This window comes from Flavobacterium sp. LS1P28 (assembly GCF_003970335.1).
Classification (GTDB): Bacteria; Bacteroidota; Bacteroidia; order Flavobacteriales; family Flavobacteriaceae; genus Flavobacterium.
The window spans coordinates 1-57,671 of the sequence record NZ_RYDI01000003.1; the positions used below are offsets into that span (position 1 = coordinate 1).

Here is a 57,671-nt window from a genome sequence, read left to right on the forward strand (position 1 = left end):
GTATACGAGACCCGTACGTACGGTGGTGTGAGAGGCGCACTCCGTCAGTTTCTGGCGGAGCCGTCTACTCGATTATGCAACGTTTATTTTTGAAATTTAGATATTATGATTTTAATATCACTTCGTAAAATTTCTAATATTGTCTGTTTGTCCACCAAAACTTTCTCGGTTTGAGGCTTTTCTGTAAATTGATACCAATAAGGGTCTTCCTTTAAAATGAAGAAATTGTTTGGTAAATCTTTAATTTTAATGAATTGAGAATCACCATTTAATTGAACAACTTTTTCAGCATAATCGTTTCCAGTACTTTCTTTATACATACTTTTCAAACTTTTACGTTTAATGTCCGGCATTCCATGACTTCCTTCATATAAAAAACCAACTTTTGATTTTTCAGAAAAACAAATTGCAGTAACATATTCTCCATCATTAATCTTTATCAATCTAAATGTAGAAACCCATTCAAAACCCGCATTCTTCATTTCCTCTTCTAAAATTTGAGCAACCTCATATTTATTAACCCAAGCAGTAGTGAGTTTATTTCCAGGAATAAACTTCACAAAATGGTCATAATAATTTTCAGATGTGATTTTTTGCGATTGTGACTGTAGACTAACCAAAACCAATAATAGTAAAAGTATTTTTTTCATTTGTTGTTTTTTAGATAAACGTTCTTATAAATGTTGCATAACTTGTATACACTCGCTATAAAATAGCGTCCATACACCCAAAATCAGGTAGATTGTCGCTATTGCTTGTCTTTTTTTATATTCTTTCAAATATATTAAAATTTTCTTACAGTTTTTATACAAAAAAACAAACGTTATAGTTAGTGCGGTTTGCGTGAGGGAGGGAAGCGGCATCCTTTATTTTCTTTCTTTAAGAAAATAAAGATACAGCGTACCGCCCGACCCAAAGTGGCGAGGAGGAACGACAAAGCTGCTGCAGGGTCACGCCCAAAGGAACAACTACACTCTTAACCACTCACCACTCACTTTTCACGATTCACTTTGTTGTCACTTTCTCCGTCCTTTTTATGAAATTTCCAAAAAAAGTATATCTTTAGCCAATTAAAAACCCAAAACCCAAAACCCAAAAAAACATGGAAGACCATAAACCAGACGATTTTAAAAGAGAATTAGGATTACTCGACGGAACCATGCTTGTGGTGGGTTCTATGATAGGTTCCGGGATATTTATTGTGAGCTCGGATATGGTGCGACAGCTGGGTTCTGCGGGTTGGTTGATTGCCATGTGGGTGCTTACAGGAACGATTACCGTGATTGCTGCCGTGAGTTATGGTGAGTTGAGCGCGATGTTTCCTAAAGCGGGCGGGCAATATGTGTACATCAAGGAAGCGTATGGGAAACTCGTGGGTTTTTTGTACGGTTGGAGTTTCTTTGCGGTGATACAAACCGGTACCATTGCTGCCGTGGGTGTGGCTTTTGCCAAATTTGCCGCCTATTTATACGCGCCTTTAAGTGATAAGAATATTTTATATGAGATAGGGGATTTTAAACTCAATGCCGCCCAGATTGTGTCTATTTTCACGATAATTTTGTTGAGTTACATCAACAGCCGTGGGGTAAAAAACTCTAAGATTTTACAGACGGTTCTGACGGTTATCAAAATTCTGTCGTTGGCAGGTTTGATTATTTTTGGTTTTATGGCTGCCAAAGCAGAAGTTTGGGACGCGAACTGGAACAATGTCTGGACGTCACAAGCCCTGAATGTGGAAACGGGTTCGTGGTTGCCTATTAGCGGAACGGCGTTGATATCAGGAATTTCGGCAGCACTAGTAGGTTCAATGTTCTCTAGTGTGGCTTGGGAAGGAGTAACTTTTATAGCTGGAGAAATAAAAAATCCAAAACGCAACGTGGGATTGAGTTTGTTTTTAGGAACCTTAATCGTGAGTGTGATTTATATTTTGGCTAACTTGATGTACTTGGCTGTTGTGCCTTTGTATGAAATTGCTACGGCCGAATCAGATCGTGTGGCTGTTGTGGCTTCGCAACGTATTTTTGGTTCGGTGGGAACATTAATAATCGCGGTGATGATTATGATTTCGACTTTTGCCTGTAACAACGGATTGATTATGGCGGGTGCCAGAGTGTATTATACGATGGCGCAAGATGGTGTTTTCTTCAAGAAAGCTGCTGAATTGAATCATGCCAGCGTTCCGGCTTGGTCTATCTGGGCGCAGTGTATCTGGGCTTCGGCGTTGTGTTTGACAGGAAAATATGGGGATTTATTGGATTTTGTGGTTATCATCGTTTTGATATTTTATATTCTGACTATTCTCGGAATATTTATTCTGCGCAAGAAAATGCCAGATGCCGAAAGACCGTATAAAGCTTTTGGATATCCATTTTTACCGGCACTGTATCTAATTATCGCGACAGCAATTTGTATAGCCTTGTTGTATACCAAAACCAGTACAAGCGGTTGGGGTGTTTTGATTATGCTGATTGGTATTCCGGTGTATTATTTGACAAAAGCGAAGGAGTAGTATCTTTTTAGTGAAAAGCGAAAAGTGAATAGTAAGTGGTTTTTAGTGCCTGGTAGGAGGAATGATATATTGATTTTAAGTTTGACTATTTTAAAATCAGTGAAAATCTGCTTAATCCGCGTGATCTGCGTGCTAATTCTTACTTAACAATAATCCTACGTCATCTGCGTTTCAATTCGGGACAATAAAAAAAAACTTAAATAAAAAAATCCGTCTCGTTTTTCCTAACGGGACGGATTTTCTATTGAATTCAGGCTGGGTTGCGGTTGTTCCAAATTTAAAACTAAGGGGACTAAAACTAAGGGGACTAAAACTAAAACTAAAAAAAAATTACAATCGCAAATCCACAACCTGTAAACGGCAGGCTAGTAATACGTAAAACGCCTTACTTTGGCAATGTATTTAGCCAATCTAATAACTTGATGGCTGTAGCCGTATTCGTTGTCGTACCAAATGTACAACACAATATTTTTTCCGTCTTTTGAAACAATGGTGGCGTTGCTGTCATAAATGGCAGGCTGCGATGTGCCGACGATATCCGATGAAACCAATTCGTTATTCATCGAATATTTGATTTGCTCGACTAATTCGCCTTCCAATGCATATTTTTTCATGATAGCATTGATTTCTAACAGCGATGTTTCTCTGGATACTTCCAGATTCAAGACGACCAAAGAGCCATTAGGAACCGGTACCCGAATGGCATTCGACGTTAATTTTCCCTCTAATGAAGGCAATGCTTTTGCAACAGCACTTCCGGCACCCGTTTCGGTAATCACCATATTCAAAGCGGCGGCTCTTCCACGACGGTATTTTTTGTGCATGTTGTCCACAAGATTCTGGTCGTTTGTGTACGCATGGATGGTCTCCAGATGTCCTTTGACAACGCCCAAAGTATCCTCAACAGCTTTCAAGATTGGCGTGATAGCGTTCGTAGTGCACGATGCCGCCGAAAAGATATTGATTTCATCCGGGTTGTATTCGTTGTGGTTTACGCCATGAACAATATTAGGAACTCCTTTTCCTGGAGCGGTAAGTAATACTTTTTCCACACCTTTGGAAACCAAATGGCGGCTTAGTGCTTCGTGCGTGGTAAAAGCACCCGTGTTGTCAATAACCAATGCATTATCGATTCCAAAAAGCGTATAATCAATTTCTTCAGGTCCGTTTGCCGTAATAATGTGTACAGTGGTTCCGTTGATAATCAAAGCATTATTTTCAGGATCAGCCGTTACGGAGCCTTGAAAATCACCATGAATCGAATCGTAACGCAATAAAGAAGCTCTTTTTTCAAGAGAATTAGCATCATTTTTATCGCGTGTTACGATGGCACGCAATCGCAATTGACTTCCTTTTCCGGTTTTCGACATTAATTCTCTGGCTAATAAACGACCAATGCGACCAAAACCATACAGCACCACATCTTTTGGTTGAATCTCCTCTGAGTTTTTGGCATTTTTTAATTTGTCAATGACAAAATACTTGGCGTCAGGATATGTATCTTCTTCTAAACCATATTCGTACGTCAGTTTTCCAATGTCTAATTTTGCAGGCGGTAAATTCAATTCTAAAATCGCTTTTGCAATTTTAACCGAATCAAATACTGAAATGGGTTTGCCTACAAATTCAGCCGCATATTCATGCAGGTTGATAATATCACTAACATTCCTGTCGATTAGCGGGTTTCTAAATAAAACCATCTCAATGGATTTATCATACCATAAATCGCTGATAATTTTAATCAGTTTTACTCCTGCACGTCGCCTGTCGGCTTGAAAAGAAACTTCCTTTTCGTATAAAGTTGTAGTTGCCATGTTGAAAATTTAATGAAAATAAAGGATTGTATTTTTTAAAATTTGGCGCAAAAATACCCATTTCAATCGATTTCGTAAGCTATTTTTGGATTTATTTTAAAAATAAAAAAGCCACCCTGAAATATCAAGATGGCTTTGGTTTTTTTAAAACAGGAATGCGCTAGAGAATTACACGCATGACTTCTCCGTTTTTAGTAATCATTTCGATGCGTATGGTTTGGTTTTCCTCTTTTTTACTTAAAAGTTGGGATACCGTTGCAACATCCGTAGCTTTGACATTGTCAATACTCAAGATAATATTTCCCACCAGCTCGTCTTCGTATTGCTTCAGATTTTGGCTGCTTATGGATTTGATTCGCACGCCATAATCGATTTTGAATTTCTGCTTGTCAGCAGCCTCAATATTTTCTAATTCGATGCCTTTAAACTCCGCGCTGAAAAATTCATTTTTGCTAAGCACTACAGGAGCTACTCTTGTTTTTCCATCTCTGATATAGGTAACCTGTATTTTGTCATTGGGTCTTTTCGTATTGATGTATCCGGAAAGATCCGCAAAAGTAGCCACATTTAATTCGTCTAATTTGATGATGACATCTCCTTTTTCAAGTCCTGATTTTTCAGCTCCTGAATTTTTGGTGACTTTATTAATGTAAAAGCCTTGTGTTTGATTGATTCCCAGTTCTTTAGAAGTCATGCTATTTAGTTCGCCTCCTTCAACCCCAAGAATTCCGCGTTGTACATTCCCGTATTCCATGAGATCCTCAATGATTTTTCGGGCAATATTGGAAGGAACCGCAAACGAATAGCCTACATAAGAACCGGTCATGGAGGAAATCATCGTGTTGATTCCGATCAGTTCACCACGCGTGTTCACTAAGGCACCACCACTGTTTCCGGGGTTTACCGCAGCATCTGTTTGTATGAAAGACTGAATTCCGCTGGTGCCTAAATCTCTGGCTTTCGCCGAAACAATTCCGGCTGTTACCGTAGAGGTTAAATTATACGGATTTCCAACTGCCAAAACCCATTCACCCACTTTCACCGAATCAGAATTGGCAAAAACAGTATACGGTAATTTTTCATTCGCATCAATTTTCAACAAGGCAATATCCATTTTAGAGTCGGTTCCAATAAGTTTTGCCATGTATGATTTTTTGTTGTTTAAGGTAATTTCAATTTCTGATGCGCCTTTGATGACGTGATTATTGGTCACTATATAACCGTCCTCAGAAATGATTACTCCGGAACCCGTTCCTACTTGTTCCTGGGATTGTCCGCCTTTATACCCATAAAAATATTCTAAAATGGGATTGGTAATCGTTCTGCGGGAGACGTTTTTTACGTGTACCACCGTATGAATTGTTTTTTCTGCAGCCTCGGTAAAATCAAGAATCTCGGGAGACAGTCCTACTTTCGTTTCATACGAATCAGATGCAGCTGTTACCAAGGCATTTTTTTCACTGGAAAAATACCCATTGGTGTCAAATAATAATTTGTAAGCGCCAAGTGTGACTCCCCCACTCAACAACGAAACCAAAAAAAGAGTTGAAATTTTTTTCATATGTAGATAATATTTGTTTTTTATAGGAATATGGTATCGCCAGATCTTCATTGGTGTTTGCGACAGCTTCTGTCATGGCGATTTCATAATTAAATTCGTTTATTAAGATATTTACTTGTAAAATTAAAAATAAAATAGCTTCCTAAAATACAGTTTAACGCTCTTTAACAATGATTAACATTTCATTAATAGTTCGTACTTTTGTAGCACACAATAGAAATTAAAATGCAACTACAATTTTATAAATACCAAGGAACAGGAAATGATTTTGTCCTGATTGATAATCGTTCGAATTTTTTCCCAAAAGAGAATACACAACACATTGCGCACTTGTGCGACAGACGTTTTGGAATAGGTGGTGATGGTCTTATTTTATTGGAAAACGACCCTGTAACCGATTTCAAAATGGTTTATTACAATTCCGATGGAAACCAAAGTTCCATGTGTGGCAATGGTGGACGCTGTTTAGTGGCTTTCGCCAAAAAGCTGCAGGTAATTGAGAATAAAGCTACTTTCATAGCCACAGATGGTTTGCATCACGCCACAATTGACGATGACGGATTGGTATCATTACAAATGATTGATGTTGATGCCGTAAAAGTCAGTACAGATCATGTGTTTCTAGATACGGGATCGCCGCATCATGTACAACTGGTAGACGATCTGGAAAATTACAATATCAAGGAAAACGGAGCTGCTATTCGATACGGAGATTTGTACGAGAAAGCAGGAAGTAACATCAATTTTGTCAAACAAATTGACGATGCCACTTTCTCTATGCGAACGTATGAAAGAGGCGTAGAGGATGAAACACTTTCTTGCGGAACAGGCGCAACAGCAGTAGCAATTGCAATGAACGTTATTGGAAAAACGAATGCTACTTCGATCGATTTAAATGTAGAAGGTGGAAAATTAGTCGTTTCTTTTGATAAAGGAGAAGGAAAATTCACTAATGTTTTTCTGAAGGGGCCAGCTGAATTTGTATTTAAAGGAACAATTATTATTTAATTAGGAAGCTAAAGGATTTAATTTTTATTCAGTTAAAAAATAATTTTCACGAACAAAGTAGAAAATATGGTTAAAGCAATTATGATTCCGGATGATATTATCAGCAGTAAAATTTATTTGATAAGAGATCAAAAAGTTATGTTAGATAAAGATTTGTCGGAACTTTATGCGGTAGAAAACAAACAACTCAAGCGGCAGGTTCGTAGGAACATAGAACGCTTTCCAGAAGATTTTATGTTTGAACTTAATCAGTTAGAATTCGATAATTTGAGGAGCCAAATTGGCACCTCAAGTTGGGGAGGAACAAGGTATATGCCTATGGCATTCACAGAACAAGGTGTCGCAATGTTGTCAAGTGTACTTAACAGCACTACTGCTATAAAAGTAAATATTCAAATTATACGTGTTTTCACAAAAATAAGAGCGATGCTTACCGATACTATGAGTATGAAATTAGAAATTGAAGAAATTAAAAAGAAACTCTCCAATCACACTAAAAATATAGAACTTGTGTTTAATTATCTTGATGAACTAATTGACAAAAAAGATAATACCGAACCTAGAAAAAAAATAGGGTATAAAAATAATTAAGTAAAATCTTAATTTTAAAATGAAAACATTAAAAGGAGACAATATCTACATTCGGGCATTAGAACCCAATGATCTGGAATTTGTATATGCCATAGAAAACGACCAGAGCATTTGGGAAGTCAGCAATACGCATACGCCATTCAGCCGGTTTTTGGTCAAGCAATATTTAGAAAATGCCCATCAGGATATTTATGAAGCCAAGCAATTGCGATTGGCTATTTGTCAGGATCAGGATTTCCCGGCCCTAGGTTTGATCGATTTATTTGATTTTGATCCAAAGAATAACAGGGCTGGAGTAGGTATTGTCATTCAGAAAAGCAAAAATCGAAAACAGAATATTGGTTCCGAAGCTTTGGAATTATTAATTGAATATGCTTTTTATAATCTAAATTTACACCAGTTATATGCAAATATTGGAACCGAAAATGAAGCTAGTAAAGCACTTTTTACTAAATTTGGATTCAAAATGACAGGCGTCAAAAAGGAGTGGACTTTTGTGAATGGTATTTATAAAGACGAAGCTGTTTTTCAATTGATCAATACTAAATTTTAAAAAATGTAGTTTTAATTCATCATAATTTCAAACTAAAGTTAAAAATACTACTTTTCCAATAAAAATACCATATATGAATTTAAAGAAAATTATTACCATTACCGCTGTTGTTTTAATAGGAATACTGATGCTATACGGATTGGTTATTTTGCGCCAAATTTTTTCTTCTAACACCAAATTCTCAGAGAACGAAGTGTACGTATACGTGCCAACGGATTCCAATTACGAAGAGGTCAAAAAAATAATTGCTCCGTATGTCGAAAACTTGGATCGTTTTGAGATGGTGGCCAATAAACGAGGCTATTCTGATAATGTAATTCCGGGACGTTTTTTATTCAAAAAGGGAATGAACAGTTATGAACTGGTAAAAACATTGCGTCTTAATTCAGCAGTAAAGTTGGCTTTTAATAATCAGGAACGTATTGAGAATTTAGCCGGGCGTGTAGGTTCACAAATTGAAGCGGATAGCTTGTCATTACTGACTTCCTTCAAAGATTCTATTTTCTTGAAAGAAAACGGGTTCAATGAAGAGACTGTTTTGGTACTGTTTATTCCAAATACATACGAGATTTATTGGAACACTACCGCTGAAAAGTTCCGTGATAAAATGATTAAGGAATACCGTAATTTTTGGAACAAGGAAAGAGTTGCCAAAGCGCAAAAACAGGGACTCACTCCCATCGAAGCGACTATTCTGGCTTCAATTGTTCACAAAGAATCCGTAAAAAAAGACGAGAGACCAAGAATAGCCGGCGTGTATCTCAATCGGTTGCGAACGGGAATGCCATTGCAGGCAGATCCAACGGTAATATTTGCGATAAAGAAGAAAGCAAACGATTTTGATCAGGTTATCAAAAGGGTTTTCTACAAAGATTTGACAATGGCACATCCGTATAATACCTATATGAACGTAGGACTGCCTCCTGGACCTATCGCTATGCCTGATATTACAGCCATGGAAGCGGTTTTGGATCCTGAGAAAAACAAGTTTATTTATTTTTGTGCCAGCGTGGAACGTTTTGGATACCATGAGTTTGCTGCCACATTAGAGGAACATAATAAAAATGCCAAAAAATATTCGGATTGGATCAACAGCCAAGGCGTAAAAAGATAGTTTTGGGATTAAAAAAAGGGATTTTATTTTTATTTTTAGTGGGTTTCCAAATTGTATTTGCCCAAGAGCGTGCGGAATCTTTTTTTAAACCCTCCGATTCTTTGAATAGGAAAAAGCAAAAAGGGGTATTTGTTGCTGAAGGTGCTTTGACCGCAGGAACGCTGATCGGTTTAAACCAACTTTGGTACGCTGATTATCCCAAATCTGATTTTCATTTTATAAATGACAATACTGATTGGCTGCAGATGGACAAATCTGGGCATGTATTTTCTTCGTATCATCTGGGACGTCTTGGTGCCCAAATGCTGCAGTGGAGTGGGGCTTCTAAAAAAAATCAGCTACTATACGGAGCCGGCTTGGGCTTTGCATTTCTTACCGCCGTTGAGGTTCTGGATGGATATTCTGCTGCGTGGGGTGCCTCCTATGGCGATATAATTGCCAATGCTTCCGGGACAGCTTTATACGTTTCTCAGGAATTAATCTGGAATGAACAGCGTATTACCCCTAAGTTCTCTTTTCATACCACCCAATATGCCAATTACAGACCGGAAGTTTTGGGCAGTTCTTTTACAGAGCAAATTCTAAAAGATTATAATGGACAAACCTATTGGCTTTCTGTTAATTTGCACTCTTTTGCAAAACGCTCCAGGATTCCAAAATGGCTAAATGTAGCTTTGGGTTACGGAGCCGAAGGAATGCTGACCGGAAATAGCGATAATAACGCTTTTTCAACCACAAATCCACAAAGATTCCGACAGTTTTATTTGAGTATTGATGTTGATCTGACGAAAATAAAGACGCAGTCCCATTTTTTAAAGACTGTTTTTTCCGTTCTGAACATGGTTAAAATTCCGGCACCTACAATTGAATTCGTGCGTTTTAACGATATAAAATACCACTTCATTTATTTTTAAAAAAGTTTAACTACTTGATTATCAGACTTATTATTTTTGTTGTATCTTTGCGCATAGAAATTTCTTAACGGGACAGCGTTTTGAAGAAAAACAATTTATGATTAAGAAGTGGTCTTTTTACACAGGTCTGACTGTGATTACAGTTTTTTTAAGCTCAGGTTTTAAACCGTTTAACCTAGAAACCAGCCCTTGGTTTCTTATTAATGAAGATGAGGGAGCACACTACTTATTTCCTTCTGAAGAACAAAATGAATACACCAAATTAAACATTCCTTTTACCGGAAATTTCTTTATCGGTTTTAAAGAAGCTATTGGATATAGAGAATCCGAAAGTAAATACAAAAAAGTGAACTCCCTCGGATATATGGGAAAATATCAGTTTGGTATTGAGACACTTAAATCGGTTGGAGTCTATAATCGGTCTGCCTTTTTGAATAGTCCTGAATTACAGGAAAAAGCATTTCTAGCGCTACTGGCGAAAAACAAATGGGAGCTGAAAAGAGAAATTGAAAAATACGATGGCACTATATTAAACGGAATATTCGTTACCGAATCCGGGATATTAGCGGCAGCTCACCTTGGCGGAGCGGGTTCTGTAAAAAAATATTTTAAAAATAAAGGAAAACGAAATTTTAGAGACGCTTATGGTAGCTCTATAAAAAGCTATATGAAAATGTTTGGCGGGTATGATACTTCGTGTATTATTGCGGATAATAATGCAACGGCAAAAAACATTTAATTCCTTTTTTATCTTAAAAAAAGAGGCTGTCATTATTTGACGGCCTCTTTTCTTTTATCCCATAGTCGAATTATTTAGCCTTAAGGATTTCTCTATTGGGACGTACCACTAAATTGATGGTTTCCTTCTATTTTTGATTTTTGCTTTCTCCGTTTCTTGAACATTTGATACTATTGCAATGCTTAAAAGAAGCAAAATAATAAGTGTTTTTGTGGAGTAAAACGGAACAAAACTTCTCGATACGCTTCGCACTCGAAGTGACGTGTATCGAGAACCGTTTTTAATACTAATTTTCTAGTTCTCGATATAATCCCGCCCAAAAGCGGGATCACTCGAACTGACGAAAATTCCCATAAAAAACTAGTTACACCCAACGGGTTACTTGTAATAAATGACTAAAGGTAAGACGTGTTATTTTTTTTAATATTTAATTTAATGTTTATCAATAAGTAAGTCGAAAGTTTAAAAGTCGTAAAGTCGAAAGAATTAACTTTGAGTAAAACAGCTTTAAATCATATTGTTACATAATTTTATCCTGATTTTAAAATACGACATTATACCATGGTTATTACTTATTTTAAAAAAAATGGTAAAAATTAGTGTAATTCATAGCTAACTTTTTTAGAAATAATTCTGTTTTGTAAACGTAGTCTGTTTAGCGGATAGGCATCTGATTTAAAACAAAAAACACCAGCCTTTCGATTGATGTTCTTAAATTTTGAGTCAAAATAATAGGCTGTGGTTTTAGTCGAAACTGTCCATTAAAATGTCTAATATCTTAATAGCCGCTTCACTGATTTTTGTGCCAGGGCCAAAAACGGCAACCGCACCGGCATCAAATAGAAACTGATAATCTTGTGCCGGAATTACGCCACCTACCACGACCATAATATCTTCTCGATCGTATTTTTTAAGTTCTGCAATAACTTGTGGTACCAGCGTTTTGTGTCCTGCCGCCAGTGAGGAAACTCCCAGGATGTGAACATCATTCTCTATCGCTTGTTTGGCCGCTTCGGCTGGTGTTTGAAAAAGCGGGCCAATGTCAACATCAAAACCTACATCAGCATACCCGGTAGCTACCACTTTAGCGCCACGATCGTGACCATCTTGTCCCATTTTGGCAATCATGATTCTAGGGCGACGTCCTTCTTTTTTTGCAAATTCATCTGCCAGTTGTTTTGCTTTTTCAAAGCTTTTGTCGTCTTTTATTTCTTTGCTATACACACCGCTAAAGGATTTAATTTGTGCTTTGTATCTTCCAAAAACTGTTTCCAGCGCATCGCTGATTTCTCCCAACGTAGTTCTGTTTCGAGCGGCTTCAACCGCTATTTCCAGTAAATTTCCTTCACCAGTTTGCGCACAAAGGATTAATTTTTTCAGCGATTCCTGCACTTTTTCAGTAGCTCTGGTCGCTTTGATTCGGTCTAATTGTTCCAATTGTTGCTTGCGGACCATTTGATTGTCCACATCCAAAATCTGTAAAGGGTCTTCTTTTTCTAATCTATATTTGTTAACGCCCACAATAATATCCTGCCCGCTGTCTATTCTCGCTTGTTTTCTGGCTGCTGCTTCCTCGATTCTAAGTTTCGGAATTCCGGATTCAATAGCTTTGGTCATACCGCCCAGTTCTTCTACCTCTTGAATGAGTTTCCAGGCACTTTCAGCAATTTCATTTGTCAGACTTTCTACATAATAACTACCTGCCCAAGGATCAACCGTTTTAGTAATTTTAGTTTCGTCTTGTAAATAAAGTTGCGTGTTTCTGGCAATTCTGGCCGAGAAATCTGTTGGTAACGCAATTGCTTCATCTAAGGCGTTGGTATGCAAAGATTGTGTGCCTCCAAAAGCTGCTGCTGCTGCTTCAATACAGGTTCTTGCCACATTGTTAAAGGGATCTTGCTCGGTTAAACTCCATCCCGAAGTTTGACAATGGGTTCGTAACGCTAATGATTTATCGTCTTTTGGTTCAAATTGCTTTACTAATTTTGCCCAGATCATTCTTCCTGCGCGCATTTTGGCAATTTCCATAAAATGGTTCATTCCAATCGCCCAGAAAAAGGACAGTCGTGGGGCGAATTCATCAATTTTCATTCCGGTTGCTAATCCAGTTCTGATGTATTCCAATCCATCGGCCAGCGTGTACGCCAGTTCAATATCAGCCGTGGCTCCCGCTTCTTGCATGTGGTAGCCAGAAATGGAAATCGAGTTGAATTTGGGCATTTTTTTGCTGGTAAATTCAAAAATATCAGCAATGATTTTCATCGAAGGCGTTGGCGGATAAATATAGGTATTACGGACCATAAACTCTTTGAGAATATCATTTTGTATTGTACCGGAAAGCAACTCGGGTGCTACGCCTTGTTCTTCGGCGGCGACAATATAGAAAGCCATAATAGGTAAAACAGCGCCATTCATTGTCATAGAAACGGACATTTCATTAAGCGGAATTTGGTCGAATAATACTTTCATGTCTTCCACGGAGTCAATGGCAACTCCTGCTTTTCCCACATCGCCCACTACGCGCTCATGATCGGAATCATAGCCGCGGTGTGTGGGTAAATCAAAAGCAATGGATAGTCCTTTTTGACCCGCAGCCAGATTCCTCCTGTAAAAAGCATTGCTTTCTTCGGCAGTTGAAAATCCGGCATATTGACGCACCGTCCATGGTCGGCGGACGTACATTGTGGTGTATGGGCCGCGTAAATTGGGAGCAAAACCAGCCCCAAAATCAAGATGAGTAAGATTCTTAATATCTTGTTCTGAATACGTAGGTTTTACTTCTATTCCTTCTGCAGTTAGAAATGCATCAGCCACAGCATTTTCATGCCCGACTTTTAGCGCTGTACTTTTTAATTGTATGTGTTGTAAATCTTTTCTTTTCATTTGTTTAGTACAAAGATTATAGTTTTTTGAAATTTTAATTCCTTTCAGTCCATATTTCAGTATTTCTTGAAGTATGAAAAATAGCTGTAATGACAATTGTGTTCTCGTAGCTGTTGAAATGAATTAAGTATGGAAAATTTTCAATTAAAGCTACTCTGGTCTTATCATATCTTATTTGAAAAAGTAATGGATTTGACTTAATTATTTTTAAACTTTCCTTGAACGAATTGGAGAACGTATCGCCCAATTTAGGGTGAATGCCTTTGTACCAATCCAAAGCTGTTTTGAAATCAAGTTTAGCTTCCTCTACAATTACAATTTTATAACCCACCGTCAATATCTTTTAGAAAATCATCAATATCTTGAGCTGAAGATGGATTCTTAAGATATTTCTCAGTTCTTTCTCTAACTTGGTCCATTTGCCATTGAGGGATTTCTAAAGTATTCGACTTTGGAAGAATAATCACTTCAACTTCATCAGCATTAAAATCATTCGGCAGTGTGATGCTTATTTTGTGATTTTTCACCTTAACGATTTGTCTTATGGGTTCCATTATTTTATGTTTTTAGCAAAGTAAATATACTCTTTTCCAATGGTATTAAATTAAATAACAGCGTCGGGCTTACTATTCAAGATCCAATCGTTCCTGTTCCGTTTTTTCTGCCAGACGTTTTTCGATTATGGGTGTGATCAAGGTTTTTCTTGGTTTGACTTTTACAAAAGGAAACAATTCTAAATCGTGTTTCATTTTATCCTGTTTGTTAGGATGTTTGTTTGTTCCCAATAAAATTTCTTTCCCAGAATCAAATAGTTCCTGCGCGGTATCCGCACTTTCCTGAATTTTTCTTTTGATGATTCCGTCATTAAGTTGTTTCAGGAAACCTCCATTTGCCTCTATGTCTTTGAATAAAGCCAATGCTTTTTCCGCTAGTTGATTGGTTAGGTTTTCGATATAATAACTGCCGTCTGCTGGATTGTTGACTTTGTCAAAATAACTTTCATTTTTTAGAATCAACAATTGGTTTCTCGCTATGCGGTCGCCAAATTCGTTGTCTTTGTGGTACAAAGCATCGTACGGTAAATTAGCAACGGCATCCGCTCCTCCAATAATGGCACTCATACATTCAGTTGTGGTACGCAACATATTTATATTGTAATCGTATAATGTTTTGTTACGTTTGGTAGGCGAAACGATGATGTTACACGCTAAAGTATGGTTGTATTCTTTGGCAATCAGATTAAAAAGCAAGCGCAACGCTCGTAGTTTTGCAATTTCAAAAAAGTAATTTGTTCCTACGGCCACTTCAAAAACAATGGGTGTATTTATGGCGTCAATTCTATTGAAATACTCATTGGCTTGTCCCACACTATAAGCAATTTGCTGTACCATAGTGGCACCGGCATTTTGATACAACGCAGCGTTGATACTAAGTAGCGATACCGATGTTGTTGCTGCCGAAAGCAAATTCAGGGTGTCAAAATTGCTTTTTTCTTTCGTTGTAAACCAGTTTCCATCTTTGGCTAATTGTCCTATAGGATCCAGATTACAGAAAATTACAGTGTTGCTTTTCTTGGCGAAAACATCAATTTTTTTGACGAAATCGATTGAAATAAATCCCAGGTTAAAATAAACGGTAACGTTCTCTAAAGGCAATTTTTCCAATAGATCGGTAACGTTAATTGATTCGTTTTCTATTGTAAAGCGCAGGCTGTCTGCCCCGCGATTCAATGTGTCTAATGCCCGTTCTATTGATTTTTCAAGGTCGTAGACAAATATATTTTGGCAAATTCTAAATTCTGTTGCTTTTGTGGAAACGGGGAATACTTTTGTAAACTCCTCTTTGTGGTAAAAAGGTTTTACCTGAATGTCTTCCGGAGAATTCCAAACTACGGTTTCATTGTAATCCGCTCCATTGAGTTCAAATTGGATTTTTTGTTTCCATTGTTTGGAGGAAATGGGGTTGAAATCATCGAAAAGGTTTGTATCCATTTTGTTAGTCATTTTCCTCACTCCAGTCCTCGTCATAGGAGAGGGAACCGAAACTTGGTGTTCTGTTTTTAATAATTACTATAAATTGTACACTCTCTTCCCTTTGGGAATGGTTGGGAATGGGATTTTATTTTTGAATCGTGTCGCCTTCAAATTCGATGATGTAAATGTCTTCACTATCTTTTTTCATATAGTATTTTTCTCGGGCGTATTTTTCTATTTGTTCGAAATTGTTTAATTGTTTGATATTCTCTTTGTCTTTTTTTATTTCGTCTTTGTAATATTCTGCATTGTCTTCCAGATCTTCAATTTGTTTGTCTAAAATGCGATGATCAAAATACGAATAGTTGTCCAGAAAAATCATCCAAGACGAAAAGAACAACAGGACCCAGACATATTTGTTGCTCAGGAATTTAAACCAAGGTTTGTCTTTATATGGATTTGTCATTTTTTTTATTTTTTTTAGCCCCGATTATAGTGGAAATCCTTTTAGTAGGTGATACTGACGAAGGAAGATTCACCTACTAAAAGATTGCAACGGAAAGCGGGAAATAGCTCCTAATACTTATTCTGTTAAAATTACAACTAAATCACAGAATTTTTTGATTTATTACTGCGCGCACCACATCAATGGCTACTGTGTTGTATTTGTCATTTGGAATAATGATGTCCGCAAATGCCTTGGTTGGTTCGATGAACTGCTCGTGCATTGGCTTTAATGTGGTTTGGTATCTGTTAAGGACTTCATTCATATCACGGCCACGTTCCACTATATCGCGTTTCATGCGTCGGATTAATCGTTCGTCAGAATCGGCATGAACGTATATTTTTACATCAAATAATTCTCTTAATTCGGGATTGGCCAAGATTAAAATTCCTTCTACAATCATCACTTTTCTAGGATGAGTAAAAACGGTATCGTCAGACCGGTTGTGGGTTACAAAGGAATAAACGGGTTGGTGAATGTTATTTCCTTCCTTTAATTCTTTGAGGTGGGCCACTAGCAACTCAAAATCAATGGCCCGGGGATGATCAAAATTGATCAATGCTCTTTCATCAAAGGAGAGTCCGTGATTTTCTTTATAATATGAATCTTGTGAAATAATACCAACTTCTGTCTGTGGTAATTCATTCATAATCTGATGTACAACGGTTGTTTTTCCGCTTCCTGTACCACCTGCAATTCCTATAATGAGCATAAATTTTTTTATTATGTTTTTATTGGAACAAAAATAGGAATTTAATCGAGAGCAGATTTTGTTTTTTGAGGAAATCTTGCTAATTTAATATATTTACGAGTCATTTTTTAAGGGTATTTAGCTATCTTTAAATTCTAAACGAGAAACTATTGTATCCCCAAATTAATAAAAACATAAGTCGGTATGTCACTTTTGAACCCAAAGAACTAGAAATTTTCAATTCTTTGCTGGAATATAAAGCCGTTGCTAAGAAAACGGTTTTACTTCAGGAAGGCGAAATGTGTCATTTTGAAGCTTTTGTCATCAAAGGTTGTGTCCGGAAATATTATATTGATGACAATGGTTTTGAAGTTATTCTGCAATTTGCGCTCGAGAATGCGTGGGTGAGCGATATTTCTTTTAGTATATACGAAGATGCACCAAGCCGTGTGTATATCGAAACGTTGGAAGATTGTGATTTTTTGCTGTTCAGCCCGGAAGCAAAAGAAGAATTATTTGCCAAAGCACCAAAGTTTGAACGCGCGTTCCGCATCCTGATGCAGCGCAGTCTGGCCGTTACGCAAGACCGTTTGTTTCATACTATTTCTAAAACAGCGACCCAAAAATACATAGAGTTTCTGGAACATTATCCCACACTATCGCAGCGCGTTGCCCAGCATTACATTGCTTCTTATCTGGGGATTTCGGCTGAGTTTTTAAGTAAAGTGAGAACCAAAATGACAAAACTTTAAAGTCTCATAATTTTTCATTTCTTGTCCTGGTTCAATGCAAATGCCTTTTTTTTGACGCACCTTTGCATTATATTTTAAAGAATAGGACAATGGAAAATACAGATAAAAATACAGAAGGAGTACTTACGCATTTTGTTTTGCACAAAGGAAACACGCGAGGTCATGCCAATCACGGTTGGCTGGAATCCTATCATACGTTTAGTTTTGCGAATTATCAAAATCCGGAGCGAATGAATTTTGGCGTATTGCGCGTGCTCAATGATGACAGAGTCAATCAGGGGATGGGTTTTGGGAAACATCCGCATGACAATATGGAAATCATTTCTATTCCGCTCGAAGGCGATTTAGAACACCATGACAGTATGGGCAATACTACGGTAATCAAGGAAGGGGATATTCAGGCCATGAGTGCCGGTACCGGAATTTTTCACAGCGAATACAATAAAAATAAAGACCAGCTGGTTAAATTTTTGCAGATTTGGATTTATCCAAATAAAAAAAATGTAACGCCTCGCTATGATCAAGTTACTTTAGATTTAAACGACCGTCACAATAAACTCCAACAAATTCTATCCCCAAATCCTGAGGATGAAGGTGTTTGGATTCATCAAGATGCGTGGTTTCATATAGGGAAATTCGAAAAGGATTTTGCTGCCACGTATGCATTAAAAAAACCCGGAAATGGAATCTACGCTTTTGTTTTGAAAGGCGATTTTGCCATAGGAAACATTGCTTTAAACGAGCGAGACGGAGTAGGAATCTGGGATACTAATGCTATTAAAATTACCGCTAATTCCGCTAGTGCCGAAATCCTGTTGATGGAAGTACCCATGCAATTGTAATTGATTTTTGATGATCATACTCGTCAGTTCGAGTGATCCCGATTTTGGGCGGGATCGTATCGAGAACAAGAAAATTTTGAATTAAAAACGGTTCTCGATACGTTTCGCACTCGAACTGACGTTTGGTATAATTTAAAACGGTTCTCGATACGCTTCGCACTCGAACTGACGTTTGGTATAATTACACATGATGTTCACGAATGTTTCCAGTCAATAAATTGCCACCACCGTAATCCGATTGATAAATGCCGTTCCTGCATGGAATGGCGTGGGTGTGTTGCAGGATTCGCAAGCAAAGAAAGTGTTTCTGGAGAACCATTTAAGTGGCGCTACTGTTCCGCACGATTCTGACGCAGCAAAAAAGAATTATGTGAACAAGTTGTTTTTTAAACAATACTTAATGCAAATTATTTATATTTGCTTCGTAAGAATTCAATTGAGTTTAGCAGTAGAAAACAAAACTTTTTTCGCACGGAAAGAACAACAAAAAGTAGCATTTTAGCATGAACCAATGAACCATTCCGAACAAAAAAACACCACTTGGCTGTTTGAAATAACACCTAAAAATAAATTTTTCTCCCTTAACCTGAAGGAAGTGTGGCAGTATAGAGATTTGCTGCTGCTTTTTGTAAAAAGGGATGTGGTGACCGTCTATAAGCAAACGGTTTTAGGGCCACTTTGGTACCTTATACAACCGCTGTTTACCTCCATTACTTTTACTATTATTTTCAATAATGTTGCGGGCATCAATACCGGAACCGTGCCGCCTTTTTTGTTTAATTTGGCCGGGATTACCGTTTGGAATTACTTCACGGCCTGTCTCAATGGTACCTCGAATACCTTTGGCAGTAATGCAGGTATCTTTGGGAAAGTATATTTCCCTCGCATTATTGTACCGCTGTCTATTGTTGTTTCCAACTTATTGAAGTTTGGAATTCAATTTTTTATATTCATTTGTTTTTACGGCTATTATTATGCCCAAGGAGCTGCCATAGGGATGAATACAGCGACTTTGTTTTTTCCACTACTGATCGTTATGATGGGAGTTTTAGGATTGGGACTGGGAATGTTTATCTCTTCCTTAGTCACTAAATACCGAGATTTTAGTAATTTGGTTGGTTTTGGAGTGCAATTATTGATGTATTTGTCCGCCGTGATGTACCCAATGGCACTCATCAAAGAAAAATTGCCGGATTACGGCTGGCTGATAACCTACAATCCCTTGGCGTATGTGATCGAAACGACACGATACATGCTGCTGGATGTTGGACACATATCTGTTTTGGGATTGGGATATACCTTTTTGATTACGGTACTGGTGTTCTTAGTGGGAGTTTTGATTTTTAACAGAACCGAAAAAAGTTTTATCGATACAGTGTAAAGAACACCGGTCCTGATGAAAGGGTTCATTTTAGGATTGATTTTTTAGCCAGTAAGAAAAGTAAGAAAGTTAAGCTGTTGGGTATAATTAATTTTTGATGATAATTTTCCGTCAGTTCGAGTGATCCCGCTTTTGGGCAGGATCGTATCGAGAACAAGAAAATTTTAAATTAAAAACGGTTCTCGATACGCTTTGCACTCGAACTGACGTTTGGTAAATTACACGCAACGGGAATAAAAGTAAGTTTTTAAGGGTAACAAACCGTAATGCCTTACTGGTTCAAAAGGAAATATCCGTTCTTATCAAAAAACAAAAAGACGATACATTTATAGTATGGTACGGTATAGTTAAAGTCGGTTTGGTAGAGCGTCTTTTTTTAGTCACTGATTTAGGTGATTTTTCATCTGGGTTTAAATGGATTTCGCAAATGGTTTGTATTGATTGCTAGTTATTTGTGTCTTTTTTTATGTTTTCTTGTGTTTCAGAGGAGAAATAAAAAATAAAACGGCAACATATTCTAGTTATATTTGCCTCTATTATCTATGACTTTTTCAGCTCATTAATGTGAGTTGAAGTCGCGAAGCGGTAGGTTAAAATGTACAATTCAATTGTAATTGTTTAAAAAAAAATGAATTCAAGTATAAAAATAGCGGTAATTGGATTAGGGTATGTCGGACTTCCATTGGCTCGATTATTTGCAACTCAATATGCTGTTGTGGGATTTGATATCAATGCCTCTCGGGTAGCATCCTTACAATCAGGCACGGATACTACACTGGAGATTTCGGATGAAGTATTACGCAAGGTATTAGTCTCAAGTTTTGTCTCCTCGAGCGCAGTTGAGAGGCAGAGCGCAGTCGAAAAATCGTCAGCTACAAACGGATTAATAGTATCTTCAGAAAGCACTGCTATTGCGGATTGCAATTATTACATCATCACGGTGCCAACTCCGGTAGACAAAAATAATCGTCCAGACTTAACGCCTTTGTACAAATCTTCTGAAACGGTGGGAAAGGTTTTAAAAAAAGGCGATATCGTTATCTACGAATCCACTGTTTATCCTGGTGTAACTGAGGAAGAATGTGTGCCTGTATTAGAAAAATTTTCAGGATTAAAATTCAATGTTGATTTTTTTGCCGGCTATTCCCCGGAACGAATTAATCCCGGAGACAAAGAACATACGGTCGAGAAAATTCTGAAAGTGACTTCTGGTTCCACGCCGGAGATCGGAATAAAAGTGAATGAATTATACCAATCTGTTATTACGGCAGGAACACATCTGGCTCCTTGTATAAAAGTAGCCGAAGCCGCCAAAGTAATTGAAAACTCACAGCGCGATATCAATATAGCGTTTGTAAACGAATTGGCCAAGATATTTAATTTAATGAATATTGATACGCATGCCGTTTTGGAAGCAGCGAGCACCAAATGGAATTTTCTGCCTTTCAAACCCGGATTAGTGGGCGGACATTGTATTGGGGTAGATCCCTATTATTTGGCACAACGCGCACAAGAATTTGGATATCATCCTGAAATTATATTAGCAGGAAGACGCCTAAATGACAGTATGGGAGAATATGTAGCGTCTCAAATTGTAAAATTGATGATCAAAAAGGGCATTTCTATAAATGGTGCGGCACTTTTAATGCTGGGCATCACCTTTAAAGAAAACTGTCCCGACGTGCGCAATACCAAAATTGTGGATGTAATCACTGCGTTAGCAGATTATGGTATTGTCATCACCATTTATGATCCCTTGGCAAACCCATCAGAAGTACAACACGAATACCAATTAGAAACAACCGCTACAGTGCCCAATAATAAATTTGATGCCATTGTGTTAGGAGTGGCGCATGCTGCCTTTTTAGCGATAGATTTGTCACAGTTACAAAAAGAAACTAGTGTGTTGTATGATGTAAAAGGAGTTTTAGGGGATGCAGTCGATGGGAGATTGTAAATAGTACCGTTCGGACTCAAACCATAATAGTAGAAAACATGAAAATAGGGATAACATTCAGTGCTTTTGATTTGTTGCATGCCGGACATATCAAAATGTTAGAGGAAGCAAAAGGACAGTGTGACTATTTAATTGCGGGACTGCAAACAGATCCTACTATCGATCGTCCTGAAAAAAACAGGCCTACCCAATCTGTGGTTGAACGCTATATTCAACTCAAAGGCTGTAAGCATGTAGATGAAATAGTTCCTTATGCAACAGAGCAAGATCTGGAGGATATTTTACGTGCGTTCAAAATTGATGTCCGCATCGTAGGAGATGAATATAAAGACAAGAATTTTACGGGACGAAACTACTGTGAAGAAAAAGGGATCGTGCTTTTTTTTAATATACGAGACCATCGCTTTTCAAGTAGCAGCTTGCGAAAAGAAGTCACAGAGAAAGAACTGATGAAGGAGAAGTAGGGTTTTTTAGTGAATGGTGAAAAGTGAATGGTGAGAAGTGAAAGGTAAGAATTGAAAGGTGTTCAGGTTTGATGTTTCCAGATTCAAACATTTCATCCTCTCACTGTACTCTAAAGTATTCAAGTCATTACAGCAAAGAAGTTTGCGTTTAGTAGTCTTCATACTAAGTTTTTAAGTCATTAACTCGAAACTTTAAAAAAGAAGCGAAAGAAAAAAAGGGAATTTAATTTGATTCCTGTCTAAATAAAAATATAATTAAAATAGTCGCCAATAGGCTGTTTTGTAAACCCCAAATCGAGGCGTCAAATCACTTATAAGCACTAATTGCATAAAAAACACTATGAAAAAACAGCCTGCAGTAACACATGTAATCCTTACCGGAGGAGTGGGAAGCCGATTGTGGCCGCTATCTCGCAAAAGTCAACCCAAACAATATTTAGATTTATTTGAAGGTAAATCGTTATTTGCAATGACCGTGGAGCGCAATCGTACTTTGGTGGACCAGATTATGGTTGTGGGAAATAGTGATAACTGTCATTTAAGTCGGCACGTTCTAGAAAAATCCAATACTCCATATATCGATATTGTTGAATCTACTCCGCGAAATACGGCTGCAGCCATCGCTTTTGCTGCACTAGCTTCTGATCCGGAGGCTGTTTTAATCGTGACGCCCTCGGATCATATTATAGGCGATATGGAACACTATAATAAGGCGATTCAGGAAGCAGTAGAAAAGGCTTCTAACGGTTTTATTGTTACTTTCGGTATTATTCCGACGAAACCGGAAACGGGATACGGGTATATTGAGCGCAAGGGTGAGGATGTAGTTTCCTTCCGGGAAAAACCAAACCAAGTTACCGCGAGGGAATTTATCTCTAAAGGCAATTTTTTATGGAACAGCGGGATGTTTTGTTTCAAAGCAGGCATTTTTCTGGAGGAATTAAAGACCTATAATCCGGAAGTCTATGAAAAATCTAAAATTGCATGGGACAACAACAGCAATGGAAATCTAGATTTGGCTTTATCCATGGATATACCATCCATCAGTATTGATTATGCGGTAATGGAGCGCAGTAAAAAGATAAAAGTGGTCGTGTCTGAATTTTCATGGTCGGACTTGGGTTCTTTCGAATCGGTGTACGACTATTTAGTGGCAACGGGGCATCCTGTTGATCCCAATGGAAATATGGTGATTGGCAATACAAATTATACGGCGTTTGTGGGAATGAAAAACACTATTTTCGTCTATACAGATACTGCTAATTTGATTCTTCAAAAAAATAGTTCTCAAGATGTTAAGAATGTATACAATGCATTGGAACAGGAAAAACCGGAATTATTACAGTAATGGACACCGCCTCAAAAATATATATCGCAGGCAATGGAATGGTGGGAAGTTCGTGCATCTATCCTAAATTGGCACCACAGCCCTTGAAAGAGGAATACTTGCTCACAGGTCCCTTGGAACCAGCAAACTGGACGGTACACCCAGAAAACTAATGGACATCTCCAAGATGCACGCACTAGGATGGAAACATCAGGTGCAGCTGGAAGAAGGAATCCAGAAAACATACGATTGGTTTTTGGAGAATGTAAATGCATTTAAGCAAGTTAAGATGTAGGGAAAAGTTTAATCGGTTAAGAAAAGTTTAATCGGTTAGGAAAGGGTTAATCGGTTAAGAAAAGGTTAATCGTTTAATCGATGAGAAAAAAGTTTAATCGATTAAGAAAGGTTTAATCGATTAACGAAATAGTAAACAATTAACCAGTTAAACACTTAACCCATTAACCATTTAAAGAAAAAAGTATAATCGGTTAACGAAATAGTAAACGATTAAGCAGTTAAACGATTAACCATTTAAAAAACCAAGCAAGCAGAAAATAATGCACAACGAAATAGTTATCTATCAGGCAGAAATGCTGTCAAGCCATATTGAGGTTCGCATAGAAGATGAGACTGTGTGGCTAACTCAATTACAAATGGTAGATTTATTTCAATCAACAAAACAAAATATTAGTCTCCATATTAATAATGTTTTCAAAGAAGGGGAACTAGACGAATTTTCAACTATCAAGGAATACTTGACAGTTCAACAAGAAGGTTCTAGAAAGATAAAGCGAAGAGTTAAGCTATACAATCTCGATGTGATTATTTCCGTCGGTTATAGAGTGAAGTCAAAAACGGGGACACAATTCAGGATATGGGCAACTAATACTTTGAAATCCTATTTGTTAAAAGGCTATGCGATTCAGAATAGAATTGAAAATATCGAGAAAAAGATTTTCGAGCATGACCAGAAAATTGAAATTTTGTTAAATACCTCTCTTCCCCTAAATCAAGGGATTTTCTATGATGGACAAATTTTCGATGCACATTCCTTTGTTTCCAGACTGATAAAATCTGCAAAAAAATCGATCCTTCTTATTGATAATTTCGTAGACGAAACTGTTTTAATACAGTTGTCAAAGAGAGAAAAAGGAGTTGGCGTTATTATTTACACAAAAGACATTACTAAACAGTTAAAACTCGATTTAGAGCGGTTCAATTCCCAATACGAACTTGTCGAAATTAAGCAATTTTCCAAATCACATGATCGTTTTTTGATAATCGATGAAACGGAAGTGTATCATATAGGAGCATCACTTAAAGACTTAGGCAAAAAATGGTTTGCTTTCTCAAAATTGAATATTGACCCTGCAACATTGCTTGGAAAATTATACGAGTAGTAGGAAAGGGTTAATCGTTTAAGAAAGGTTTAATCGGTTAATCGATGAGGAAAAAGTTTAATCGGTTAACGAAATAGTAAACTATTAACCAATTAAACTATCAGTCGTTCCTGCTAAAAAAAAACAGCCTTTTAGGGTAACTATAGTGTGATAAAAATTTGTGTAGAAAGAAAAATAGACGTTAAATAAGTTGAAATAAGTTATCTTTTAAATTAACTTTGCAAGATGAGTAGACAGATAATCTTTTACGAGAATCACTTTCTTGACTTTTATAAAATTCAAGAAGATAAAGTAAAAGCTAAGATTAAAAATATTCTTGAACTGGTAATGCAAGTTGACAGAGTTCCTGAAAAATTTTTAAAACATTTGTCCGGAAGCGATGGAGTTTATGAAATAAGAGTTGAATATCAATCCAATATTTACAGAATATTTTGTTGTTTCGACAAAGGAAACGTAGTTGTATTATTCAATGCCTTTCAAAAGAAAACTCAGAAAACTCCCAATAGCGAATTAGAAAAAGCAATACGATTGAGAAAAGAATATTTTTCAACTAAAACAAATTAGACATGGACAAATATAGCCACATAACTAATTTTGATCAACTTATTGAAGTTGAACACGGAAAAATTGGAACAGAAAGCAGAAATAAATATGAGGAACACACTCAAATGTTTATTATCAGCGAAATGCTGAAGCAAGCAAGAAAAGAAGCAAAAATGACACAGGAACAGCTTGCCGAAAAGACAGGGACTAAAAAAAGTTATATTTCTAAAATTGAAAATGGAAAAGGAAATATTCAAATTTCAACACTGATTCGACTTTTTGAATTAGGATTAAACAAACGAATAGGATTGACATTTTTATAAATCAGTACATCTCACTACAATTTGTTCAGGTCATGCTTTTTAAAGACCGGCTCGAAATTTGGAATCCGGGTAGTTTGCCTTATGGATTAACTACTGCCAAACTTAGAAAGCCGCACAGTTCCATTCCAGCCAATCCTTTACTGGCCGAGCCTATGTATCTTGCGGGTTTTATCGAAAGGATGGGAACAGGAACAGGCGACATTATTCGACTTTGTGAAGAGGCAGGTTTGAAAAAAGCTCCCGAGTTTCTACAGGAAGAAATTTTCAAGACCATTCTTTGGCGCAAAAATACTGAGGATAAATATGCCGTTGGAGTAAATGGCGGAGTAAAAGACATTCTGGTACTTATTGAAAGCAATCCCGGCATCAATGTTTCAAACATAAAGTCCCTTTTGAACGTTCCCCAAAGGACTATTGAAAGAGGAATTAATCAATTAAAGAAAGAAAATAAAATCGAATTTAAAGGAGCACCGAAAACAGGAGGCTATTATAGGATTATCGATTTCCTGATGATTTTATGTTTCAACTCAATAAAATAGAATGGCAGGAGCTTATCACAAATTGTGATAACCTACCAGAATCAATAAAGTTTAGCCCTCAAACCCCATTTGCTTTCAGTGAACAAGGAGTTGCAATGCTTAGTACGGTTTTAAAATCTAAAAAAGCAGTTGAAACTAATATCGCCATTATGCGTGCCTTTGTAGAAATCAGAAAAACAATTAGTTTGCAAAGTCATCTTTCTGAACAAATCATGGAATTGAAAAATGATTTGGAACAACGCCTTGGAGAACACGATGTACAATTGATGAAAATTTATACTGTAATGGATCAATTTATTGAAGAAAAAATAGAGCAAAAGAAATGGGAAAATCGAAAAAAACTGGGATATAAATAAACGTTAAAGGAAAAAGGTTTAATCGGTTAACGAAATAGTAAACGATTAACCAATTAACCACTTAAACGATTAACCATTTAAAGAGAAAAGTGTAATCGGTTAACGAAATAGTAAACGATTAACCAGTTAAACGATTAACCAATTAACCATTTAAAAGAAAAAAGGTTTAATCGGTTAAGAAAAGATTAATTGTAAACCTTTTTATTTCTAATGCTATAAAAATTGCTACTTTTGCGCAAGCCGCACAAAATAACTGTAAAATGGGATTTTGAGCAGCGAAGCTTTTATAAAAATAAAGAATTGGGTGCAGCGTTTCGTTTCGTTATTAGGTAATAGTGTTTCCCTTTAGAATTTAAAATACTTGAAAAACAATTATGGAAATAATAGGTACTGCCGTAGTGTCCTTTTAATCCTCTTTCATTCTGTCCAGATAAGCGTTCAGGATATATTAAAAACTGCCGATTGGAGTACTCCGCCAGTAGACAATTTATCGGGTGCTGCTCTCGAAAAGAGTAGAGCTTAGTTGAAAAGCAACAATATGACTATTCATCAGGCCGAACCTCTAGCTTTATCGACAGGAATGCCCGCTTCAGAATTTACTAAATTACGCGTTTGCTTAATCGTACCGCTTTCAAAAAAACCGGAAAAAGCTCCCTTAACAACGGATACCACTAATTTGATTTTGCAAAAAGAAAGGTCTCAGGATGTTAAGAATTTTATAGTCAATTGGAGAGAGAATTCCGATTTATTGTATTAAAAAAATACAAATCGAGATAATTTTAGGATTTAATAAACTAATAATTAAAACTTTTGACACAGATTTGTGGTACAGAATAAAATTAAGATAGAGAAAATAGAACTTCCTACAATAAAAACGATAAAGAGTTGTTTGTTTTATTCTAGTTAACCCCTTGGGTGTAATTCAATTTGTTTAATTTTTTGACCACATAGAAACATAAGTAAGTCGAAAGTTTAAAAGTCGTAAAGTCAAAAGAATTAACTTTAAGTAAAACAGCTTTAAATTATATTGTTACATAATTTTATCTTGATTTTAAAATACGACATTATACCATGGTTATTACTTCTATTTTAAAATTATGTGCTGTGCATCAATTTTTTCTTTAAGATTAATGGGAATTTATTCATTACGCCCAACGGGTTTCTTGTTATTTAAAAAATAGTATAAGTAACACGAAAAATATATTGTGGCAATTATTAAAAAGAGTTTTCTGCCACAGATTGGGTGGATTAAAACGATTTTTAAAGCTGCGTGGCGAATTAATCTGTGCCAATCTTTGAAATTTATGGCAAATAAATATAGAATTTTAGTAAAACACGACATTAAATTTTAGTTATTACTTATTTAAAAAAATAGTACTTAAAATATTTCGAATTAAAAAAATACACATTTTTACACATTACTTATGAGAAAAATAATTGTTGCTCTTTTATTGTTGTTTGCTTTTTTCCAATCTTCCCACGTACTTGCACAGGACTTGTTAAAAAGTACTGATTTGAGTACTTTAAAAGTGGATAATTTGATCGATAGCGACATCGCAAAAATAAAAACTCAGCTGCAAACAAACAATATGACGATTGAACAAGCAGAACCTATGGCTCTAGCCAAAGGAATGCCCGCTTCGGAGTTTGCTAAATTAAGAACTCGAATTGCTGGTCTGTCCTTGCAAACAGGCGTTTCAAATACTAGTAATTCCAGTGATACGGAAGATAGAAAACAAGAAAAAATCGTCAATACGAAAGTAAAAGATACCCTAAATGCTTTAATTTTTGGTTCGGAGCTTTTCGATAATCCTACCTTAAATTTTGAACCCAATTTAAAATTGGCTACGCCTGTAAATTACGTGTTGGGACCCGGCGATGAAGTGCAGGTTAGTGTGTATGGAGTACAAGAATTTAATGCTAGTATTCCCGTATCTACAGAGGGTAAAATAACCATTCAATATGTAGGTCAGATTTCCGTTTCCGGAATGACGATTGAGGCTGCTACCCAAAAAATAAAAGGTGCAATCGCAAGAGTGTATAGCACGGTGGGATCAGGACAATCTCAAGTCGCAGTGACTTTAAGTCGCATCAGAACGATTAGAGTTACTATAATTGGCAGTAAACAACCCGGTAATTATTCGATATCTTCTTTGGCAACCGTTTATAATGCGTTATTTTTAGGTGGTGGCCCGGGAAAAAACGGCAGTTACAGAAATATTGAATTGTTAAGGGATAATAAAGTATACAAAAACATTGATATTTACCGCTTCCTTGTCAATGGAAATCAATCGGATAATGTGGGATTAAAGGATAATGATGTCATTCGAATTCCGGCTTACAATCAAAGGGTCACCGTCGAGGGACAGGTAAAACGTCCTGGTATTTTTGAAATGAAAAAAGGGGAGACATTTGCAGATTTACTGTCTTTTGCATCAGGATTCAATGAATTGGCGTATACTGCTTCGGTGAATGTATTGCAAAAAACAGCTAAAGAATTTAAAGTTCGAGATGTAAAATTCGCAGAATTTAATACTTATAAACCGTTGTCCGGGGATGTGTTTAGAGTGACTAAAATTCTGAATCGTTTTGAAAACCGTATCAAAATTGACGGTGCCGTTTTTAGACCGGATACGTATTCTTTTTATGAAGGAATGCGTGTTTCCGATTTGATTGCAAAGGCGGAAGGTCTAAAAGAAGATGCGTATAGCAACAGAGCGAGAATCATTCGACTACAATCGGATTTGACCACGGAAATAGTCAATGTAAATTTAGCCAAAGCCTTAGCAGGGGATCTAGAAGCGGATGTCGCATTATTTAAAGAAGACATCGTAACGGTGTATTCAATTTTAGATTTTGTTGAAGACTTTAAAATAACCATTGATGGTGAGATTAAAAAACCAGGTGTTTATCAGTATCATGAAAACTTAACCTTAAATGATCTATTGGTTCAAGCTGGTGGATTATCAGGATCGGCTTCTAAGAGAGTTGAGGTAGCAAGAATGATTCAATCGGAAGAAATAGACGATGCCAATCCGAATAAAGCGGAACTATTTAATATCGAAATTACGGCTGATAACAATGAACAGTTAAAGAACTTTGATTTGAAGCCTTTTGATGTGGTGAATATCCGTAAAATGGCCGTTTATGATAAACCAGAGATGGTCACTATCAGCGGAGCGGTCCATTATTCCGGGAAATATGTTTTGGCAACTAAAAAAGACAAAGTCTATGATATTGTTGCACGAGCAGGTGGCTTGACATCAGTTGCCAATATAGAGGGAGTTAAGATCAAGAGACCCATTCAATCCGAACAAATAGAAGCATTGGAAAATGTAAATATGAATTTGGGTAAAAAAGACAGTATCCAAAACAAGCTTACTAAAAAACTAAAAGAAGATTTAAAATTTGCCACCATACCAGTGGATTGGAAAGCCATTGTTGAAAATCCAAAAAGCAACACCAATGTAACTTTGTTTCCCGGTGATGAGATTGAAGTGGCTACTTACAATGAAGGGGTTAAAGTGGCAGGTAATGTATTGTTAACTTCGGAGATTCCTTATACAAAAGGAAAAGGATTTAATTATTACTTAGATGCTGTTGGTGGTATCGATGCCAAGGGTTGGAAGAAAAAGGCCTACATTATTTATCCAAATGGTAAAGCAGATGTAGTAAGTTCTTTCTTATTCATAAAAACGTATCCTAAAGTGACTGCAGGTTCTCAAATTATAGTGCCAGAAAAACCGGAAGTTAAAAAAATGAGTGCCGGGGAATGGGTAGGAATAGGAAGTGTAATGTCAAGTTTAGCGTTACTTATTTTGACCGCTTTTAAGTAGGTATCTTTAGTTTTTGCTCTAGTCCTAAAGGGAATCGAAAATTCAGCACTTTATATTTTTGAACCAGATCCAAAGGAAATGAAAAATCAATAATCTACTTCTCGATACAATTTTATGCAACTGCTGTCGCTATTTTATAAAATCACTCGAAGTGACCCCTCGATAAAAACTCGGGGCAGGCTGATTAACAGACAACCAACTTCTCGATACAATTTTATGTAACTGCTATCGCTATTTTATAAAATCACTCGAAGTGACCCCTCGATAAAAACTCGGGGCAGGCTGATTAACAGACAACGGATAACAGAAAACCGAAAAATGAACGAACAAATACCAAACGATGAAATATCGTTAAAAGAACTTATTGAAAAAGGAAGAGAATGGTTTTCCTATTTGCTTGGGCAATGGAAAATTATTGTTTTAGCAGGAGTTATAGGGGCAGCTTTAGGGTTAGCTTATTCTTTTATAAAAAAACCGGTATATACCGCAACACTATCCTTCGCACTAGAAGATGAGAAGACAGGTGGTGGCTTGGGAGGAGCCTTAGGTTTGGCGAGTTCATTTGGTATAGATCTTGGCGGCGGAGGAGGAAGTATTTTTACCGGATCTAATTTGACCGAGTTGTTCAAGTCCCGCGCTATGGTGGAGCAAACTTTGTTGAGTCCTGTTGTAGTGGATGGAAAAACCATTTCTTTGGCGGAGATGTACATACAAAATCAGGGCTGGAGGGAAAAGTGGAATGACAAACCAAAATTTGCAACCATCCAGTTTTTACCCGATACCAAGCGTACCCATTTTACCCGAGTACATGACAGTATCTTGGGTGTGGTATATCAAGACTTGTCTAAAACAGGGTTGTCCGTCGGACAAAAAGATAAAAAGATTGCTATTATTAACATAGATGTCTCTTCTACTAATGAATTGTTTTCCAAGTATTTTACGGAAGCGCTTGTCAAAGAAGTTTCTGATTTTTATGTCACGACCAAAAGTAAAAAAGCACGCGAGAATATGGATATTCTGGAACGACAAACGGATTCTATACGTGGTGAACTCAACGGAGCGATTACCGGTGTGGCGGTTGCTAATGACAATACTTTTGGATTGAATCCTGCGATGAATGTACGACGAGCTCCTTCTGCTAGAAGACAGGTAGATGTGCAAGCGAATACTGCCATACTAACCGAATTAGTAAAACAAAGTGAATTGGCTAAAGTAACCTTGCGTAAGGAAACGCCATTGATTCAGGTGATTGATCGACCTATTTTGCCCTTGAAGAAAGAAAAATTTGGCAAGGCCAAGGGGGTTCTGTTGGGTGGAATTTTAGCAGGATTTTTAACGGTTATAGTTTTGATAATTCGAAGAATATTTAAACGGATTAATACATAATTTTAATTCAACAACATGATAGCTCTATGTTTCAAGTTACTTTAAAAAATGATATTAGTTTTTATTGCGAGGCTAATGATACAATCTTAGTTGGTGCCCAGAAGCGGAATCTTAATTTAAATTATAGCTGCCAAACGGGAAGGTGTCAATCTTGTAAAGCAAAAGTAATTTCAGGTACCTCTATAGCCAAAGTTGATGAAATTGGACTCAATGAAGAAGATAAAAAAAACGGCTATATTTTGACTTGCGTTCGTACTCCAACTTCAGATGTGGTTCTAGATTTAGATGATTTAAGTGGCTATAAATTAGAATCAATAAGAACCTTGCCTTCCAAAATTAATAGAATAACCAAATTATCCTCAGATGTTATTGAATTGGAATTACGAATTCCCCCTCAATCTACATTTAACTATTTGCCTGGGCAATATGTAAACTTTATCAAAGGCGATTATAAAAGAAGTTATTCAGTAGCAAATTATAATAAATCTACAAACCTTGTTTTTTTTATAAAAAAGTATCCAAGGGGGGTGTTTAGTAATTATTTGTTTAACGAAGCAAAAGTGAATGACTTACTAAGAATTGAAGGTCCTATTGGGACTTTTTTCTTGAGAAATACAGATAAAGAGAATATCATTTTTTTAGCTACAGGTACAGGAATTGCTCCTATTAAAGCAATTTTAGAACAAATGAATGAGGGTAATATTGGACTTCTTAATAAAAAAATATTCCTTTTTTTTGGAGGCAGATTTTCAGAAGATCTATTTTGGAAACCTGAGTTTAGTAATATAAACGTGAATTTTATTCCAGTGTTAAGTAGAAACACAGAAGATTGGGATGGTTCTACTGGATACGTTCAAGATATCCTTCTTTCTAAATCAATTAACTTATCTGATTCCGTAGTTTATGCTTGCGGATCTGAAAATATGATAAACGATTCTAATAAAATATTAATTCAAAACGGATTATCTGAGGATTCATTTTATTCGGATGCATTTGTCAGTACGAAATAAATATAAACTATATATATGAAGGCAGTTATTCTTGCAGGTGGTTTAGGTACTCGTTTAAGTGAAGAGACCGTATCCAAGCCAAAACCAATGGTTGAAATTGGAGGAAAACCCATTTTATGGCACATTATGAAGACTTATTCTCATTACGGAATAAACGATTTTATAATTTGCTGTGGATACAAAGGATACATTATTAAGGAATATTTTCAAAATTACTTTTTGCATCAATCAGATGTTACTTTCAATATGAGAGATAATAAAATGATTGTTCATGAAGAAAGAGCCGAGCCTTGGTCGATAACCTTGGTTGATACAGGCGATGATTCTATGACAGGCGGCCGATTGAAAAGAGTAGCTCCCTATTTGAAAGAAGAGGAGAGTTTTTGTTTTACTTATGGTGATGGAGTTGCAGATGTCGACATCAAAGCTTTGTTAGAATTTCACAAGTTGCACGGAAAAGACGCCACACTCACAGCAACCTATCCCCCAGGGAGATTTGGTGCATTAGAGATAGTAGATGGTGAAGTGAGGCAGTTTCAAGAAAAACCAAGAGGAGACGGGGCTTTGATCAATGGCGGTTTTTTTGTTTTGTCACCTAAGGTGATTGATCGAATTACTGGTGATGATACAGTTTGGGAACAAGGTCCTTTAAAAGGATTGGCTTCGGATAATCAATTGATGGCCTTTAAACATGAAGGGTTTTGGCAACCAATGGATACATTAAGAGATAAAGTACACTTAGAAGAGTTATGGGATACTAATCAAGCACCTTGGAGATTATGGAAGGATTAGAAGGCAAAGTAAATTCAGAATTTTGGAAAAACAAAAAAGTTTATCTTACGGGTCACACAGGCTTTAAGGGAAGTTGGGCTGCGTTATGGTTGCAACAAATGGGTGCCGTTGTTAAGGGTTATTCATTAGCGCCTTATACGAACCCTAATTTGTTTGAAGAAGCTTCAGTCGCCACTGGTATGCAATCAGAAATAGGGGATATTCGCAACTTGGAGGCTGTTACCAAAAGCATGGTCGCTTTTGATCCCGAAATTTTGATACACATGGCGGCACAACCCCTAGTACGTTTGTCTTATTTAGAACCAGTGGAAACCTACTCGACTAATGTGATGGGAACCATTCATGTACTAGAAGCGGCTCGTAAATGTAAAAGCTTAAGGGCAATTGTTGCAATTACAACAGATAAATGTTATGAGAATAAGGAGTGGCCGTGGGGCTATCGCGAAAACGAACCCATGGGTGGCCATGACCCATATAGCAGCAGCAAAGGTTGTTGCGAGCTGCTAATTGCTTCGTATAGAAAATCTTTTTTTAATTCGCGAAATTCCGCTTCATTGGCCTCGGTACGTGCTGGTAATGTAATTGGTGGAGGAGATTGGTCTGGCGACCGTTTAATTCCGGATATCTTAAGGGCTTTTGAAAAATCAACCCCGGTAATTGTTAGAAACCCACTTTCTACAAGGCCATGGCAACATGTGTTAGAACCCCTATCTGGTTATTTGGTTTTAGCGGAAGAATTATATAATAATGGAGATCAATTTGCCGAAGGCTGGAACTTTGGCCCCAAAGACGAAGATTGTCAATCGGTTGAAAAGATTTTGAATACAATGATAAAAACTTGGGGAGAAGGGGCTTCTTGGGAATTAGATACCAATAGCAATCCTCATGAGGCAGGTTTTTTAAAACTTGATTGCTCCAAAGCGGCGCAGCAATTGAAATGGGTGCCCCAATGGAATTTAGAATTCACGCTAAGTTTGATTGTTAATTGGCACAAAGCTTGGATGAGCAAAGCCGATATGAAAACACAATGTTTAAAAGAAATAGATTTATATAGTAATAAATTATAATAATGGAAAAGAAAGAACAATTACAAAATTTGCGAAATGAAATTGCGGGTTTAGTATCAAAATATGCCGCAATCAATTATGAACCTACACCTTTTATTCCTGGGGAAACTGTAGTTCCTCCATCGGGGAAATTATTAGGAGAAGAAGAAATGCAAAATATGGTAGCTGCCTCACTAGATGCCTGGTTAACTACAGGACGTTTTAATGCAGAATTTGAAAAGAAATTAGCAGAATTTTTAGGAGTTAAATACTGTTTATCTGTTAATTCTGGTTCTTCTGCTAATTTAGTAGCATTTAGCACTTTGACTTCACATAAATTAGGTGATCGTGCCATTAAAAAAGGAGATGAGGTTATTGGTGTAGCAGCCGGATTCCCTACGACAGTAAATCCTATTGTTCAATTTGGAGCCATTCCTGTTTTTGTAGATGTTGACATAAATACCCACAACGTCAATGCTGATCTAATTGAAGCGGCGATAACCCCAAAGACTAAAGCGATTATGTTGGCTCATGCCTTAGGAAATCCGTTCAATTTGAATAAGGTAACCGAACTTTGTAAAAAATACAATTTGTGGCTGATTGAAGATACTTGTGATGCATTGGGTGCAGAATACAACGGACAAAAGTGTGGCACTTTTGGAGATATAGGAACCTTAAGCTTTTACCCTGCTCACCATATGACCATGGGAGAAGGAGGGGCTGTTTTTATGAATAATCCTGAATTAAAAGCTATTGCCGAATCTTTTAGAGACTGGGGACGTGATTGTTATTGTGCTCCGGGATGTGATAATACCTGTGGTTGTCGTTTTGAACAAAAACATGGAGATTTGCCTTACGGTTACGATCACAAATACGTATACTCTCACTCAGGGTATAACTTAAAAATAACCGATATGCAAGCGGCTTGCGGATTGGCACAGCTAGATAAATTAGATTTTTTTATCGCCAGACGTCGTGAAAATTTCAGCTATTTAAAAGAAAAATTACAATCTTTAAATGATTTTATACATCTACCTGTAGCTACAGAAAACAGTAATCCATCTTGGTTTGGTTTTCCTATAACTTTAAAAGATAACTGCGGATCCAACAGGGTTGATCTATTAAAATTTTTAGACAATCATAAAATAGGTTCTCGGTTATTGTTTGCAGGAAATCTAACCAAACAACCTTATTTCAAGGATATCGAATACAGAATTGTTGGAGAATTGACGCATACCGATAAAACAATGAATGATACCTTCTGGATTGGGGTACAACCAGCCTTAACTGACAATCATCTTGATTTTGTAGTGGAGAAAATGGAAGAGTTTTTCGGTTTAAATTTTTAAAGTCGATGCAAAACAAAATCTTACTAACTGGGGCAACAGGTTTTTTAGGGAGCCATCTTTTAAAAAGACTTATTGAGGCTGGCGCAGATGTTTTGATATTAGTGAGAGAAACATCAAATAAGGAACGAATTAAAAATCTGGAAGGTTTCTCTATATTCACAATAAATAAACAGCTTTCAAATATTGATGCCCTTTTCGAAATGTACTCTATTGATACAATAATTCACGTTGCTACTGAATATGGTAGAGATTTACCATATTCATCAGTTTTAGAGAGTAATGTTTTGCTGCCAATAAAGTTGATAGAATCAGCAGATAAAAAAAAACTAAATTTGTTTGTTAATACTGATAGTTTTTTTAGCAAATTCCAGGATTATAGTTATTTAAAAGAATACATAATGTCGAAAAATATTTTTACAGATTATTTAAAATCTCTTTCGGGTATACAGGTGTTTAATTTACAATTAGAGCATATTTACGGGGAATTTGATTCAAAGACTAAATTTATAACATCGGTAATGGGAAAGATTTTAGTTAATGAAAAATCTATAAAATTAACTGAGGGAAGTCAAAAAAGAGACTTTATTTATGTTTTGGATGTCGTAGATGCTTATTTGGTAGTGTTAGCAAATAAGCAGGTATTAGGACAATATACAGAATTTGAAGTAGGAACGGGCAGCTCAATATCAGTAAAAGACTTCGTGTCCAAAATACATCAAATCATGGACTCAAAGTCTGATTTGTTATTCGGTGCTTTAGTAGGCAGAATTAATGAGATTAAAGATTCAAAAGCGAATAATTTAAATTTATGCAAATTAGGTTGGAAACCTAAATTCACATATGAAACAGCGATTAAAAGAATCGTAAGTTTAGAAAAATAAAATAAATTTATCGAGTTTAAGAAAGCTCGTTAAATTTATACCGTTGATTTAATTACATTATTTTTAGATGAAATTATTATAAAAATTGGCACTCGACTGTTGTTTGAAATAACTTGTTGTGCAAACCAGCTTCTGCTAATATTAAACACTGAGTAGTTGGTAATTTGACCAATACCGACGCTATTATGAATCAATCATTTTGGTTGGGGGTTTGGCCAGGATTGAATGAGTCACATTATGATTACATTGCTGATGTAATTTGGGATATTTGAATTCGTAATGTTTTAATTAATAGAAAAAGAAGTTTTTATTGAGTTTTTTAACAGCATAATGCGCCATTATAACATCTATTTTAGATAGAAAAAAGTTGAAAATGAGAATTTTATTAGTTTGTGAGTCATCTCATATTAATGAGTCTGGCGGAAGAGTTGTTAGGTACATAACAAAAATACTCAAAAGAGAAAACAATCAAGTTAAATTACTAGTCTTGTCCGGTATACGCGATGATTATGAAATGGGCGACTTTTATAAGGAAAATGATGTTGAATTTCTACCGATAAGAATGGATATAATAAATAGGGCAGCAAGATTGTTTTATAAGACAAAAGAAATAAAATCGTTTAGTAAAATACTTTGTGATTATTCTCCTGATGTTGTTCATTTTGCATCTTTTGACCATACTAAACCAGCACAATTTATTAGTGAGGCAAGAGGGTATGGAGCAAAAGTAGTATTGCAACCATGGACAATGCACTTTTACTGTTCACAAGGATTTGGTTTTAGAAATGGGCAACAATGTACTTTATGTGCAAATGGTAATTATTTAAATGCTTTAACTAAAAAATGTGTGACAATTAGATCGATACCAAGCTTAATTGAAAAGAAAGTGTCTCACAAAAAAGCCTTAAATGCAGATCTATTTTTATCAAGTAATACTAAATTGGATACTATTTTAAATAAATATGGTGCGAAAAAATCACAGGTTTATAGATTCCCAATCGCGTTTGACTATACTTTTTTTGATAAACAATCTGGAAAATCAGAAGATTATTTTATTTTTTATGGACAGGCAAATTCACATAAAGGCTTAAGTGTTTTATTGGATGTTTTTGCAAAATTACCAGAACAGAAACTTAAAATATATCCAATGTCTAACTTGCCTAAAAACATTTCTAACTTAAAAAATGTAGAAATAATTAATGGAGTGAGTTGGAATAATGGTTTAGGTGATGCTATCTTAAAATCTAAAGCGGTATTGATGCCTTCTTTATGGTCAACTTCTACCGAATACGCTTTATGTGAAGCTTTATTAATGAAAAAAGCTGTAGTGTTGTTTAATGTTGGTGTTCATATAGATATTTTTAAGAATGGATATGACGCATTAATCGTTGAGCCTAACGATACAGTGGCATTTACTAATGCGGTTTTAGCATTAGATAATAATGAAGAGTTAAGGAAATCAATAGGAAATAATGGGTATAAGACTTTGTTAGAGGTTAATAACCCAGATGAATTATATTTTAAGTTAATGAGAGGATATTCATCAAAAAATAGTTAAGTTGAAAAAATTACAGACTTCAAAAACAAAGGCTTCAATTATAAACTTATTATTTAATTATGCAAATGCTTCTTTTGCAATAATAAACGGGTTGGTGCTAGTACCGCTATATCTAACCTATTTTTCAGTAGGAACCTATGGTTCGTATTTGTCTTCGGGCAATATAGTTGGTATGTTGGGCTTATTAGAAGGAGGGATGGCCTTTGTTTTAACTCAAAAACTATCTAATAGTTATGCAAAAAAAGACTTTAATAGTTTTTCTAAAATTTTAGGATCAGGTCTTTTTATTTCGGTTTCTATTGCCTTTGTGTTGTTTCTTTTTGGTTTAGTTTTTTTTCCATTTATTTCTGACTGGGTAAAGGCAGAACCAAATGAAGCTAAAAATATTCAGTACGCATTTCTGTATTCAGCAATTGGAGCAGGCTTGAATATTTTGTTTCATAATGTTTCGGCCGTTTTTCAGGCATTATTGAAAGTTAGCGTAAGTGGTTTTGCGAATTTAATTTCTATTTTTTGTGGTATAACAGTTACATTATTAGGGTTGAAATTTGGTTTTGGAGTAGTTGCGATACCTTTAGGGATATTGGTTAGAGGCTTGGTTGGTGTTTCAATTTTGATAGTCGCACTAATAAGAATTTTAAAAAGAGAACATTTTCCAAAAATTCAAATAGATAAGCTTTACAGTAACGAGTTAATTAAATCCGTTTTACCAATGTTTGGAGGAGGAGTTGCGAAATCATTAGTTACCAATAGCCAGCTTTTAATTATCACAAATTTTATTAATCCAACTGCTTCCGCAGTCTTTTTTATTACAGGTAGAATTTATATAGTTTGTGATTCTTTTTTAGCACCTGTGGGGTCTTCTATCTTTTCAAGTATTTCACAAATAGTTGGCGAGGGTAATAAAGAAGTAATTAAAAAAAATATCGTAAAGATATTTTTTATTTTCAATGTTTTTTCTGTTTTTATTGTGTCATTAAGTTTTATTTTTAATTCAAGTTTTGTTTCATTGTTGTTAGGTGCTGATAAATATGGAGGGAATATGTTGTCTTTATTCCTTTGCATTAATATGTTGTTTTATACTCGCTTTAATTTTTTGAGTATTAACTTATACGCTTTGGGTGTATTTGGAAAAACAGTAATGTACGATGTGATTGGAGGAATATTACGTTTGATTCTTATTTTCTCTTTAATTAGTTATTTAGGATTTATAGCTTTGCCAATAGCAGAATTTTTATCAACAACCTTTTTGATAGGTTATTTTTTAAATAAATTAATCATATCTAAAATAGAATTAAAAGGGAAAGAAATATTAAACTTTGTTTTTTCTGGAAGCTCACTATTGGTAGTTGTTTTTTCCATGTCTTTTGTTTTTATTTATTTTTTACCACCAATTAATAGTTGGATTCTATTTGTTGAGTATGCGATATTAATAGCTTGTATTAATAGTGTAGTGATTCTTGTTTTTTCTAAACCGATCAGGTTGTTAGTGTTTAATTTTATGAGACATTTAAAAATTATAAAAGCAAAAGATGTTGAACTATAAAATGTAGTGTAGTAATTTCTTTAATTAAAAGTACTTGCTAAAAACTAAGAAAAACTTTTTTGGAAGTAGATAAAAAGCTAATACTTATAAATAGTTGAGTAAACCATATTTTTTTTTAATAATAATCAAATTAATATAGTTAATTTATAGAATGGACGTAGTAATTATTTTCAATGGTTTAGGAAACCAGATGTCTCAGTATGCTTTTTATTTGCAGCATAAGAAAAAGAATACATCCACCTATTTTATTCCGTTTTGTAGTGATCACAATGGCTTGGAATTAGAAAGCGTATTTAGTGTTGATTGTAAGGTGTCTTTGAGTCAAAGAATTCTTTATGTTTTATTTCGAATATTACTTACGGATAAAGTGAAATGGGTAAGCAGTCCAATACAAAAGTTACTGCATTTACTAAATTGTAAGATTGTAAAAGAAGACTTTAATTACAATTACAATAGCGACTACAGTACCCCTTCGAAAGGAATTACCTTTTATTATGGTGGGTGGCACACTGAGAAATATTTTATTGGAGCAAAGGATAAAGTTGATAAAGCATTCGAATTTAGCGCTCCTAATGATGAGATTAATCATAGTTTTATATCGAGTATCGAGAGCACAAATAGTGTGTCACTGCATGTAAGACGAGGTGATTTTTTTAATAACGATAATATTAATCTTTTTGGAGGTGTGTGTACCACAGCGTATTTTGAAAAAGCAATTAGTACCATGGAATCGAAAGTAGAGAATTCCCATTTTTTTGTTTTTTCTAATGATTTAGCTTGGGTAAAGGAAAATATTTTTATTAAAAACGTAACCTATGTAGACTGTAATGCAGGAAAGAGTTCTTGGAAGGATATGTATTTAATGAGCCTGTGTCAACATAATATAATTGCTAATAGCACCTTTAGTTGGTGGGGAGCATGGCTTAATAAAAACAAAAATAAGATTGTGATTTCGCCAAAACGTTTTCTGAATAGTGACAGTACTACTGATGTATATCCGGATGCATGGACTACACTAGGTGATTATTAAATTTTAAATAAAAAATGAAAAAAATAGCTTTTACTATTTGTGCTAAAAATTATATAGGGCTAGCTCTTGCGTTAGAAAAATCAATAAAAGAACATAATAATGATGTTGATTTTTTGATTTTTGTAGCAGATGAATTTTCGGATGAAGAAAAAATCAATGATCTTCCAGATAATATTATAATAGCCAAAGATACAATTAGTATTTCTCAAGAACAATGGAATCAAATGTCGTTTAAATACGATTTGACTGAATTTTGTACTTCGATCAAGCCTTCTTGTTTTAAATATGTTTTTGAGAAGTTTAATCCTTATGCTTGTATTTACTTTGATCCTGATATTTTAGTGTTTAATTCATTAGATACAATATTTAATAAATTACAGCAACATTCAATAATCGTTACGCCCCACATCACAACGATCGAAGACCTATACACTGGAAAACTGAACGAGCGCAATTTATTGTATTCGGGGATGTTTAATTTGGGTTTTTTGGCGCTAAAACGAGATGAGTATGCTAAAAAGATGTTAGATTGGTGGGAAATTCGTCTGGAGGATAGGTGTTTTCAAAACATGATGGAGAATTACTTTACAGATCAGAAATGGATGGATTTTTTACCTTCATTTTTTCCAAATCAATTGGTAATTTCTCACGATTTGGGTCTAAATGTTGCCCCATGGAATTTTTATGAGAGAGAAATAATAGATATAGATAATTCATACTTTGTTAAGAATCGTATAAAAAAAGAGGTTGACACTCTTTATCCACTAACATTTGTTCATTTTTCGGGATACAATTATAATGCATTAATTAATGGAGAAATAGTACAAGGGAATATTAAAAATTTTGAAGACCATGTGGATTTAAAAAAAATCTTTGATAGATATGCCAACTTTATAAAACAAAGTGATTTTTCACGATATGTGCAATTAAGTTACACCTATAATTATTTTTCTAATCAAGTAAGTATATCTAGTGTGTATCGAAAGCTTTTTAGGAGATTGCATGAAGATAAAAAAATAAATTCTAATCCATTTGATGCTAGTAATTCGTTTTATTTATCCTTGAAGCAGGCAAAACTGATAAATGAAAGAATGCTAAAAACAGATAAGGTTTCAATTGCAACTGCTGAAAATGTAGAACAAAAAACTTTAATGATAAATAAGTTACTAAAAATTTTATTTAAGTGTGTAGGTGCAAATAGATTTTTTATGTTGATGCGATTAATGCGATTGTACTCTAAAATAGAAAATCATGTTTATTTGATTGATAAAAGTTACTTAAAGAATTTTAAAATTAGAAATTAGTTTGATTACATTCCTAGGTTACAACAATATGTTAACTCATAAGCGTGGGGTTGAAAACGTTATTCATTTTCAGTCGCAAGCAAGTCCCTTTGAAATAAATTATTATTTGCATTGGGATACTCAAACCCGAGTGAGTCGTTATGAAAAATTAATTTGTATAGGGATAAAGAAAAATAGATTTTGGTTTGTAACGTTAAATATCCTTCTGCTAAAACTAAAAATACGAAATAAAAAAATATTCATTCATTCGCACAATCCTTTGATGAGTTTAATGAGTGTTTATCAGAGCAATCTTTTTACGGTTCACGATGCTTTATATTATCTTACGGGTGCTACAAAACACAAATTAAATAAGTTTTTTTGGATATTGGAGAAAATCCTCTATTTCCGTTGTAGATATGTTCATTTTATTTCGGACTATGCTAAGGAAATGAGTCTTTATAAAAGCAATAAAAATTTTGTGATTATTCCGAACACATCACATTTTGAAACATTCAATTTGAATAATCTTACTGTAGATGATAATTTGAAAAAGTTTAGTAATGGAGTAACCAAAGTATTTGCTGTGCGAAGCATAGAAGAAAGAGCTTTGATCAATTTGATAATTGAAGTTGCGGATAAATTACAAACTTATAATTTTGAATTTTTAATAGCAGGAAAAGGGCCTTTGTTAGATTTTTACAGAAGTAAAATAAAAGAATTGGGATTAGTAAACATTACCCTATTGGGTTATGTTTCCGATGCTGATTTGATACAATATTATCATGATTGTGATCTGGTTTTAGTGCCTGCCGCTTATGGTGAGGGTTTTGGTTTGCCTATCATTGAAGGTTATTTGTTTGATAAGCCTGTGATAGCTTCTAATGTTTGTGCTATTCCTGATGTAATTATTGCTGGTGATTTTCTTTTTGAAAATACTGTTGATAGCATAATCTCTAAACTCGATTTTGCTAGAGAGCAAAATCATGCCGAATATAAAAATTACTATAGTGAACGATTTTCAAACAAAGTAGTTGTTTCAACGATGAATGAATTATATAAGAACCTACTATAATGGAAGTTTATATAGTCACATTATTACTCATTTTTATTTTTGGTTTTCTCGATTTAAGGCTAAAATTAAACGACTCGCAGAGAAATTGGTTAGTATTTTTTTTATACTTCATAATTGTAATTCAAATTGGGTTACGATGGGAAACAGGGTCAGACTGGTTGCCTTATCTGGAGAATTTTCAAAACACAGATGAATACAGCACGGTTCTTATAAATGCTTTGATTGGTTATGAAATTGGTTATGGTACTTTTGCTTTTTTTATAAAAAAACTGTTTGATAGTTATAGTGTTTTTTTGTTTATTCATGCTTTGATATTTTATTGGGGTATTTTTAGAATGGCACAAAAATACAGTCCTTACTTTTTCATATCGATTTTGTTTTTTTATGCTACTAATCTTGGAATGGTTGGTTCAAACCGACAATTATTAGCAATAATTATCTGTTTGTATTCATTAGTATATGTTTTTGAGAGAAAACCATTCAAGTTTTTAGTAGTTATTGGAGTTGCATGTTTATTTCATACCACAGCATTTTTATTTGGGATTTATTATTTTTTGAATAGAAATTTTAAAACGATTACTGTAGTTTTAGTTTTGATTATATCATTTGTAATTGGAAAAACAGGTTTGCCCTTTCTTATGTTTTCAAAGTTAGGCGGACTATTTGGCGAATTAGCAGCTTCCAAAATAATAGCCTATTCAGAAGGAGCAAAAGATGTTTTGGCTGAATCAAGTTTAAGTGTTTTTGGTTTGATAAAGAGATTATTGTTTATTGCTATTTTTACCTATTATTATTCTTTTTTATCAAAAAAGTTATCATATTATAAGGTATTGTATAATGGTTATGTTTTTGGAATGGTGATTTATTTTCTGTTTGCCAGTTCATTATTAATACTTGTAAATAGAGGGTCTTTGTATTTTAATATTATGGAAAGTTTGTTGATTTCCTGCCAGTTTCTGGTTTTTAGTAAGAGATCAGATAAGGCCTATGTTTTTTTTGTTTTGTTACTACTATCGATAGTGATCTTGTTTCAATCTATTGCAGCATATCCTGAATTATTTGATCCTTATAAGGGATTGTTCTATAATGTTAATTTTAAAAGAGAAATGTTTTGATTGACTAGATTCAATTAGTTAATGCAACTCTCAGGAAAAGGAATAGGATAATTTTTTCAAAAGAAAGGACATTAAAGTCCTCTCCTTCGAATCAAATAAATTGTCTTTATTTACTTCTAACCAAAGTTGTAAATAATGGGCCATTTAACCAGTGAACAAAGGGATACTATTAGTGTATTATTAGAGCAGAATTTCAGTAAAAGCGAAATAGCAATAGTTATTAAAAAAGATAAGTCAGTTTTAAAACGAGAGCTAAAACGTAATTGTGTTCTACGCAGTGGTAAATATGATTTTGATTTAGCTCAACAAAATATGAAAAACGACAAAAAGACAAAACCAAAAGAAATGATTTAACAGTTGAAATTAAAGAGAGGATTAAAGAATACCTCCAACAAGAGTTGAGTCCAGAGCAAATAGTAGGTGTTTACTCAAAAAACAGATTGTCTTGTGTGTCAACAAAGTCAATTTATCAACATATCCAAAATGCTAAAAAATATATGGGACTTAAAAATCTAACAGTCGAATTTTGGAGAGAATATCTAAACTTTGTTAAGTAGATATATACTTTAAATTAAAGTAAATATCTCATGTTTGTAATTATTCAAATCACTTATTTAAATTATTATATTAAATAGAGCCTTAATGAAAATTCTTATAGATTTCACTCAAATTCCTATTAAAAAAGTTGGTGTAGGTATATATGCAATGTCATTATTGCGAGAAATATCTAAAATAAAATGTGATAATACTTATTTTATAGTTGTTTTAAATGATGATACTGAGGTTTTGGAATTGTTAAATAGTAATTCAGAAAAATTTAAGATTTTGTACGTAAATAAGATTTTCCGTAAACTGATATTACGATTTTTAGTAGAACAGTTTTATCTTCCTATATTAATTTTAAAAAATAAAATAGATGTAATTCATTCTTTACATTATAGCTTTCCCTTAATCCCAATAAAGGTAAAAAAAATCGTAACCTTACATGATATGACCTTTTTTTTATATCCAGAATTTCATAAAAAATTTTACGTGATTTTTTTTAGGACTATTATTAGAGCTTCAATTAAAGGTTGTTACAGAATTATTTGTGTTTCGCAATCTACAAAAGAAGATGTTATCAGAATTTTTAATTTACAAGAAAACATTAAAAATAAATTAGTAGTAATTCCTTTGGGAACCAATTTTAGTCTTAATACGTATAATAAAATAGAGACCAATATTTTAACAACGTATAATCTTTTTGCGAAAAAATATTTACTGTTTATTGGTACAATAGAACCAAGGAAGAATATTAAATCAATCATAGAAGCTTATTCTAATCTTCCTGAAATCTGTTTGGATTTGGTAATCGTTGGAAAGAAAGGTTGGCATTATGATGATGTATTTGAAAAGGTAAAAGAGCTAAAACTTGAGCATAGAATTAAATTCACTGATTTTGTTACTGAAAATGAAAAAAAACAATTAATATTTAATTCCTATTTGTTTATTTATCCCTCTTTTTACGAAGGTTTTGGAATACCTCTTTTGGAGGCAATGTCTTTTGGAATTCCATGTATCACAAGTGATATTTCTTCTATGCCAGAAGTTGCGGGTAATGCAGCAATCTTGATAAATCCTAATAATGTTGAAGAAATTTCTAATGCTATATTTTTGTTAATAAATAATAATAATAATATTTATCAAAGTTTTGTAAAAAAATCATTGCTACAAGCAGAAAAATTTACTTGGGAAAAAATGGCAAGTAATACAATGAAAATATATTCGGAATAATTTTATCCGCTAATATTATTTTAAAATAATTATACATATTTGCAGTTCTTATTTTTTGATTAAATGAAACTGTAGCCTATTATCACAATTTAAATTAACCATTAATGAAATATTCAAGAACTATTCTAGCAGATTTGATATTCGATAAATTATCGATTCAAAAAGAGAACTTAAAGAGGGAATTCAATCAAGCAGGGAGAATTAATTCATCTATTATTGATGACCTTTTACCTGTGGAAGTGGCTAAAGAAATTTATAATGCTTATCCTTCTCCCGAAGAAATGGCTATTCATAAATCCTTGCGAGAAAATAAAAGAGTTGCTGCTCAAATGGATTTATATAATCCACTTTTAGAAGAAATTGTATATGCTTTTCAAGATCAAAGAATTGTTAAAATTATTGAAGAAGTAACTGGTTTAAAGGAAATGATACCAGATGAACACCTTTATGCGGGCGGGATTAGTTTGATGGCTATGGGTAACTTTTTGAATCCTCATTTAGACAATTCACATGATAATGATAGAGAAAATTACCGTGTTTTAAATTTACTTTATTATGTAACTCCAGATTGGGATATTAATAATGGTGGTAATCTAGAGCTTTGGGATAATGGTATGGGGAACCCTCAAAGAGTAATTCATTCAAAATTTAATCGTTTGGTTCTGATGGTTACCAATAAATCTTCTATACACTCTGTTAGTAAGGTTACCGCTCTAGGGAAAAGATGTTGTGTGTCGAATTATTATTTTTCTGAAAAACCAGCGGAGGCTTCTGAGTATTTCCACGTAACTTCTTTTTATGGAAGACCTGAGGAACCTGTTAAGAATTTATTTTTAAGAGCAGATGCTTTTTTAAGACAAACAATTAGAAAAGTTTTAGGGAAAAGAATTGTAGAAACAAAACATATTTATAAAAAATAAACTATCAATAGATGTTTTTTTGTTTTTTGGATAAATTATTTTGTTGATAGTTGAAATTATCTTGAAAAAATTGAAAATCATTTTTATTGATATTATAATAGATTGGAAACTAAGATTCCATTTTAATTTAGGCAAATAAAAAATAATGAATACAAAAGTAACTTCCTGTATCGTTTTATATAAAAACGATATTACAATGTTGCGAGAGGCAATTGATTCTTTTCTGAATACGGATTTGAATGTAAAGTTGTATCTAGTTGATAATTCTCCAACAGATGAATTAAAAATCTTAGTTACGGATTCACGAATAGAATATATCCACAACCCTGCCAATCCTGGATTTGGTGCATCCCATAATGTAGCTATTCAAAAGGCTTTTGAGTTAGGGTCTAAGTATCATTTGGTTTTAAACCCTGATATATATTTCCATAAAGAAACTCTCGAAAGAGTAACAGATTTTATGGATGCTAATTTAGATGTGGGGCACTTAATGCCAAAAGTCACTTATCCTAATGGAGAATTCCAGTATTTATGCAAAACGAATCCTACCTTTTTCGATTTATTTGCTAGGGGATTTATGCCTTCTTTTCTTAGGAAAATATTTCAAAAAAGAATGAATAAATATGAATATAAGCAACACGATTATAATGAAATTATTTTCGATGTTCCCTATTTATCAGGTTGCTTTATGTTTCTTAGAACTTATAAATTAAAAGAAGTTGGGCTTTTTGATGATAAGATTTTTATGTATTTGGAAGATGCAGATTTAACAAGACGTTTTCTTAAAATTTCTCGGACTGCCTATTTTCCTGAGGCACATGTTTATCATCATTTTGCTAAATTGACTCACAAAAAATTAAAATTTAAATGGATAACAGTACAAAGTGCTTTTATTTATTTTAATAAATGGGGTTGGCTAAAAAGTATTTATTAAATGGAAATATTAGTAACTGGGGCAAATGGTTTTTTAGGCAAATCTATTGTGAAAGGATTAGCAAATCACCATAATCTTTTCAGTTTATCAAGAAGTTATGGAGATTACAAGGTTCCTCTAGAAAATGAAATTCCTGAATTTGTCCAAAAATTTGATTTGGTCATTCATGCCGCTGGAAAAGCGCATAATAATCCGAGAACTGTGATAGAGAAAAAGCATTTTCACGATGTGAATGTTTTAGGAACGCAACATTTATTAAAAGGATTAGAAAAAGTAGGTTTACCACAATATTTTGTCTTTATAAGTTCCGTTTCAGTATATGGTCAAGAAAGTGGTAGTAACATAAATGAAGAGCATCCCTTGGAAGCCAAAGATCCGTACGGTTTAAGTAAAATAGGAGCAGAAGTATTGGTGACAGAATGGTGTAATAAAAATAATGTGGTTTGTACCATTTTGCGTTTGCCACTATTGGTAGGTAAAAATCCTCCAGGGAATTTGGGAGCAATGATAAAAGCAATCGTTAAAGGTTATTATTTCAATATTGGAGGTGGCAAGGCGAGGAAAAGTATGGTACTAGTGGAGGATGTTGCTGCCTTTATTTCTAGAGTTGCAGTTATTGGCGGAACTTATAACCTAACTGATGGTTTTCATCCTAATTTTTATGCGTTAAGTAGTGCCATTTCAAAACAAAAAAACAAAAAAATACCGTTTAGTCTTCCTTTAGTTTTAGCTAAAGCACTTGGACTTTTCGGAGACTTATTGGGTAATAAAGCGCCTATAAATTCTATGAAAATTAAAAAAATAACTTCTGATTTGACTTTTGATGATACTAGAGCAAGAGAAGTAGCGGGGTGGAAATCGTTAGGAGTTTTGGAATATTTAAAAAGTAATGATATTGGATAGTGTATTCAAGATTTATCTTAATACGGTAAAAAATTTAAAATAAAAATTAGAAATATGAAAATAGCACTTGTAACAGGGATTACTGGACAAGATGGTTCGTACTTGGCTGAATTATTATTAGAAAAAGGATATATAGTACATGGTGTAAAAAGGAGGGCTTCCTCTTTTAATACGCAACGTATTGATCATATCTATCAAGACCAGCATGAAGCCCATGTGAACTTTAAATTGCATTATGGTGATTTGACGGATTCTACCAATATTATTCGTATCATTCAAGAAGTACAGCCTGATGAAATCTACAACTTGGGCGCTATGAGTCATGTGAAAGTGTCTTTTGATTCACCAGAATATGTGGCTAATGTTGATGGAATAGGAACCTTGCGTATCTTGGAAGCGGTTCGTATTTTAGGACTGGAAAAGAAAACACGAATATATCAAGCCTCCACATCCGAATTGTATGGAGGGTTAGCGGAAAATAAAAATGAGAAAGGGCTGTATGATGAGCGTTCTCCTTTTTATCCTCGTTCTCCTTATGGAGTTGCTAAAATATATGCTTTTTGGATAACCAAAAACTACAGAGAAGCTTACGGTATGTTTGCTACTAATGGAATTCTTTTTAATCATGAATCACCACGTAGAGGGGAAACTTTTGTGACCCGTAAAATAACTATGGCTACCGCCGCTATTGCTCTAGGTCAGCAAGACTGTTTGTATTTGGGTAATCTAAATGCGCAACGCGATTGGGGACATGCTAAAGATTACGTAGAGGCCATGTGGCGTATTTTACAGCAAGATGTTCCAGAGGATTACGTAATTGCAATGGGAAAAACTACTTATGTACGTGATTTTGTGAGAATGGCATTTGCCGAAGTAGGCATAGAAATTGAATTCAGAGGTGAGGGAGTAAACGAAAAAGGTTATGTGAATGCTTGTACTAATCCAGCGTATTCCGTGGAAATTGGGAAACCCGTTATTGCCGTAGATCCACAATATTTCCGTCCGACAGAGGTAGATTTGTTAATTGGGGACCCTACTAAGTCTAGAACCCAATTAGGATGGGTTCCAAAATATGATTTAGCAGGATTGGTCAAAGAGATGATGGAAGGGGATTTAGCGTATTATCAAAAGAAAAAAATGTTAAGAGAAGCCGGTTTCTCAGTGGAGAACTAGTTTGAACTGTAAATCTCAGTGTATCACTTCAGGCGAATATGAACAGTAAGAAATCGAATATTACAGCAAAATGAACAAACAAGATAAAATATATATTGCAGGTCATCGTGGAATGGTAGGCTCTGCTATTTTACGTGCTTTACAAGCAAAAGGATTTACCAATTTTTTACTGCGTACTTCTGCAGAATTGGATTTAAGGAATCAACAAGCTGTTGCTGAATTTTTTGCAGCTGAAAAACCAGATTATGTTTTTTTGGCTGCTGCTAAGGTAGGGGGCATTGTAGCTAATAATACTTTTAGAGCCGATTTTATATACGAAAATCTGATGATTCAAAATAATGTGATCCATCAGGCTTATGTCAATAAAGTGAAAAAATTAATGTTCTTAGGTTCTTCCTGTATTTATCCAAAGTTAGCACCACAGCCTTTGAAGGAAGACTATCTATTAACGGGACTATTAGAACCTACGAATGAACCCTACGCTATTGCCAAAATTGCCGGAATTAAAATGTGTGATGGATATAGAGATCAATATGGATGTAACTTTATTTCGGTTATGCCAACGAATTTGTACGGACCAAATGATAATTATGACCTTACTACTTCACACGTATTACCAGCGATGTTGCGTAAGTTTATTATGGCCAAACGAAATGGAGATGTATCTGTAACTATTTGGGGAACAGGTACTCCAAAACGGGAGTTTTTGCATGCCAATGATTTGGCAGAAGCTTGTTTGTTTTTGATGGAAAATTACAATGATTCGGGTTTAGTTAATATTGGAATTGGGGACGATATTTCCATTTTGGATTTGGCCAAATTAGTTAAGAAAACAGTTGGTTTTGAAGGCGAAATACTAACGGATCCTTCTAAGCCAGATGGTACCCCCCGCAAATTGATGGATGTTTCGAAACTGAATGGATTAGGTTGGAAGGCAACAATTACTTTAGAAGAAGGAATTCAAAGAGTTTACGAAGAAATAAAAAATAATGACTGGAACTAAAAACAACACTTATATATTAATCATGGCTGGTGGCGTGGGCAGTCGGTTTTGGCCTAAGAGCCGCAATCACTTTCCCAAGCAGTTTATTGATTTTCTGGGTATAGGCAAATCGTTATTGCAATTAACTTATGAGCGATTTGAGAAAATATGTCCTAAAGAAAATATTTATATACTGAGTAACCAGCAGTATTTGGGTTTGATACAGGAACAATTGGCGGGGATTCCTGTTGCTAATATTTTATTAGAACCAAGTCGTAACAATACAGCACCTTGCATCGCCTATGCCTCTTATAAAATTCTAAAGGCAAATCCTGAAGCGAATATAGTGGTGGCACCATCGGATCATTTGATTTTGAAGGAAACTGAATTTTTGGATAAAATTTCGCAAGCTTTGCATTATACCGCAACAAACGACGCATTGGTGACGTTGGGGATTAGTCCCACACGAGCGGATACTGGTTATGGGTATATCAATTTCCAGAAAGAAGGGATTGATGGTGTTCATAAAGTAGCTTGTTTTCTTGAAAAGCCTATTCTCGAAAAAGCACAAGAATATCTTGCCAGCGGAGCATATTTGTGGAATGCAGGAATTTTTATTTGGCGTGCCCAAAGTATTCAAAATGCTTTTAAACAACATGCAATCGAAATACATGAATTATTCATTCAAGGAAATGATGTTTATAATACCAATTCAGAAGTAGCATTTATAGCGGAAAACTATCCAAAAAGTCCGAATATTTCTATAGATTATGCTATTTTAGAAAAGGCTACCAATGTTTACACCATTCCTGCTGATATCGGTTGGTCAGATCTGGGTACTTGGGCTTCCTTGCATGAAATAGCTGAGAAAGATGCTTTTAATAACTCGGTTACCGTTTCTCAAAAGCATCTAAGCAACACTACGAATTGCTTAATACAAGTGCCAAAAGGAAAAGGGGTAGTTATAGACGGGCTTGAAAATTATATTATTGTTGATGATGCCAATGTGTTATTAATTTATCCTAAAGAGAAAGAACAAGAAATCAAACAAGTATCAATGCAAATGACTGAAAATTTTGGTATTGATTTTCAGTAAAAAAAGTGATAATTTGTAAAGTAAAATGTAAATGAAAACTACCATATTTAATCAAATAAATGAATCCTTAAAACAAGAGGGATTTACAATAGCATCCTATGATGACAATTGCCCTTGGGGCGGTTTTTTTGTTATTGATGAAAGTCAGGCACAGCAATTTGCCAACCACTATTTTGAAGGATTGGATGTAGCATCTCTTAAGATATCTGGAAAATTGAGTCCAAAAATATTGTTAGTAGCGCCTCATCAACGATTATCCTGGCAATACCATCACCGTAGGGCTGAGATATGGCGGTTAATTGATGGAGAAGCAGGTGTTATTCGCAGTGAAGATGATGTACAAGGACAACTTGAAGTATTAAAAAAAGGCGATACGATTACTTTACAGCAAGGAGAACGCCATCGTTTAGTAGGGCTTGAAGATTGGAGTGTTATTGCTGAAATTTGGCAACATACCGATGCGGAAAATCCATCTGATGAGAATGATATTGTGCGGGTTCAGGATGATTTTGGGCGATAGGAGATAAAATAACCACAAGAGTATTCATAGTGCTAAACCGTTGGGTGTAATTAGATATTGATAAAAATTTCCGTAAGTTCGAGTGATCCCGCTTTTGGGCGGGATTATATCGATAATTAGAAAATTAGTACTAAAATCGGTTCTCGATACACGTCACTTCGAGTGCGAAGCGTATCGAGAAGCTTTGTTCCGTTTTACTTCACAAAAATACTCAAACTGAGGTTTTAAATAGTTGGACCCTACGGGTTATTATTATTATTATTATTAGCTTTTAGATTATAATTATTGACAGCGGTTTTCCAAAAATAAATAAAAAATACTTTTTCACTATAAAAATGCAATACTTACTAATTACTGTTGTTTTATTCCTACTGGAATTGCTCTATTTCAAAGTAGCTGATCGGTACAACATCGTGGACAAACCCAATCATCGGTCAGCACATACTGAAATTACGCTTAGAGGAGGCGGTATCATTTTTTGGTTTGCGGCTTTACTTTATTTTGCACAGCACCTCCAAAATAATTGCTTTTTTTTTACAGGAATTACTTTGGTAACTGTCGTGAGTTTTTGGGATGACATTCAGAGTTTGTCTAATAAAATTAGAATTTCGGTTCATTTTCTCGCCATCAGCGTAATTTTTTACGATTTAGGTGTTTTTAATTCTGTTCCCGTTTTAGGAATTGTATTCGCTTATATTCTAGCCATAGGTTTGATTAATGCGTATAATTTCATGGATGGTATCAATGGTATAACGGGATTGTATACTTTGGTGGTGATGGGGTCATTGTTGTATGTGAATCAAAATATACAGGTATTTATTGATGGTGCTTTTATACTATATGCGATGCTTGCTAGTTTGGTTTTTCTATTTTTTAATTATAGAAAAAGGGCCAAATGTTTTGCCGGAGATGTGGGCAGTATTGCGATTGCTTTTTGGGTAATTTATCTGGTTTTGAAACTTATTCTGGTCACAAATTCTTTGGTTTGGCTTTTATTTTTAGCGGTTTATGGAGTTGATGCTATTTGTACGATCCTGCACCGATTGTATTTAAAACACAATATTTTCGAGGCACATCGGTTGCATTTCTATCAGGTTTTGAGTAATGAATATAAAATCCAGCATCGTATTGTATCTTTTCTGTATGCCCTATTGCAGATCATAGTATCTTGTGTTGTGGTGTATGGTTATTTGGATTTTGATGTTTTAACCATATTTGCTATTATTCTTTTGCCATTGCTTGCATTGTATTCTATTAAGTTTTATTTGTTGAAGAAAATTAAGTATTAATGGAAGTGAAATTAGTAAAGGGTGCTGTTTTTAGTGATGAACGCAGTACGGTATCCTACGTCAATGATTTTAGTTTTAATGGAATTGAACGATTTTATATTATCAGCAATTCTGATGCGCATCCTGTGCGTGCTTGGCAAGGACATAAATTAGACTCCAAAAATTTTTATTGTTTGAGTGGGTCTTTCAGGATTCATTATGTGAAAATTGATGACTGGGAGCAACCTTCTAAAGATTTAACAATTGAGACCGTTACTTTATTAGCGTCAGAAAGTAAAATGCTGCATATTCCGGCTGGTTATGCCAATGCTATTGAATCCCTAGAATCCCATTCGAAACTAGTATCGTTTTCGACTTTACCATTGCACAATGTTAGTGATGATGATGTTCGTTACGAAGCCAATTATTGGAAACTCAATGAGTAAAAATCGAATTTTTTTATCATTGTCTCAGCGAAGTGGTTTTGAAGAACGGTATATCCAGGAAGCTTTAGCAACACATTGGATTACTACTGGAGGACCTCATGTTGATGCTTTTGAGCAGGCCCTTGAAAATTACTTAAGAAATGAAACTCATGTCGGAGCTTTAAGTTCTGGGACTGCGGCCATTCATTTAGGTCTGATTTTATTAGGAGTTCAAGCAGGTGATGAAGTGCTTTGTCAGAGTATGACTTTTTCGGCTTCGGCTAATCCTATATTGTATCAAGGAGCAATTCCTGTTTTTATTGACAGTGAAACGGACACCTGGAATCTATGCCCGATTGCCTTAGAAGAAGCTATTGTAGACCGAATTGCTACAGGAAAAACGCCTAAAGCGATTATTGCAGTGCATTTGTATGGTGTGCCGTATCAAATTGATGAAATTAGAACAATAGCGGATAAATATGGTATTCCAATTCTGGAAGACAGTGCGGAGGCTTTGGGAAGTTCTTATAAAGGTCAGAAGTGTGGTACTTTTGGGGATATAGGGGTTCTGTCTTTTAATGGAAATAAAATTATAACTACCTCTGGTGGCGGAGCGATTGTAACTCCAACGAAGGAGTTGAAAGACAGAGCTGTGTTTTTTGCCACACAGTCACGAGATGATGCTCCTCATTACCAGCACAGTGAAATAGGGTATAATTATAGAATGAGTAATATTTGTGCTGGTATCGGCCGCGGTCAAATGGAAGTTTTAGACGACCATGTGGCTTTGAGAAGAAAAATGCATGCTTTTTATGTTGATTTATTCAAGGATATTGCAACAGTAACCGTTTTTGAAGCTCCAAATGATGATTATTTTGCTAATTACTGGCTGAGTTCCATTGTGGTGGAACCTAATGCAGTGAAAGGAATTAATAGAGAAGCTTTACGGTTGGCTTTCGAGCAAGCCAATATTGAATGTCGTCCTCTGTGGAAACCAATGCATTTACAGCCTATTTTTGAGAAGTACCCATACTATGGAAGTACAGTTGCTGAAACTTTATTTGAAAACGGATTGTGTTTGCCTTCCGGTTCTAATTTGACGAATGAGGACAGGGAGCGGATTGCCGGGGTAGTGAGAAGGGTTTTCGGTTTGTAGTTATCTGTTAGCTATTGTCAGTTCGAAACTGAAAGTTGATAAGTATGCAAATAACGGATATACGATCTTTGTAAAAGTAAACTTTTAAAAATATAGAGTATGACACAACGCCAAGCTTTACAGTTATTTGAAGAAAAAAAAGTGCGCACCCTTTGGGATTCTGAACAAGAGAAATGGTATTTTTCTATAGTGGATGTTATTCTTGTACTAACCGATAGTACAATCCCTAGAAGGTATTGGACGGATTTAAAAAAGAAGTTGTCCAAGGAAGGGAGCCAGTTGTACGAGGATATCGTACAACTGAAAATGCAATCTGCCGATGGAAAGTTTTATAAAACTGATGTGGCAGATACCGAACAGCTTTTCAGACTGATACAATCGATACCTTCACCAACAGCGGAACCTTTTAAACTTTGGTTGGCACAAATAGCATCAGAACGTTTGGATGAGATGCAAGATCCTGAACTGACGATCGATCGCGCCTTAGAACAGTATTTGCAATTGGGTTATTCTGAAAATTGGATTAATCAACGACTGAAAAGTATTGAGGTACGTAAAGAATTAACTGACGAATGGAAAAGTAGGGGATTAAAAGAAGGAATTCAGTTTGCTACATTAACCGATATTATTACCAAAGCCTGGTCGGATAAAACGACGAAAGAGTATAAAATTTTGAAGGGATTGAAAAAAGAAAACCTGAGAGATAATATGACTAACACGGAGTTGATTTTAAACATGTTGGCAGAGGCTTCTACCAAAGATATTTCGCAAGCCGTAAATCCTAAAAGTTTTGAAGAGAGTCAAAAAGTGGCTCAACAGGGGGGCAATGTAGCCAAAGTAGCTCTCCAAGAATTGGAAGCTAGAACAGGTAAAAAAGTTGTAACAGGATTGAATGCAAAACAGGTTTTGCAAGAGAAAAATAAAAAACAGTAATCGATTTGCAAAAAAGAACGATTGAAGGATGATCCACCACATTACCAACACAGTGAAATAGGGTATAATTATAGAATGAGTACTATTTGTGCTGGTATCGGCCGCGGTCAAATGGAAGTTTTAGACGATCATGTGGCTTTGCGAAGAAAAATGCATGCTTTTTATGTCGATTTATTCAGTGATATTGCAGCAGTAACCGTTTTTACGGTGCCTAACAGTGATTATTTTGCTAATTACTGGCTGAGTTCCATTGTGGTGGAACCTGATGCAGTGAAAGGAATTGATAGAGAAGCTTTGCGTTTGGCTTTCGAGCAAGCCAATATTGAATGTCGTCCTTTATGGAAACCAATGCATTTACAGCCTATTTTTGAGAAGTACCCATACTATGGAAACACAGTTGCTGAAACTTTATTTAAAAAGGGGTTGTGTCTGCCTTCCGGTTCTAATTTGACGAATGAGGACAGGGAGCGGATTTCGGCAGTTGTCCATGCTTTTTTTAAACAACGTAACTAATTTCTAAATAAAAATTTCACGCAGATTGGCGCAGATTAAAAAAGCGCAGAGTAGCGCCTATTTTTTAAAGATTTTAAAGAATCTGCGAAAATCGGCGTGGAGCTAGATCAGCGAAAATCGGCGTGTAAAAATATCCAGATATCCCCGTAAATAAAACATTGTTAAGTGGTACAATATTAAGTACATTTTTTTGTACATTTGTAAAAAAAATAATAAATTATGAAAGCGATAACAATTTCAGCATTAAGAAAAGGGATGAAAGAATACTTTGATTATGTTTCTCAATCGATGGAAGTAATTGTAGTTCCTAGAAATAAAGAGAATGAAGCGGTTGTCATTATGTCAATTCAAGAATATAATTCACTTTTGGAAACAGAGCATCTGTTATCCACCAAGAGTAATAGGAATAGACTTCAAGAATCTATTGGT

General features: G+C 35.0%; 58 protein-coding genes and 1 pseudogene (1 of these 59 running past the window's edge). 50 read left to right on the top strand and 9 right to left on the bottom strand.

Translation table 11 applies throughout. From position 1 onward, the window contains the following. Nucleotides 1-83: 83 nt before the first annotated feature. Nucleotides 84-650: a hypothetical protein gene (locus EKL97_RS03835; protein ID WP_126568159.1), complete on the bottom strand. Its 567-nt coding sequence runs from the start codon at nt 648-650 to the stop codon at nt 84-86. A 452-nt stretch (nt 651-1,102) separates the two neighbouring features. Between EKL97_RS03835 and EKL97_RS03840 the strand changes: the two genes are divergently transcribed. Continuing rightward, complete coding sequence (locus tag EKL97_RS03840; protein ID WP_126456055.1) at nt 1,103-2,509, top strand: APC family permease; 1,407 nt, start codon at nt 1,103-1,105, stop codon at nt 2,507-2,509. Between the two features lie 365 nt (nt 2,510-2,874). On the opposite strand, the gene EKL97_RS03845 is transcribed toward EKL97_RS03840, so the two are convergent. Both EKL97_RS03845 and EKL97_RS03850 read right to left on the bottom strand, forming a co-directional pair. Then, nucleotides 2,875-4,323 carry a glyceraldehyde-3-phosphate dehydrogenase gene (locus tag EKL97_RS03845; protein ID WP_126461404.1) on the bottom strand — a complete coding sequence of 483 codons (1,449 nt, stop codon included), beginning with the start codon at nt 4,321-4,323 and terminating at the stop codon, nt 2,875-2,877. A gap of 160 nt (nt 4,324-4,483) precedes the next feature. Further along, entirely contained in the window at nt 4,484-5,884 is a 1,401-nt protein-coding gene (locus EKL97_RS03850; protein WP_126564297.1) for a trypsin-like peptidase domain-containing protein, read from the bottom strand. Nucleotides 5,885-6,109: 225 nt separating this feature from the next. Here EKL97_RS03850 and dapF point away from each other — a divergent pair, with 225 nt between their 5' ends. The 6 genes from dapF (at nt 6,110) to EKL97_RS03880 (ending at nt 10,803) form a co-directional block, all read left to right on the top strand. After that, nucleotides 6,110-6,892: a diaminopimelate epimerase gene (gene dapF / locus EKL97_RS03855; RefSeq protein WP_126568161.1), complete on the top strand. Its 783-nt coding sequence runs from the start codon at nt 6,110-6,112 to the stop codon at nt 6,890-6,892. A gap of 66 nt (nt 6,893-6,958) precedes the next feature. Further along, nucleotides 6,959-7,483, top strand: coding sequence for an ORF6N domain-containing protein (locus tag EKL97_RS03860; protein WP_126461395.1), 525 nt, complete (start codon nt 6,959-6,961; stop codon nt 7,481-7,483). Nucleotides 7,484-7,502: 19 nt separating this feature from the next. Next, nucleotides 7,503-8,036, top strand: coding sequence for a GNAT family N-acetyltransferase (locus EKL97_RS03865; RefSeq protein ID WP_126456048.1), 534 nt, complete (start codon nt 7,503-7,505; stop codon nt 8,034-8,036). 73 nt (nt 8,037-8,109) lie between these two features. Next, entirely contained in the window at nt 8,110-9,150 is a 1,041-nt protein-coding gene (gene mltG, locus EKL97_RS03870; RefSeq protein WP_126568163.1) for an endolytic transglycosylase MltG, read from the top strand. 2 nt (nt 9,151-9,152) lie between these two features. Further along, the gene (locus tag EKL97_RS03875; protein ID WP_126461599.1) at nt 9,153-10,064 is read left to right on the top strand and encodes a DUF2279 domain-containing protein; all 912 of its coding nucleotides are present in this window, start codon (nt 9,153-9,155) and stop codon (nt 10,062-10,064) included. 97 nt (nt 10,065-10,161) lie between these two features. Then, the gene (locus tag EKL97_RS03880; RefSeq protein WP_126461389.1) at nt 10,162-10,803 is read left to right on the top strand and encodes a peptidoglycan-binding protein LysM; all 642 of its coding nucleotides are present in this window, start codon (nt 10,162-10,164) and stop codon (nt 10,801-10,803) included. A 744-nt stretch (nt 10,804-11,547) separates the two neighbouring features. On the opposite strand, the gene scpA is transcribed toward EKL97_RS03880, so the two are convergent. The 6 genes from scpA to udk all read right to left on the bottom strand — a co-directional run bounded on the left by scpA (nt 11,548) and on the right by udk (nt 16,876). Beyond that, complete coding sequence (scpA, locus tag EKL97_RS03885; RefSeq protein WP_126461387.1) at nt 11,548-13,686, bottom strand: methylmalonyl-CoA mutase; 2,139 nt, start codon at nt 13,684-13,686, stop codon at nt 11,548-11,550. Between the two features lie 34 nt (nt 13,687-13,720). Then, complete coding sequence (locus EKL97_RS03890; protein WP_126568164.1) at nt 13,721-14,017, bottom strand: type II toxin-antitoxin system RelE/ParE family toxin; 297 nt, start codon at nt 14,015-14,017, stop codon at nt 13,721-13,723. After that, complete coding sequence (locus EKL97_RS03895) at nt 14,007-14,240, bottom strand: hypothetical protein (RefSeq protein ID WP_126461382.1); 234 nt, start codon at nt 14,238-14,240, stop codon at nt 14,007-14,009. Before EKL97_RS03895 ends, EKL97_RS03890 begins: the two co-directional genes overlap by 11 nt. 72 nt (nt 14,241-14,312) lie before the next feature. Further along, nucleotides 14,313-15,677: a methylmalonyl-CoA mutase subunit beta gene (locus EKL97_RS03900; protein ID WP_126461379.1), complete on the bottom strand. Its 1,365-nt coding sequence runs from the start codon at nt 15,675-15,677 to the stop codon at nt 14,313-14,315. A gap of 127 nt (nt 15,678-15,804) precedes the next feature. Next, the gene (locus EKL97_RS03905; protein ID WP_126461376.1) at nt 15,805-16,125 is read right to left on the bottom strand and encodes an FtsB family cell division protein; all 321 of its coding nucleotides are present in this window, start codon (nt 16,123-16,125) and stop codon (nt 15,805-15,807) included. Between the two features lie 142 nt (nt 16,126-16,267). Then, nucleotides 16,268-16,876, bottom strand: coding sequence for a uridine kinase (gene udk / locus EKL97_RS03910; protein WP_126456031.1), 609 nt, complete (start codon nt 16,874-16,876; stop codon nt 16,268-16,270). A 149-nt stretch (nt 16,877-17,025) separates the two neighbouring features. Here udk and EKL97_RS03915 point away from each other — a divergent pair, with 149 nt between their 5' ends. The 43 genes and pseudogenes from EKL97_RS03915 to EKL97_RS04130 form a co-directional block, all read left to right on the top strand. Beyond that, nucleotides 17,026-17,607, top strand: a complete 582-nt coding sequence (locus EKL97_RS03915; protein ID WP_126568166.1) for a Crp/Fnr family transcriptional regulator — start codon at nt 17,026-17,028, stop codon at nt 17,605-17,607. 89 nt (nt 17,608-17,696) lie between these two features. After that, nucleotides 17,697-18,449 (top strand): pirin family protein, encoded by a 753-nt coding sequence (locus EKL97_RS03920; RefSeq protein WP_126568168.1) that lies wholly within the window; start codon nt 17,697-17,699, stop codon nt 18,447-18,449. A 238-nt stretch (nt 18,450-18,687) separates the two neighbouring features. Then, complete coding sequence (locus EKL97_RS03925) at nt 18,688-18,951, top strand: hypothetical protein (protein ID WP_126564293.1); 264 nt, start codon at nt 18,688-18,690, stop codon at nt 18,949-18,951. Nucleotides 18,952-18,960: 9 nt separating this feature from the next. After that, on the top strand, nt 18,961-19,830 hold the full coding sequence (locus EKL97_RS03930) for an ABC transporter permease (protein WP_126461360.1): 870 nt from the start codon (nt 18,961-18,963) through the stop codon (nt 19,828-19,830). Between the two features lie 628 nt (nt 19,831-20,458). Then, nucleotides 20,459-21,787 (top strand): nucleotide sugar dehydrogenase, encoded by a 1,329-nt coding sequence (locus EKL97_RS03935; RefSeq protein WP_199736836.1) that lies wholly within the window; start codon nt 20,459-20,461, stop codon nt 21,785-21,787. Between the two features lie 38 nt (nt 21,788-21,825). Continuing rightward, on the top strand, nt 21,826-22,251 hold the full coding sequence (locus EKL97_RS03940) for an adenylyltransferase/cytidyltransferase family protein (RefSeq protein WP_126461356.1): 426 nt from the start codon (nt 21,826-21,828) through the stop codon (nt 22,249-22,251). A gap of 340 nt (nt 22,252-22,591) precedes the next feature. Then, a complete protein-coding gene (locus EKL97_RS03945; RefSeq protein WP_126568169.1) occupies nt 22,592-23,599 on the top strand; it encodes a mannose-1-phosphate guanylyltransferase in 1,008 nt (335 codons plus the stop codon). Continuing rightward, on the top strand, nt 23,599-23,751 hold the full coding sequence (locus EKL97_RS15775; protein WP_233588547.1) for a hypothetical protein: 153 nt from the start codon (nt 23,599-23,601) through the stop codon (nt 23,749-23,751). The genes EKL97_RS03945 and EKL97_RS15775 overlap by 1 nt, the downstream gene beginning before the upstream one ends. Continuing rightward, nucleotides 23,718-23,873, top strand: a pseudogene (locus tag EKL97_RS03955) (GDP-L-fucose synthase); the annotation flags it as partial. The gene EKL97_RS15775 and the pseudogene EKL97_RS03955, both read left to right, overlap by 34 nt. Nucleotides 23,874-24,135: 262 nt before the next feature. Then, the gene (gene rhuM / locus EKL97_RS03960) at nt 24,136-24,978 is read left to right on the top strand and encodes a RhuM family protein (RefSeq protein WP_126568171.1); all 843 of its coding nucleotides are present in this window, start codon (nt 24,136-24,138) and stop codon (nt 24,976-24,978) included. Between the two features lie 225 nt (nt 24,979-25,203). Beyond that, a complete protein-coding gene (locus EKL97_RS03965; RefSeq protein WP_126461342.1) occupies nt 25,204-25,542 on the top strand; it encodes a type II toxin-antitoxin system RelE/ParE family toxin in 339 nt (112 codons plus the stop codon). Between the two features lie 2 nt (nt 25,543-25,544). Beyond that, a complete protein-coding gene (locus EKL97_RS03970) occupies nt 25,545-25,844 on the top strand; it encodes a helix-turn-helix domain-containing protein (RefSeq protein WP_126461339.1) in 300 nt (99 codons plus the stop codon). Nucleotides 25,845-25,876: 32 nt separating this feature from the next. Then, on the top strand, nt 25,877-26,383 hold the full coding sequence (locus tag EKL97_RS03975; RefSeq protein ID WP_126568172.1) for an ATP-binding protein: 507 nt from the start codon (nt 25,877-25,879) through the stop codon (nt 26,381-26,383). Further along, nucleotides 26,362-26,739, top strand: a complete 378-nt coding sequence (locus EKL97_RS03980; RefSeq protein WP_126568174.1) for a hypothetical protein — start codon at nt 26,362-26,364, stop codon at nt 26,737-26,739. The genes EKL97_RS03975 and EKL97_RS03980 overlap by 22 nt, the downstream gene beginning before the upstream one ends. A 538-nt stretch (nt 26,740-27,277) precedes the next feature. Further along, entirely contained in the window at nt 27,278-27,496 is a 219-nt protein-coding gene (locus EKL97_RS03985) for a hypothetical protein (protein ID WP_126568176.1), read from the top strand. Between the two features lie 667 nt (nt 27,497-28,163). Next, entirely contained in the window at nt 28,164-30,575 is a 2,412-nt protein-coding gene (locus EKL97_RS03990) for an SLBB domain-containing protein (RefSeq protein WP_126568177.1), read from the top strand. 318 nt (nt 30,576-30,893) lie between these two features. Further along, a complete protein-coding gene (locus EKL97_RS03995; RefSeq protein ID WP_126568179.1) occupies nt 30,894-31,961 on the top strand; it encodes a Wzz/FepE/Etk N-terminal domain-containing protein in 1,068 nt (355 codons plus the stop codon). 26 nt (nt 31,962-31,987) lie between these two features. Further along, nucleotides 31,988-32,971: an FAD-binding oxidoreductase gene (locus tag EKL97_RS04000; protein ID WP_126568180.1), complete on the top strand. Its 984-nt coding sequence runs from the start codon at nt 31,988-31,990 to the stop codon at nt 32,969-32,971. 15 nt (nt 32,972-32,986) lie between these two features. Next, a complete protein-coding gene (gene rfbF, locus EKL97_RS04005; protein ID WP_126568182.1) occupies nt 32,987-33,763 on the top strand; it encodes a glucose-1-phosphate cytidylyltransferase in 777 nt (258 codons plus the stop codon). Beyond that, nucleotides 33,751-34,830 carry a CDP-glucose 4,6-dehydratase gene (gene rfbG, locus EKL97_RS04010; RefSeq protein ID WP_126568183.1) on the top strand — a complete coding sequence of 360 codons (1,080 nt, stop codon included), beginning with the start codon at nt 33,751-33,753 and terminating at the stop codon, nt 34,828-34,830. Before rfbF ends, rfbG begins: the two co-directional genes overlap by 13 nt. 2 nt (nt 34,831-34,832) lie before the next feature. Next, nucleotides 34,833-36,158, top strand: coding sequence for a lipopolysaccharide biosynthesis protein RfbH (gene rfbH / locus EKL97_RS04015; protein WP_126568185.1), 1,326 nt, complete (start codon nt 34,833-34,835; stop codon nt 36,156-36,158). Nucleotides 36,159-36,163: 5 nt separating this feature from the next. Further along, complete coding sequence (locus EKL97_RS04020) at nt 36,164-37,039, top strand: NAD-dependent epimerase/dehydratase family protein (RefSeq protein WP_126568187.1); 876 nt, start codon at nt 36,164-36,166, stop codon at nt 37,037-37,039. Between the two features lie 373 nt (nt 37,040-37,412). Further along, complete coding sequence (locus tag EKL97_RS04030; RefSeq protein WP_126568188.1) at nt 37,413-38,597, top strand: glycosyltransferase family 4 protein; 1,185 nt, start codon at nt 37,413-37,415, stop codon at nt 38,595-38,597. Nucleotide 38,598: 1 nt separating this feature from the next. Further along, complete coding sequence (locus tag EKL97_RS04035; protein WP_126568190.1) at nt 38,599-40,143, top strand: lipopolysaccharide biosynthesis protein; 1,545 nt, start codon at nt 38,599-38,601, stop codon at nt 40,141-40,143. Between the two features lie 151 nt (nt 40,144-40,294). Beyond that, nucleotides 40,295-41,173: an alpha-1,2-fucosyltransferase gene (locus EKL97_RS04040; RefSeq protein ID WP_126568191.1), complete on the top strand. Its 879-nt coding sequence runs from the start codon at nt 40,295-40,297 to the stop codon at nt 41,171-41,173. Nucleotides 41,174-41,187: 14 nt separating this feature from the next. Further along, nucleotides 41,188-42,477 carry a hypothetical protein gene (locus EKL97_RS04045; protein ID WP_126568193.1) on the top strand — a complete coding sequence of 430 codons (1,290 nt, stop codon included), beginning with the start codon at nt 41,188-41,190 and terminating at the stop codon, nt 42,475-42,477. 28 nt (nt 42,478-42,505) lie between these two features. Continuing rightward, entirely contained in the window at nt 42,506-43,531 is a 1,026-nt protein-coding gene (locus EKL97_RS04050) for a glycosyltransferase family 4 protein (protein WP_126568194.1), read from the top strand. Continuing rightward, nucleotides 43,531-44,646, top strand: a complete 1,116-nt coding sequence (locus EKL97_RS04055; protein ID WP_126568196.1) for an EpsG family protein — start codon at nt 43,531-43,533, stop codon at nt 44,644-44,646. Before EKL97_RS04050 ends, EKL97_RS04055 begins: the two co-directional genes overlap by 1 nt. Nucleotides 44,647-44,781: 135 nt before the next feature. Beyond that, nucleotides 44,782-45,000, top strand: a complete 219-nt coding sequence (locus tag EKL97_RS04060; RefSeq protein WP_126568198.1) for a helix-turn-helix domain-containing protein — start codon at nt 44,782-44,784, stop codon at nt 44,998-45,000. 288 nt (nt 45,001-45,288) lie between these two features. Next, nucleotides 45,289-46,419 carry a glycosyltransferase family 4 protein gene (locus tag EKL97_RS04065; RefSeq protein WP_126568199.1) on the top strand — a complete coding sequence of 377 codons (1,131 nt, stop codon included), beginning with the start codon at nt 45,289-45,291 and terminating at the stop codon, nt 46,417-46,419. 104 nt (nt 46,420-46,523) lie between these two features. Then, the gene (locus tag EKL97_RS04070) at nt 46,524-47,339 is read left to right on the top strand and encodes a 2OG-Fe(II) oxygenase (protein ID WP_126568201.1); all 816 of its coding nucleotides are present in this window, start codon (nt 46,524-46,526) and stop codon (nt 47,337-47,339) included. 145 nt (nt 47,340-47,484) lie between these two features. After that, entirely contained in the window at nt 47,485-48,273 is a 789-nt protein-coding gene (locus tag EKL97_RS04075; protein WP_126568202.1) for a glycosyltransferase family 2 protein, read from the top strand. After that, nucleotides 48,274-49,176: an NAD-dependent epimerase/dehydratase family protein gene (locus tag EKL97_RS04080; protein ID WP_126568204.1), complete on the top strand. Its 903-nt coding sequence runs from the start codon at nt 48,274-48,276 to the stop codon at nt 49,174-49,176. A 54-nt stretch (nt 49,177-49,230) separates the two neighbouring features. After that, nucleotides 49,231-50,349: a GDP-mannose 4,6-dehydratase gene (gene gmd / locus EKL97_RS04085; protein WP_126568206.1), complete on the top strand. Its 1,119-nt coding sequence runs from the start codon at nt 49,231-49,233 to the stop codon at nt 50,347-50,349. 70 nt (nt 50,350-50,419) lie between these two features. Beyond that, nucleotides 50,420-51,352 (top strand): GDP-L-fucose synthase family protein, encoded by a 933-nt coding sequence (locus EKL97_RS04090; RefSeq protein WP_126568208.1) that lies wholly within the window; start codon nt 50,420-50,422, stop codon nt 51,350-51,352. Then, the gene (locus EKL97_RS04095; protein ID WP_199742813.1) at nt 51,339-52,427 is read left to right on the top strand and encodes a mannose-1-phosphate guanylyltransferase; all 1,089 of its coding nucleotides are present in this window, start codon (nt 51,339-51,341) and stop codon (nt 52,425-52,427) included. The genes EKL97_RS04090 and EKL97_RS04095 overlap by 14 nt, the downstream gene beginning before the upstream one ends. 31 nt (nt 52,428-52,458) lie before the next feature. Then, nucleotides 52,459-52,947, top strand: coding sequence for a phosphoheptose isomerase (locus EKL97_RS04100; RefSeq protein ID WP_126568209.1), 489 nt, complete (start codon nt 52,459-52,461; stop codon nt 52,945-52,947). A 335-nt stretch (nt 52,948-53,282) separates the two neighbouring features. Further along, a complete protein-coding gene (locus tag EKL97_RS04105; protein ID WP_126568211.1) occupies nt 53,283-54,236 on the top strand; it encodes an MraY family glycosyltransferase in 954 nt (317 codons plus the stop codon). Continuing rightward, nucleotides 54,236-54,661 (top strand): WxcM-like domain-containing protein, encoded by a 426-nt coding sequence (locus tag EKL97_RS04110; RefSeq protein WP_126568213.1) that lies wholly within the window; start codon nt 54,236-54,238, stop codon nt 54,659-54,661. Before EKL97_RS04105 ends, EKL97_RS04110 begins: the two co-directional genes overlap by 1 nt. Beyond that, nucleotides 54,654-55,796 (top strand): DegT/DnrJ/EryC1/StrS family aminotransferase, encoded by a 1,143-nt coding sequence (locus EKL97_RS04115; RefSeq protein WP_126568214.1) that lies wholly within the window; start codon nt 54,654-54,656, stop codon nt 55,794-55,796. Before EKL97_RS04110 ends, EKL97_RS04115 begins: the two co-directional genes overlap by 8 nt. Before the next feature lie 99 nt (nt 55,797-55,895). Further along, nucleotides 55,896-56,729 (top strand): Bro-N domain-containing protein, encoded by an 834-nt coding sequence (locus EKL97_RS04120; RefSeq protein WP_126568216.1) that lies wholly within the window; start codon nt 55,896-55,898, stop codon nt 56,727-56,729. A 21-nt stretch (nt 56,730-56,750) separates the two neighbouring features. Next, complete coding sequence (locus tag EKL97_RS04125) at nt 56,751-57,242, top strand: DegT/DnrJ/EryC1/StrS family aminotransferase (protein ID WP_317125229.1); 492 nt, start codon at nt 56,751-56,753, stop codon at nt 57,240-57,242. Between the two features lie 219 nt (nt 57,243-57,461). Continuing rightward, a protein-coding gene (locus tag EKL97_RS04130; protein ID WP_126461271.1) for a type II toxin-antitoxin system Phd/YefM family antitoxin crosses the window boundary here: on the top strand, nt 57,462-57,671 show its 5' portion. Its footprint extends 42 nt past the window's final position; 210 of the gene's 252 nt are visible here — the first part of the coding sequence; its start codon is at nt 57,462-57,464; its stop codon lies off the right edge, out of view.

Excerpts from the sequence above, each read along its gene's own strand:
- EKL97_RS04115 (WP_126568214.1), top strand. The coding sequence starts at position 54,654 with ATGAGTAAAAATCGAATTTTTTTATCATTGTCTCAGCGAAGTGGTTTT.
- EKL97_RS03850 (WP_126564297.1), bottom strand. The coding sequence starts at position 5,884 with ATGAAAAAAATTTCAACTCTTTTTTTGGTTTCGTTGTTGAGTGGGGGA.
- EKL97_RS04000 (WP_126568180.1), top strand. The coding sequence starts at position 31,988 with ATGTTTCAAGTTACTTTAAAAAATGATATTAGTTTTTATTGCGAGGCT.
- EKL97_RS03980 (WP_126568174.1), top strand. The coding sequence starts at position 26,362 with ATGTTTCAACTCAATAAAATAGAATGGCAGGAGCTTATCACAAATTGT.
- EKL97_RS04100 (WP_126568209.1), top strand. The coding sequence starts at position 52,459 with ATGAAAACTACCATATTTAATCAAATAAATGAATCCTTAAAACAAGAG.
- EKL97_RS04060 (WP_126568198.1), top strand. The coding sequence starts at position 44,782 with ATGGGCCATTTAACCAGTGAACAAAGGGATACTATTAGTGTATTATTA.
- EKL97_RS03965 (WP_126461342.1), top strand. The coding sequence starts at position 25,204 with ATGAGTAGACAGATAATCTTTTACGAGAATCACTTTCTTGACTTTTAT.
- EKL97_RS03865 (WP_126456048.1), top strand. The coding sequence starts at position 7,503 with ATGAAAACATTAAAAGGAGACAATATCTACATTCGGGCATTAGAACCC.
- EKL97_RS03985 (WP_126568176.1), top strand. The coding sequence starts at position 27,278 with ATGACTATTCATCAGGCCGAACCTCTAGCTTTATCGACAGGAATGCCC.
- EKL97_RS04065 (WP_126568199.1), top strand. The coding sequence starts at position 45,289 with ATGAAAATTCTTATAGATTTCACTCAAATTCCTATTAAAAAAGTTGGT.
- EKL97_RS15775 (WP_233588547.1), top strand. The coding sequence starts at position 23,599 with ATGGACACCGCCTCAAAAATATATATCGCAGGCAATGGAATGGTGGGA.
- EKL97_RS04045 (WP_126568193.1), top strand. The coding sequence starts at position 41,188 with ATGAAAAAAATAGCTTTTACTATTTGTGCTAAAAATTATATAGGGCTA.
- EKL97_RS03860 (WP_126461395.1), top strand. The coding sequence starts at position 6,959 with ATGGTTAAAGCAATTATGATTCCGGATGATATTATCAGCAGTAAAATT.
- EKL97_RS04070 (WP_126568201.1), top strand. The coding sequence starts at position 46,524 with ATGAAATATTCAAGAACTATTCTAGCAGATTTGATATTCGATAAATTA.
- EKL97_RS03880 (WP_126461389.1), top strand. The coding sequence starts at position 10,162 with ATGATTAAGAAGTGGTCTTTTTACACAGGTCTGACTGTGATTACAGTT.
- rfbF (WP_126568182.1), top strand. The coding sequence starts at position 32,987 with ATGAAGGCAGTTATTCTTGCAGGTGGTTTAGGTACTCGTTTAAGTGAA.
- EKL97_RS04030 (WP_126568188.1), top strand. The coding sequence starts at position 37,413 with ATGAGAATTTTATTAGTTTGTGAGTCATCTCATATTAATGAGTCTGGC.
- EKL97_RS03835 (WP_126568159.1), bottom strand. The coding sequence starts at position 650 with ATGAAAAAAATACTTTTACTATTATTGGTTTTGGTTAGTCTACAGTCA.
- EKL97_RS04110 (WP_126568213.1), top strand. The coding sequence starts at position 54,236 with ATGGAAGTGAAATTAGTAAAGGGTGCTGTTTTTAGTGATGAACGCAGT.
- udk (WP_126456031.1), bottom strand. The coding sequence starts at position 16,876 with ATGCTCATTATAGGAATTGCAGGTGGTACAGGAAGCGGAAAAACAACC.
- EKL97_RS03935 (WP_199736836.1), top strand. The coding sequence starts at position 20,459 with ATGAATTCAAGTATAAAAATAGCGGTAATTGGATTAGGGTATGTCGGA.
- EKL97_RS03940 (WP_126461356.1), top strand. The coding sequence starts at position 21,826 with ATGAAAATAGGGATAACATTCAGTGCTTTTGATTTGTTGCATGCCGGA.
- rhuM (WP_126568171.1), top strand. The coding sequence starts at position 24,136 with ATGCACAACGAAATAGTTATCTATCAGGCAGAAATGCTGTCAAGCCAT.
- EKL97_RS04080 (WP_126568204.1), top strand. The coding sequence starts at position 48,274 with ATGGAAATATTAGTAACTGGGGCAAATGGTTTTTTAGGCAAATCTATT.
- EKL97_RS03970 (WP_126461339.1), top strand. The coding sequence starts at position 25,545 with ATGGACAAATATAGCCACATAACTAATTTTGATCAACTTATTGAAGTT.
- dapF (WP_126568161.1), top strand. The coding sequence starts at position 6,110 with ATGCAACTACAATTTTATAAATACCAAGGAACAGGAAATGATTTTGTC.
- EKL97_RS03930 (WP_126461360.1), top strand. The coding sequence starts at position 18,961 with ATGAACCATTCCGAACAAAAAAACACCACTTGGCTGTTTGAAATAACA.
- EKL97_RS04105 (WP_126568211.1), top strand. The coding sequence starts at position 53,283 with ATGCAATACTTACTAATTACTGTTGTTTTATTCCTACTGGAATTGCTC.
- rfbH (WP_126568185.1), top strand. The coding sequence starts at position 34,833 with ATGGAAAAGAAAGAACAATTACAAAATTTGCGAAATGAAATTGCGGGT.
- EKL97_RS03840 (WP_126456055.1), top strand. The coding sequence starts at position 1,103 with ATGGAAGACCATAAACCAGACGATTTTAAAAGAGAATTAGGATTACTC.
- EKL97_RS03945 (WP_126568169.1), top strand. The coding sequence starts at position 22,592 with ATGAAAAAACAGCCTGCAGTAACACATGTAATCCTTACCGGAGGAGTG.
- EKL97_RS04040 (WP_126568191.1), top strand. The coding sequence starts at position 40,295 with ATGGACGTAGTAATTATTTTCAATGGTTTAGGAAACCAGATGTCTCAG.
- EKL97_RS04090 (WP_126568208.1), top strand. The coding sequence starts at position 50,420 with ATGAACAAACAAGATAAAATATATATTGCAGGTCATCGTGGAATGGTA.
- EKL97_RS03995 (WP_126568179.1), top strand. The coding sequence starts at position 30,894 with ATGAACGAACAAATACCAAACGATGAAATATCGTTAAAAGAACTTATT.
- EKL97_RS04020 (WP_126568187.1), top strand. The coding sequence starts at position 36,164 with ATGCAAAACAAAATCTTACTAACTGGGGCAACAGGTTTTTTAGGGAGC.
- EKL97_RS04075 (WP_126568202.1), top strand. The coding sequence starts at position 47,485 with ATGAATACAAAAGTAACTTCCTGTATCGTTTTATATAAAAACGATATT.
- EKL97_RS03975 (WP_126568172.1), top strand. The coding sequence starts at position 25,877 with ATGCTTTTTAAAGACCGGCTCGAAATTTGGAATCCGGGTAGTTTGCCT.
- EKL97_RS04050 (WP_126568194.1), top strand. The coding sequence starts at position 42,506 with ATGTTAACTCATAAGCGTGGGGTTGAAAACGTTATTCATTTTCAGTCG.
- rfbG (WP_126568183.1), top strand. The coding sequence starts at position 33,751 with ATGGAAGGATTAGAAGGCAAAGTAAATTCAGAATTTTGGAAAAACAAA.
- EKL97_RS03895 (WP_126461382.1), bottom strand. The coding sequence starts at position 14,240 with ATGGAACCCATAAGACAAATCGTTAAGGTGAAAAATCACAAAATAAGC.
- EKL97_RS03845 (WP_126461404.1), bottom strand. The coding sequence starts at position 4,323 with ATGGCAACTACAACTTTATACGAAAAGGAAGTTTCTTTTCAAGCCGAC.
- EKL97_RS03920 (WP_126568168.1), top strand. The coding sequence starts at position 17,697 with ATGGAAAATACAGATAAAAATACAGAAGGAGTACTTACGCATTTTGTT.
- mltG (WP_126568163.1), top strand. The coding sequence starts at position 8,110 with ATGAATTTAAAGAAAATTATTACCATTACCGCTGTTGTTTTAATAGGA.
- EKL97_RS03990 (WP_126568177.1), top strand. The coding sequence starts at position 28,164 with ATGAGAAAAATAATTGTTGCTCTTTTATTGTTGTTTGCTTTTTTCCAA.
- EKL97_RS04095 (WP_199742813.1), top strand. The coding sequence starts at position 51,339 with ATGACTGGAACTAAAAACAACACTTATATATTAATCATGGCTGGTGGC.
- scpA (WP_126461387.1), bottom strand. The coding sequence starts at position 13,686 with ATGAAAAGAAAAGATTTACAACACATACAATTAAAAAGTACAGCGCTA.
- EKL97_RS03905 (WP_126461376.1), bottom strand. The coding sequence starts at position 16,125 with ATGACAAATCCATATAAAGACAAACCTTGGTTTAAATTCCTGAGCAAC.
- EKL97_RS04055 (WP_126568196.1), top strand. The coding sequence starts at position 43,531 with ATGGAAGTTTATATAGTCACATTATTACTCATTTTTATTTTTGGTTTT.
- gmd (WP_126568206.1), top strand. The coding sequence starts at position 49,231 with ATGAAAATAGCACTTGTAACAGGGATTACTGGACAAGATGGTTCGTAC.
- EKL97_RS04120 (WP_126568216.1), top strand. The coding sequence starts at position 55,896 with ATGACACAACGCCAAGCTTTACAGTTATTTGAAGAAAAAAAAGTGCGC.
- EKL97_RS03900 (WP_126461379.1), bottom strand. The coding sequence starts at position 15,677 with ATGGATACAAACCTTTTCGATGATTTCAACCCCATTTCCTCCAAACAA.